This is a genomic window from Azospirillum sp. TSO35-2, assembly GCF_003116095.1.
GTDB lineage: Bacteria > Pseudomonadota > Alphaproteobacteria > Azospirillales > Azospirillaceae > Azospirillum.
The window spans coordinates 796839-844572 of sequence record NZ_LGRA01000008.1; the positions used below are offsets into that span (position 1 = coordinate 796839).

A 47734-nucleotide genomic window follows, 5' to 3' on the forward strand; every position below is an offset into this window, starting at 1 on the left:
GCGGCAGCTTGGGGATGCGCAGGTCGATGGCGCCGGCGCGCGTTTCCCAGGTCCGCTCGCGGTAACCGTTGCGTTTGGTCAACCGCTCGTCACTGCGCTCGCCATAGCCGGCGCCGCACAGGCTCTCGACCTCCAACTCCATCAGGCGCTGGGCGGCGAAGCCGACCATCTCGCGCAAGAAGTCGGCGTCAGCACTCTTCCCAATCAGCTCCTGAAGAGCGATCCTATCCTCGGTCATCGTGGTCTCCGTTACAGTTGATGGTCGTCAAGCAACCTCAACTTAGCCGAAGAACACGGTGACCGCCTGCTCCCGAACGGCTGGCCCGCCTGCGCCAGCTATGGGGGAGCGCTCCGGCGGGCCAGCCTCACGTCTCAGACACCACCCGGCGGGACACGGCCCTCCCGTCGGTACTATCGCTTCCAACAGGGAGGACCCCTTCACATCATCGCTGACTCAGTATTAGAGGCGCACAGCATGTTTCCGCACTCTGAGCACAAGGCGTTGCTCATGAAATCCACGAAACTCAATCACATCCTCCGCTGATGCCAACAGAATTTCAAACCGTGCCGATCCGCTATTTACATCAACACTCGCATGAGGGCGGCCATCCAAATAAACGTCAATGCGATCTATTCCTTGTGTCGTACACAGCCCAACAAACCGCTTCTCTGCCCATTGTTCCTTTATTTTAATCGCATATCGAGGCAGTTTGGACAAAATTTGAACTGCGTGGCTTATCAAATCCTGATTGTGACTGATGACGTCACCCCGCGTCATTTGGTGGATCTCGTCAGGTACAACGCCGAAATTCTCCAGTAGCATTCCCGCATTGGTGCCGCCGCGGATTGCACGGCGGATCGCAACGCTGATATCAACACCATTCGCCAGCCTTGATGGACGATAGCTTCCTTCCGGCATAATGTGTGCCAGCATGCTGAGAGACCAGCCATTTGCACCGCCGGCTCCTGTCGCGTCGTCCGTCCCGAGAACCACTCCGACGCCGTGGTCCTGAAAGCTTGCCGCGAACACATCTGCCGCGCTGTAGCATAACCCATTCACAATAAGCACAATGGGACCAAAATACTTCTGCTCTACGTTGCTCAGCGTCTCCTGCGGTGTAATCGGGTGCCCGACGGAATGCGTAGCGCCAGTTTCGATCGCACGTAGGATGGACTCGCGCCAAGGCGTGAGGTCGCTAGCGATCGCTTGGCTTACGCTGGGATCGGAGCACAGAATCAACGTTGCAGGCGAATTCAGGAACTGAAATTGCATGGGCAAAATCGGCTTCGCCGTCAATGACTGAAGCGACATTTCGGCAGAGATAATGTTTCCGCCCGCGTTATCTCGCAAATCTATAATCAATCCATTCTGCGGAAGCCGCGTGAGCAAAGATGCGAACTCGCTGAAGAAGAGTTCCGGCGCAGCTGCGAATGATCGAACACGCAGATATCCGTAATAAACGTTATCACTATACACTCGCCGCGCGCTGAATATCTGCGGCAACGCGCACGGAAGGTCTTCTTTGTTTGCCGCCGCAGCATTGGCGGTATCTGCAACCAAACGCTCTGCCATGACGACGTTCGGAGCAAAAAGATTTTTTCTTACGCGGTGAACAGCCTGCAATTGCTCGTCAATGCCAAACGCAGCCTCAATTTTCTGCTTAGCGCTCAATCCGGCAGGTACCCCGCCGACACGCCAGTCAAATTGGCGCTCCTTTTCCTCACCGGCACTCGTTCTGAACCGGACCACTACCCAGTGTTCATCTGGCGGCGGTAAAGCCAATACAGGTCTGATTGTCAGATAAATTTCGCCGCGGGCCCGCCGAGCGGCATCGTTGCTGCCCCCTGTGCGTTCGGCAAGCGCTCCAATCACCGCCTTCACCGGGGCACCGTTGAGGTACAAGACCTCCACACCTGGCACAAATGCGTCGTCGCACGCCGTCTCCAACACATTCGACGCGACGTAATGTCGCACACCGTTCTCAAAGAAGGATTCAACCAGGAAGGGAAGGAATACAGCAATTCCTTGCTCGGCAAAAGACAGTTTATAGATGGTATGAAGATCTCGCAAACTACGGAATATACCCAATAGTTGCCGGTTAAACACATGCATCGGCTTGATCTGATGTTCCGTTGCAACGTATTGACGCAGGAGTCGCAGTTGCTGAAGTACATCTATACCGAATGCCGCCCTCTTCTGTGCCATATGGACATAGAAGTTCTCCAGAATGTCGATGGCTTGGTCAATAATATCCGTCCGCGCCGATACACTCAACTCATTGCACTCCCAGGAGTAACTCCTGAGAGGGACGGCGTCGGACAGCGTAAGGACGTCACTGCCTGTCGTGCTCATTGGTGTCACTCCGCGAAGAATCAGCGCCATCGCGGTCTTTGCCTATCGCCACAGCATAGATCGTCGAATGACCGATGCCGTCCAACCCCAAATAATTATCAATGTCGTGATCATAAAAGCCACCTATGTTCAAGCACCCCAACCCCATACTGACAGAACATAGGTTGATATTCTGAGCAACGTGGCCGGCCTCGATCATTGCGAACCGATAGCCACGTGCCCCATACTTGAATACGGTTCTTTCGAAGATTGCCGTTATAAACACCAGCACGGAAGCGCGATCCGGCAAGTCCGACTGCACAAAGCACTGCCGGAGGGCCGCCGTCTGATCGCCCGGGCGCAGCAGGCTCAGCGTATTGTTCTTTGCGTTGAAGTGGTAAAGCCCAGACAAGTCTTCTACATCCCCCGCATAAAGATAGAGTTCGAGCGGGTACAACGCGCCACCGGACGGAACGGTGCGGAACGATCGAGGATACGCGGAGCTGTCGTTTATCCTTGTTATTCCGTATCCCAGGCGAAGAATGGCGGCCACTTGATCCAACCGCATTAACGTACGCGCCAAGGAGCGCGCCGATTTCCGCATAGTCATCAGAGCGTCCACACCTTGATCAATAGCCCCGTGATGCTCGGGAAGCGGGAACGTCGCATACCCTTCGTACGGAAGGCTTTCATACATTGAAGCCATTTTGGATAGTATGACGGGCTCGGAAGGAAAATTGAGGTACCGTGTCACCTTTGAGTTCTCATGATAGAGTTCCCAAACGTCAGCCTCATCCGACAACTGCGTACCTTCCCATGTGGCGTCCATACGGGATTTCCTTTCAAGGGAACGGATGGGGAGACGGATTGTCTTTAGCAGCGGAAAACCGAGGGCGAAGCCCCATTGCGTCAGGTACTTCTGTCAGGCGACGCCCTCCACAGACGCGCCAGCGGTGCCCCATCGCAAGCGGGTGAAGCCCAGGGATCACTGCCCTCACGACGCGAAGCTCTAGCGGCCGAACATCGTCGCTGGTGACATCCACGAGGAACGTGCGGTATCCGCTCGCCGCGATCTTGCCTGCCAGCGCCACGAGATTTGCTTGAGGAGTTTCGGCAAGAAAACAAGGAAGTTCATCAAACTCCTTGCGCAGCCCTGACGAGAACACAAAATCGGCCTCATGGGCATGCTTGTGATCGCACCAGTAATTGAGGTGGCTCAGTTGATCCACCACGTTGACATGCCCTTCGATGGCGGGCAGGCGCGGATAGCGGGTGGCAATTTGCGACATATAGCGCCTAGTGTGCTCGAGCTCTTCAAGGCTCTTGCGGACGGCCACTTCAGGGTCAGGATGCGCCGCGGCGGAAAACGTCAATGGCGGTGCCCCCGATATTGGATTCCGCAGGACGGACAGAACGGCGGGGATGCCGATATCCGTGGTGATGTCGAATAAGTAGACCCGTTGGCCGCCGAAGCGTTCGAAGCGCAATACGATGTCGTAGTTGGTTTCGCTCAAGCTCTCTGGAATAATCTGCGGTGGGCTGATCCCAAGCTGCCAAAACAGGGTAAAAGCATCTCTTTCCACTACTTCGCAAATTGCCGAGACCGCTGCACGCTCGAATGAGGTATGGCAGGCCAATCCGGTGGAAATCGGCTGCAGGATGGGTGTATCGCCCGACCCGACATAGTAGGTATACGGAAGATAAACGGCGCATGCGGGAATGTAGGCCGTGCGGCCCGTTGCGACGTCGCACGAAGGTGTCCACCGAACCCGGCTGTGCGAGGTGAACGGCTTGTATTCGAAATTTGGGCTGTTGTATTGCCAGTCGGCATACAGCGCGAAAGTCCCCGGGGCGACAAACGGAAAGTCCGCATCGGCAGCCGCAATCAGCGGAAAATCCTCAAGATCATAGACGGCAGAGCAGTATCGTTCGATGGCTTCTCCCACCGCTTTGGCCAAGGCGGAGCCGCGCTCGGTCGCGACGCCACCACTGATCCGGAAATTCTTTTGCTGGGTAAAAGCTTGCACGCTGCAGGTCTGCGCCGCGAAGTGGAAAAAATCTGGCGAGCCGGGTTCGCGGGGGATTTCACGGACCATGCTGATGATGCCGTACCGGTTGTCCAACATCTGCGGCAAGACGTCAGATAGAATGCGGTATTCGACTTCACGCGTCATTAGGCATATGTCCCGGAATGAAGGCGTCGGACATAGTGTTGGGCAGGCTGTGGCGCATCAGTGGACTACAAACGCGGCACCGCGGCACCTTCAACACCGCTCTGCTCCTTACGCTGGCCGACAAGAGGTTAACTTCGAGCGCACGGCCAACCCTCGGGCGTAGGAAGCCGCCAAAGAACAGCGTCAATTCTATGGCCGCTACGTCGGCGACCACACCGGCCATGGCTGGATGATATCCGAACACCGGCTTGGTAGCATTGGAACCGTACTCCCAAGCGCGCGTGTCTTCAACATTGGGTAGATTGGAGTTCTCACGCCCTCGGGCACACTCGTAGCACGCAGTCCGATGCGGCACCACAAGGGGGCCCACTGTTCCGATGAGGTCGTGGAGGACCACAGGAAGGAACGGTATGCCGCGCACGACACACTCTTTGTTCCAGTCCCGGACTGCCATCATGGCTCCGTTATCGCTCGTGGCGACTACGCACGCCGGCGCCGACTCTTCTCCATTCAAGATGTCAGCTGCTCGTTGGCTACCGTGGAACTCCGGCCCGGTCGCAGGAGCCTCGTTCTGAAGACCGCCATGTTCGACGACGCAAATGTTGCCAAACCCTGCCTCCGTCAGCGTGTTGATAAGCCGGCGGCTGATCGGGTTTGCGCCGGCAACCATCAGCCGAACCTGACCGAGAATAGTTCGAGCTGCAATTCCAAGTGTTCCAAAATTCCACAAAAAAATACCATTTATATCGTCGGCCCCGAGCGCATTGATTTCGGCGGCTGGCATAAGTATGTTTCTCTTACATAGGTAAATGATCAGCTCCACGGCGCTTTCACGCTCTGAAGGCGGTGTGCTCTCGATGACGGAGCTCGGACTATGGGGCTCGGAGAACTTCTCAAGAAGAGTGGCGACCGTGCTCCGGATATTTGATCCGGCGATCTTTATCTCAGTGCACCCGCGCTTTAGCAAAACGCCATCAGAAACGTCCAGCAACTGCACAGTCAGAGCTTTGTAGGGAATCGTCGGAAGGCCATGCATTACCAGCCTCGCTGTGAATTTGGCGTGTGTTGTTGCTTTAGGGAGTGCGAGAACAGCTTTTGCAAGCCGCGATATTCCCGCATGAAGTCCTCCCTTGGTAGCGCCGTCGGAGTCACTGGGTTCTGCAGATCGAACAGGTCCCAGCGGGGGCGCCCTGCTTTCGTTCGCTCGGTTACATGATCAAACGACATGCCGCTGCCAGGGAGGGGCGTCAGTATGGTAAACGACGGATAGTCAATACGTCTTCTCTCTATAAATCTTTCCAAACGCTGGAAATCGGATCGGGTGAATTGCGGATCTACAATGAATTGAGAGAAAACCTTTATTCCGAGCGCGCCCGCCAAGCCCAATGCGTCATCTATCTGGGCAACGGAGAGGCTCTTGGAGAACCCCCCCAATCCTTCGTCCGTGACCGCTTCGAATCCTATGAACAGCCGCTCGAGCCCTATCCTTCGCCATGCTGCGATGGCGTCCTTGTTGCGCAAGAGCGTGTCGGCGCGACAGTAAGCGAAATAATTCTTTCTGATGCCAGCCGCCTCAATTATGCGCGCCAAGGCGAGCATCCTCCGCTCATTGATAAAGGCCTCATCATCAACGAGAAAAACAAAATCCTCATCGATCTCCTCCAACTCTTCAACTACGCGATCGATGGCTCTGCGATGATACCGGCCGTCCATCATGCGCCACAGAGAACAGAAGGAACACCGGTAGGGGCACCCCACAGATGTGCGCAGCAGCGCGATGGGCCTCATCCAATCGATAAAGTACTCCGATCGATCCTTTCTGCAGACCGACCGGTTAGGGCGTGGCAAGGACTCGACGTCAAAATACCCCGGTGCCCCACCGAAGACATGACCGGTGCTGGATCGCAGCCATGTGCCGGGGACCGGGGCGTTCGGTCGTCCATTCAGTATATTCTCGGTGATGGCGGTGAGCGGCTTTACACCTTCACCGCACACTACGTAATCGATGGCAGAATCGAAGAAGTCATCAGGTGATAACGTTGCGTGGTGGCCGCCGACCACCGTCGCGCATCCAGGAAGTTCTTCGCGAACTGTTCGGCATATTTCAAGCATTCGCGGCACGTGCATTGAATACCCAGTTACACCGACGATATGCGGCCTCCACTCAGAAACTGTGCTTGTCAGTTCAGAGCCATGCAAACGGAGATCAAGAAGCTTCACCTCATGTCCCGCCTCATCCATGGCGGCGGCAAGGTATTCGAGCGCAAGTGGCTCAGCAATTGCGCCCAGATCTCCCCATCCAATGATGTCACGGCCGTTGTCCGGCCATATCAGGAGTACGCGCACACCCTTTCCTCCGGCGTAGCGCAGGATCAACCCGCATTATCATAAGAATTACCGACAGCTAAACAATACGCACCGGCTCGGTATCTGCGGCAGCGCAACAGCTGCAACATGGCGTGCAGGTGCAACAGGAGACGTCGCCGGCCGCAGCCATTTGCTGTGCCTGAAACTCTGACATAACTGTTTCGATCGACTTTATGTCTTTGAGCGTCAGGTTGTGCAGAGCCGGCATATCCTTCTTGGCTGAGAGGGCAAGCAGATCGCCCTTTGTGAGTTGCTTGGCGGCGGGCGTAAGGCGGTTGATCTGGTCTTGCGACAAACCAAGCTGGTCGATGGGAGTACTGTTTGGCTTCGTCATGCGCTCCTCCACGATTCTGTAGCACTTATCTAGGAGAAAGTCGGTCGCACGTTGTTAGATGCCGAAGGCGCCGCAGCGCCTGGACAACAGCACAACAATAGGCTCAGCACCACCTGCGCGGTGCCAAATCACTCTTGCGAGACCGCAGCTTGATGCCGGAAGCCGCAAAAGCAGCACTTATAATCATCGCAAATTTTCAGCCGCTCGTCAAGTGGGATGGCTGATACATTAGCAATGGCCAACAAGTTGCCCATTGCATACTGTGGTATGCAACGTGGGTTTGGAGATATTACTGAGGTTTCGAGGGAATTTTTTAAGGTTTATCCAGCGAGCCATGGCGGTGAAGTTTATTGGAGTCGCGGGGCGGTCACGCGGCGATGTGTGGTCCTGACCCAGAAATCGGTTCTCCCGCACTTTGCGTGGATCAGGCAGCGAGGAGGACGCGACGGCGCAGCAGATCGAAGCTGTCGCGTCCGTACATCTGACGCTTGATCAGCTTCAGCTTTTTGACCTTGTATCTTGCCAAAGCGCCTGAATGTGCTGCGATCAGGCGCACCGGCTGCCTTCATGAGGGCAGCCGGTGCGGGCGGGATCCCGTTTGACCTTTGGTGCCGGAGGGTCACGTCCCTGAACGTGGTGTAGGAGCTGTGGGGAACCGGCCCGCCGAAGCGCCTCCAGAGCTGGCGTAGGCGGGCCGGTTCCCTACAGCGGGGCGGTCATCGTGGATCTTCGGTAGAGTCTGGTCACCACACCTCAACCCGACCAAAGAGTGACCACGATGACCGACGAGATGATGGCGCTTCGCGCGCTGCTGGAGAAGAGCCCTGATGCCGACGTGCTGCGCGAGATGATCGGCTTTGCGGCCGAGCGGCTGATGGAATTGGAGGTGCAGGGCCTGACCGGTGCCGCGCACGGCGAACGCTCCGCGGAGCGGCTGGTCCAGCGCAACGGCTACCGCGAGCGGGACTGGGAGACCCGTGCCGGCACGGTCGAGTTGCGCATCCCCAAGCTGCGAAAGGGCAGCTATTTCCCCGGCTTCCTGGAACCACGCCGGATGGCCGAGAAGGCGCTGACCGCCGTGATCCAGGAAGCCTACGTCCACGGGATCTCGACACGCTCGGTGGACGACCTGGTCAAGGCGCTCGGCATGAGCGGCATCTCGAAGAGCCAGGTCAGCCGGTTGTGCGAAGAGATCGACGAGCGGGTGAGCACTTTCCTGGGGCGCCCCATCGAAGGCGATTGGCCCTACCTGTGGATCGACGCCACCTACGTGAAGGTCCGCCAGAACGGGCGCATCGTCTCGGTCGCGATCACCATCGCCGTAGCGGTGAACACCGATGGCCGGCGCGAGGTGCTGGGCATGGACATCGGCGCCTCGGAAACCGAGACCTTCTGGATCGAGTTCCTGCGCAAGCTGAAGCGCCGTGGGCTGGCCGGGGTGAAGCTGGTGATCTCGGATGCCCACGAGGGCATCAAAGCCGCCGTGTCCAAGGTGTTCCGCGCCACATGGCAGCGCTGTCGGGTCCACTTCATGCGCAACGCGCTGGCGCATGCCGGCCGGAGCGGCCGGCGCGTGGTGTCGGCCATCATCGCCACCGCGTTTGCCCAGGATGACGCCGGCGCCGCCAAGGCGCAGTGGCGCCAAGTCGCTGATCAGGTCCGCCCCAAGTTGCCGAAGCTGGCCGCCCTGCTCGATGAAGCGGAAGAGGACGTGCTGGCCTTCATGACCTTTCCCAAAGAGCACCGGGCGAAGATCCACAGCACGAACCCACTGGAGCGGCTGAACGGCGAGATCAAGCGGCGCACCGAGGTGGTCGGCATCTTCCCAAACGAGGCGGCGATCACCCGGCTGATCGGCGCCATTCTGCTCGAGCAGAATGATGAATGGGCCGTGCAGCGGGCGCGCTACATGACCCTGGAAACCATCGCCCCGCTGCGCGATGATCTCGCCCTCACGTTGCCTGCTGCGGCCGCGTGAACGTCCCGGCCAGACGCGCCGGAGACCACGAGAGCACCCCAGCTCCTACACCACGTCTCGGGACACGACCGTCGCTGCTTGGGCCGAAATGAGCCCGCATCAGCAAGGACGGGGCCATGCACCATGCAAAGCGTAGCGCAGTTCGCCGCCTATGTCGGCATAGATGTCAGTGCCCACCAGCTGGACGTTCACGTCCTGCCGACGCGGACCTCCTTTCGCCTGCCCAACACCCGATCCGGGATCTGGGACCTGATCAGCCGCTTGGCCGAGATGGACGAGGTGCTGTTCGTCCTCGAGGTAGCCATACAGGGTGGAGACCGGCGGGTATTCGCGCGGCAGCATGCGCCATTGGCCTCCGGCGCGCAGTGTATAGAGGATGACGTTGAAGACGGCGCGCATGTCGGTGGAGCGCTGCCGCCCACCGGGCCCGGCCAGCGGGATCATCGGCTGGATCAGGGCCCATTGCTCATCCGGCAGATCGGTCGGGTACAGGCTGGGCATCGCACGCTCTTCTCGTTATGAGAGGCGCGTAGATACGCCCCACCCTCCGAGACTGTCCCGCCCTTGAATATTGGGATTTGCTGCGTAATAAACTTTCAAAGCGTGCTCTAAGGGGGGGGCGGAGTTCGCCCGCTACCGAAATTTGGATTCCTGAGGGCTCCCGTGGCCGCTCCACCATCCGGACCCCTCGGGGCCGGAAATCGCCCGGTCCCACGCAAGGAAACTCTTCGCGACCCGTTTCAGACGCTGGAATTCCGGTCGGCTGTCGTCGATGTCAGGCCCGAGGCACCGCACGCAGAGTTCCGGCAGCAGGCGCGCCCGGTCGGCGAAGGACACGAGGGCGCCGATCCAGTCCTCGGGGTTGCTTTCCACCATGCCCCACAGGTGCTGCGGCAGGAACTCACGTGGGACAATGGTCATGGAACTGCAAAGATCTTCCAGCAGGAAACGGATCTCATGCCGATACGGCAAATGAGCCTTTCGACGCACCGAATCTCTCACCGACGGGTGGCCGTACAATGCTTCGATGAGCGCGGCGCGCAGAGGACGGTGGAACTCGATAGTCGTTCCGCGCAACAGCAGCACCGCACCGGCTACAAAATTGGGGTGCTTTGGTCGGAGCGCGAGTGCCGGCCTTATGGTCCGCAGTTCTCGCAGGGCACGGCCGACCTCGGCATAGGGAGCTCCATTCAGCCGGCGGAGCATGTCCTCGGCATATGAGAACTTCGTATGATCGAGATCCGCCAAGCCTGCGGCGTCCTGCCGCAACCTGTTCCACCAATCGGCCTGTGCCACCGTCAAGGCTTCCAGGTTGGGCCGCCAGTAGATCGCATCACCGAACCGGAGCGCGCGCACCAGATAGAGCCGCGTGTGCGCTTCGACCGCACCCTTCCCCCTGATCCACGAATCAGGCGCGGTGTGGACTCCATGGAAGGCCTCCGCTACCGCGATAAGGCTGGGAAAAACGCCGGGGCTTATGCCTCGGCAAAGCCACCGCAGCACATCGATGTGGTATGGGGAAAGCCTCTCCTCCGACAAGAGCCGCAACCGCGTGATCCAGTAGAGCCGGGACAGAAGCCGGCCACTCAGCCGGCCTACCGGCGGGGAGACTTCCTGAAGCTGCTCCATGACCAAGTCCGCATGGGCTTCACCGGTCCACCACTCCGCGGTGTCGGCCAGCGCTTGCAGGACAAAGGTCGGCGGAACGCCGAAGGGCCGTGTCGGGCGGGAACGGTACAGTTCCAAGGCGGGCCAGGCGTCTCCGCGTTTGACGAGCTTTGCGCCCTGTCCGTCCTCCTCGTCCAGCCCCTCAAGGTAAATCCTCCACTCGTTGTCGGATAGAACGTCCTCTGGCGCTCCTATGGTCGCCGTAAGCGGCTCCGACTGGTCCCGAATCCGCTCGGGAAGATCCTCGATCCACCGGCCGAGCAGGGGGAGGAGGGCGCTCTGCTCCGCCGACAGGGTCTGCACGTCCCCGCGCAGGATCCGGTGGTACAGGGCGAGGGCGCGGTCCAGAGAGGTGCGCCGGCGCTGGTGCCAGGCGATGGCGCGGTCCCGCACCGCGGCGCGCAGGGCATCGTGTTCGGGCGCCGCCTCCAGCATGCGCAGGATCAGCGCGCGCAGCTCCGGGTGGAAGGTGAAGGAGGTCTTGGACGGCGCCGGCACCACCAGCCACGCCGTGCGCAGCAGCGCGTCGAACACCTTGCGCGGCAGGTCGGGGCGCGGGAGGTCGTGGGGCGGCGTCGCCTCGCGCTTGCCGGCGTGGTCCGCCGCCGGAACGACGACGTCGCGCACAAGGCGCAGGTTCACCTCGGGGAGCAGGATGGCGGCCAGGGCGTAGGGCCGGGCGACCGGATTCGGCAGATGCGCGATGACCCGTTGCGTCAGATAGCGCGCGGCGGTCGCGCGGTCGATGCGCCCCTGCGCGTGGGCCTTGCGGATCTCCTCCAGCTCGCCCGGCGCTTCGGTGAACAGCGTGGCGGCGATGCGTAGCACCAGCGGATTGCCGGGAAGGGCGCGCGCGGCCACCCGCGCCAGTTCCTTGTCCCGCACGCCCGCGTCCATCAGCAGCCGGAGCGCGTCGTCCTCCGGCAGGTCGCCCAGCGCGATCGGATCGCCGACGCGGTGCCCGTCGTTCCGCAGCATCTCGCCGACGTCCCGCACGCCCGCCATCCCCGGCGCGTCGCGGGAGGCGAGCACGACCCGAAGGTCCGGGACTCCCGCCGTTTCCACCAGGGACTCCAGCCAGCCGATCAGGTCTAGGATGACGGCGTGGCCGCGGACCGACACGACTTCCAGGGTGTCGAGGACGAGCGCCAGCGGGCGCCCGGCCGGGAGGATCGGGGCGCTCGCCGTCTCCGGGGCGAGGGCGTTGTAGACGAGCGAGTTCCGCGCGGGCGCGTCGCTGGAGACCACGGATTCCAGCGCCTCCGACCGGCCGCTCTCCCGCTGGGCCACGAAGGACCGCCGCACGTCGGGTCTGCGGGATGATCCCGGCCGCCCGGAGGCCGCCTTCAGGTCTTCGCGCAGGCCCTGGCGGGACGACACCAGCCGCTCGGCCAGGGCACGGCATGCTGGGGCCGCTTGGGGCGCGGCGATTGCAATCTGCTCCAGCAGCGCGAGGTCGAGCGACACATGGTCGGCCGGGTCCAGGTCCGGCCGGTCGAAGTCCAGATGCGCCAGCACCGGGGCGCCGGGCGTGTCGGACACCCGGCGCTCCGCCTCCGCCAGCACGGTCGACTTGCCCGAGCCTCCGACCCCGTGGATCTGGAGCGCGGCGATGGAGCGCGTCGGCCGGTACGGTTCCGTCAGGAAGGCGGTCAGGCGCGTCACCGCGTCCTCGCGGCCCACGAAGCCGGCGGACAGGAGGCGCTCGATCTCCGCCGCGCGGGCGGTGCCGGAAATCCGGGCGGCGACGCGGTCCCGGATCCCGTCCGCGCCGCCGATCCGGCTGCCGATCACGCCGGCGACCGCGTGGAGGGCCTGCAATTCCTCCACGGAAAGCCGCCCCAGGTCCTGGCCGCCGGGGCCGAACAGCCCGCGCAGGGCGCCGCGGACGGGGTCGTGCGCGTCGCCCTCCCACCGCTGCGTCGCCAGCTCCTTCAGGATGTCCTCCTTCGAAGCCCCGGCGAGGACGCGGCGGCGGGCGCCCGGACCGAGAAACCACTGGCCGGGCCGCTGGGCGAAGGAGGTCTCGATCTCCGACGCCAGCGCGTTCAGCGCCAAGACCCGGAGCGGGTCCGGCGTGTCGTCGTCGATCAGGCGGCGGGGGTTGACCCACCCCCGCAAGGCCAACCGGAACCGCACGGTGTCGGCAAGGCGCGCCTCCGGCGAACGCTCGTCGGGAGGCGGGGACGCCTGCGGCAGGTCGGCCGCCGCCAGCGTCCCCATGGCCGCCGCGATCGCCGCGCCGATCTGCCGTCCGGATCGGTTGGACATCATCGCCTCATCCCCCGTTCTGGCCGCCGGCGGACCCGGAATCCACGTCCGTCAGCACCTGATGGTAGATCGTCAACGCCGCCAGCACCGCTTCGGCCGTCTGAAGCGCGGGCACCGCGTTGCGCAGGCCCGGCCCGGCCTTCCAGTCCTTCAGCCATCGCTCGCGCAGCACGCCCGGCCGGGGAGCGGTCAGCCCACGCTCCTTGTAGATCCCCTGTATGAAACGGATCAGTTCCTCCTCACCGGCGGCCGGCATGTCGAACTCTTCCGTCGCGGGCAGCGGGTCGGGAGCGGCCTGGAGGCGGGCGTCGAGCTGCGTGAGCCCCTGTTCGCCGAGCGCGATGACCAGGATGCGGACCCACGGTTCCGCGGCGAGCTGGCCGATCAGCTCCAGCCAGGGCTTGACGTCCGCCGCCTCCGCTCCGTCCGGGCCGAAGTCGAAGGCGACGAAGAGCGGCGGTCCCTCGGCGGTCCGCTCCAGTCCGCCATGGCGCCGCAGCGTGGCGATGATCGTGCCCGCGTCGGCGTAGCGCACCGCCGCCGGATCGGTGCGCAGCAGCGTGTCGCCGTCCCGCGCCTGTCCCAGCTTGGCCAGCGCCTCCGACCAGGACAGCATGGTGGTAAGCGTCGAGGTGACGCGGACCAGATCGCGCTCCGGCTGGTCGAGCTTGGCCCCGACGATGCGCGCCGCGAAGGACTTGCCGGTGCCGGGCTCGCCGGTCACGTAGGCGATGCGGTGGTTCGGCCCCGCCTTCGCGCGGTCGATCCAGGCTTCCAGCTCCTTGCGCTCGAACCAGGGATGCTCGGTCCCGAGGTCGGCCCCGGCGCCCGGAACCGCACCGAGCGCGGCGCCGACCCGCGCCTCCCAATCCTTCTGATGGTCCGGCCCGGCGAGGCGCAGCCCGACCTTGTACCAGTCGTCGATCAGGCCGGGCTCGTTCATCACCAGCCCCGGCGACCGGGGTTTCGAGAGCAGGGGGTCGGCTTGCGACTTGCGCTGAAGGTCGCGGATGGCGGCGAGGCTCACCGCGCGGTTGACGGCCGCCAGCGGCTGGCCGTTCCCGTCGCGCAGGGAGGCGCCGGAGCCATTGATGGTGGGGAAGCCCCCTTCGTGCAGGGCCACCGGTTTGCCGCGCGCGCCGATGCAGCAGCCCCCCGACATGCCCGCGACGGTGTTCGTCCGGTAGAAGATGCGGCCGGCGGGGGTGTCGATGTCATGCACGGTGTCGCCGTCGAACTTCGGCGCGTTGCTGCCGAGAGGATAGCCGATCACGAAGCACTTGCGGTCCCTTTCGGCCCATTCGGCGTTAGTGATGTCCAGCGGCGGGATGTCGCTGACCTGGCGGGCAAGCCGGACGAGCGCGTAGTCGAGCTTTCCGGCGGCCGCCGCGCCGAGGGTCCGCAGCAGCGTGTTCGGCGGGTCTCCATGGGGCAGCGAACAGTCGATCAGCCCATTGGGGTGGGGTGCGATCTGGATTTCCCTCGGCACGCGCTTGGACTTGGGGAACAGGAAGACGAGGTCCTCCTTCAGCTTCCGGGCGAAGCACGATTTTGCCGCGCCCGGCGGCGTTTCCTCGCCGCACACGACGTGCGCGCTGGTCAGCACGAGGTCGGCGCCGACGAGGAACGCCGTGCCGATCACGGCGCCGTCGAGCATCACACAGGCGCTGGCCTCGCATGCGGCCTCCAGCCCGTAGATTACGGAGGCGTCGAGAAGGCCCGCGTCCCGGTTGATCATGAGCTGCATGACGCCCGCCGCCTGCCAGAGCTTGGCGATCTCCTCGACCTCGGCCTCGGGCCGCTTGTTCAGGCGCTCCATCTCAACGATGGCGATGGACAGCTCGTGCAGGAAGCCGAACCGCTCCGCCTCGCGGCAGGCTTCCAGAATCAGCTGCCGTTCGAGCGGAATTTCGGACGGCTGGGTTTCCGCCTTGAGAGCCACATCGGCTTCGAGCTGCGGGCAGCTGCGGGCGGCGGTGCCCCGCCGCTCACGGTTGTAGGAATAGCGCAGCCCCTCCCACGGCAGCCGGGTCCAGGCGGCAAGCCGCTCGGCATTGCCGGCAACGCCATCGACATGCTTGGTGCCATCCATGTGCCGCCCGGACTCCCTGATTTCCGGCTCTAGGGGATGGGAACGCCGATCGCCCGCAGCGCCTCGGCCGCCGCGGCGAGCGATATGGCGTTGTTCTTCTTTTCGGTCTCCCCGGAGAAGTGCAGGGCGAATGCGGGCGACGCGCCGTCCTTCCAGGCGATCACGAAGGACCCGGACGCCCCGCCGAAGGTGGTCGCGTCGTGGCTGATGGCGATGCCCAGGGTGTCGCGCGGGTCGTCGCCGAGCTGCTGCGTGAAGCGGCCCGGCGCCAACCGCTTGTACCCGAACAGGTTGCCGAACAGGGTCGCGGTGACGAAGGACCAGTCGACCGTACCGGACGTTCCCGTGCTCTTGGGCGGCGGCCCAGGGTAGCCGATGGTGCACAGGGTCGGCGAACCGCCGGTGATGAAGTTGGGGTTGGCGCTGAGCGGAATGGCCATCGTCGGCATGGCGCTGGTGGCGTTCACCGGCTCGATCCTCAGGACGGCCGCGTCGAGGCTGCCGAAGCCCCGGCCGTAGCCTTCGGGCAGGATCACCTCGACCACGTTGAAGCGGTTGCGGTTGAGTTTGCCCGACTCGCCCTCGAAATCGATCTCGAGGCCGCCGTGCACGGTGAGCCTGTTGCCCTGCACCGTCATGGGCACGCCGAACTTGCGCCGGGCGTCGTCCACCACATGGTAGTTGGTGAGCATCAGCCCCTTCCCGGCGTCGACGAGGCACGCCGTGCCGATGAAGCGCGACGCGTGCCCGCCCTCCGGCTGCACGCGGCCGATGGCCTTTGCGATGGGCTGGAGCCCGTAGCGGAAGGTGGCGATGTCGTCCGCCCAGATGCCGAGGAAGGGATGAGACGCCGGCGCCAGCCCGTCGCGCAGAAGGAAGCTGGGGCGGGAGCCGTCGGCGATGATCACCGCCTCCAGGGCTCCGATGTCCTCGCGGGACATCGCGTGGTCCGGCACGCCGGGGTCGGCGAGCTTCGCCAGCGCGCTTTCGCCGTGCCGCATCAGCGTCCCCAGCGCCGCGCGGAAGGCGTCGGGATCGCCCATTTCGTCTGGGGGCATCGCCTTGACCACCTGGTCGATCCGGTGGAGGACGTCCTGCGGGTCGGGCAGCGGCGCGTCCGGGCCGACCGACTCCTCCATGGCCTGGGCGCTTTCGGAGATCCCGTCCTGCAACGCCGCGTGGCGCGCCGCGAGGATGCGGCGCTGGCGGTCGAGCTGCTGGAGCCGGCCCGACGGCTGGGACCCCGCGCTTTCGGGCGGGCTGTGGACGGCGGGCGGTTCCCTGTCCAGCGTGGACAGCAGGCCGGACGGCAGCTCCCGCCGCGCGGCGGCCGACAGCAGCGGAACCGCCGTGCCGCCGGTGCTCTCCAGGCCGGACTCCAGGGGCGCCGCCGGGGCGCCCTTGCGGCGCGTCTTGAGGATGGCGAGGCTCAGCTCCGCCCCGAAGCGGTTCCAGTCCACCGGCGCCCGCAGCGCCGGCGTTCCGACGGACTCCAGCACGAGGTCGCGCACGGAACGGCCGGGGGGCGGCGCCACGCCGGTGGCGAGCGGCCCCTCCGTGTCCCGCCCGGTGTCCAGGTCTGCCTTCAGCAGGGCGAGGGCGTCCACCACGCCGGCCCCCATCTCAAGCGGCTCCCACTCCTTCGGCCGGCGCGCTGTGGCCTTCAGGAGGCGGCGGAACAGGGACTGCACGGTCTCCCCGCGCGCGCGCGCCGCCGCGATCACGTTGGCGCGCCCGTGATAGGCCAGCCAGCACGCCGCGGCGCCGGCGACCAGCGCGACGGCGAAGCTGGTGCCCTGCCCCTGGCCGGAATCGCCGGTCCTGGCCGAGGCGCGGTAGACGTTCTGCGCCGGGGCCGAGACGTCCACGTCGGGGCCTCGGCAGCTGCCGGGCCAGGGCTTGTCGTCGGCGTTCGTGCCGCCGATCGCGATGCAGTCGTCGAAGCGAGCGGGCCACACGACGAAGCCGACGCAGTTCCCGGCCGCCGCCAGGACGATGACGTCCGCCGCCACGGCGCGCTCCAGCGCACGGCGCAAGGCCGGGGAATAGATGCCCCCCAGCGACATGGTGATGACGTGCGCCCCCTGGTCCACCGCGCGGTCGATCGCCTGGGCCACCTTGGCTTGCGACAGGCGCACGACGCTCTCAATCGCGCGGATCGGCATGTGGAGCGCCGCCGGGGCGGAGCCGACGACGACCCCGGTTTCCGGGCTGACGAGCACGCTGGCCGTGCCGGTGCCGTGGCCGGGGTTGCCGCCCCCGGACATGGGGTCGGTGGGGTCGCGCGGCTCCTCGCCGTCCATGACGTTGAAGCCCCGCGCCGTGTGCGCCGGGTCCAGTTCGGGATGGGCGACGATCCCGGTGTCCGGCTGGGCGACGATGATCCCGGCGCCCTTCGAGGGACGGCCGGCCTTCTCGGCGAAGGCCCAGGCCTCGCGCACGTTGAGGATACCCAGGGCCCAGTCGCCCTTGTCCTTCAGCCGGTCCTCGGGTTCGACCCAGCAGCCGGGCAGCAGGGTCTCCACCGACTCTTCGATGGTCTCGTCAGGGGCCGGATCGGTGCCGTGCACCGGCATCACCGCATGGGGAAGATCCGCCTCGACCACGGGGAGCCGGAGGGCGGCCTCCAAGGCATGGGCCGCCTCGAAGGCTTGCGCCGGCCCGATGAAGCGCCGCCCGGGGAAGACGAGCGCCAGTTCGCGCGGGGACAGGACGGAGACCGGCTCGACCGTGCCGCCCAGGGACGCGAACGCCGTGGAGAGCGCGGACCTCATCGCCGCAAGATCCTGGTTGGCCGGGACCACGAAGACGAAGCGCGCCGGAATGTCGACGGCCGCGTCCGCAACGATCGCGATCCTGACGGCGGCCACGCTGTCCATGAGCGAAATGGGTTGGGCGGCTGGCATTCGACGAACTCCTAGCGTGATGGAATTGCGGCGGGCGAGTGTCAGAGATCGGGAAGCGTCTCGATGTACGACGAGGTGAAGGCGCTCACCTTGGCGGCGATGGCATCCCGCGTGGCGCGGAGCCTTCCCAACTCCACCGAGACGGTGCCGGACTTGTGCCTGAAGTGGACACTGTTGGTCGCGAATTTGAAGAACAGCACCTGCGTGAGGTCCGATTGGGCCTCCAACACGAAGGCGAGGAGCGCGATGGTCACCGTGCTGCCGTCCGACTCGGCCCAAGCGACTTGGAAGCGCGCCGCCCGCGTGAACATCGACTCTCTGTTGAAGAGCGTCATCCAGGGCTGGTTCGCTGAGGCGTTGCGCAACGCTTGCAGCGTCGTCATTACGACGGCGAGCGCCGCGGCACCGGGGCCGAGAACCGTAGTCGCAATCTCGATAATGGCTTGATGCGCCTCGAAGCTGGTGCTGCTCGTCCGGTACTCCCCGAACCCCTGGTTCTGCGTGACCTAGCCGAGGCCGCCGAGCACCTCGAAGTAATGCTGGTACCACTGGTGGATGTCGTCCGCAGCCTGGCTGCGCTTCTTGGCGACGAGCTGGGCGATCAGCAGCGCGTTCGCGATGGCCTCGCGGTCTTCCGCCGCAACGCCCCGCGCGAAGGAGACGATGTTGCTGCCCACCACCGCCGCCTCATCCTTTCCCGCGTCGAATGCAGGAGCCTGGGGCTCGAGCGCCGATTCCAGGGCAAGGTCAAATTCGGTGTCCGGCGGTTCCGGTAGCGAGAGCGACTCGACGAACGCGATGCTCCGGCGGCGGTCGGCTTCACCGTTGGCATCGAACGCTCCGGTAGACGCTGAAGTCATAGATTTTCCCATGGACTTTACCCGCATGCTGGAAGTTGGGATCGCAGCGCCAGCATATTTTGTGCGGTTCTATAATTTTCGCAACGGTTTTGATTGGCTTGGCACCACACGGCAATTAGAAGAAGTGTGGTTGACGATGCATACGGAAGTATGTGAGAGCAATTTGGCCCACACTCCCGCCCCCTGGGCTCGGCAGGATTGGCGTTTAGTGGCACCCTCAAACACTACTTTGGCAGTTTTGACCTGAGACCGGAAAATTCCTCCGGGGAAAGGTAGAGTCCGTCATCGAGAGGAGACGGACGGATGAGACGCAGCCGATTCAGCGAGGAGCAGATCATTGGCATCCTGAAGGAGCAGGAGGCTGGTCAGAAGACGGCGGACGTGTGCCGCCGGCATGGGATCAGCGAGGCGACCTTCTACACCTGGAAGGCCAAGTACGGCGGGCTGGAGGTTTCCGAGGCGCGGCGGCTTAAGGCGCTCGAGGACGAGAACACGCGGCTGAAGAAGCTGCTGGCCGAGGCCATGCTGGACAACGCCATCCTGAAGGACGTCGCCGCAAAAAAATGGTGACGCCCGCGGCTATGCGGAATGCTGTTGCCCATGCCCGTGCCAGCCACGGCGTGAGCGAGCGGCGGGCGTGCCTTGTACTGGGAGCGGATCGCTCGACCGTGCGCTACCGCTCCCGGCGCCCGAACGATGCTGCTGTCCGTGAGCGGCTACGCGAGTTGTCGCGCCAACGGCGGCGCTTCGGTTATCGGCGGCTGCATCTGCTGCTGGCCCGCGAAGGCCATGCCATGAACCAGAAGAAGCTGCGCCGGCTCTACAGAGAGGAGAAACTCCAGGTGCGTCGGCGCGGTGGACGCAAGCGCGCCCTGGGCACGCGGGCGCCGCTGGTGCTGCCGCAAGGGCCGAACCAACGCTGGTCGCTGGACTTCGTCGCTGACGGCTTCAGCGACGGGCGGCGCTTCCGGATCCTGGCGGTGGTGGATGACTTCACGCGCGAGTGCCTGGCGCTGGTGGCCGACACCTCGCTGTCTGGCGCCCGCGTCGCCCGTGAACTCGACACCCTGATCGCCCGACGCGGCAAGCCGCGGCTGGTGGTCAGCGACAACGGGACCGAGTTGACCAGCATGGCCATCCTGCGTTGGAGCCAGGAGCACCGGGTGGAGTGGCACTACATCGCCCCCGGCAAGCCGATGCAGAACGGCTTCGTGGAGAGCTTCAACGGGCGACTGCGGGATGAATGCCTGAACGAGACGCTGTTTGCGTCGCTGTCTCACGCCCGGGCCGTCCTGGCCATCTGGAGGGAAGACTACAACCACATCCGGCCGCACTCCGGTCTCGGCGGCGCCACGCCCGCCGAGGTCGCCGCGGCCGCAACGCAAGCTGGGTTGGGGCATGCCCCAGCCCAGCTTGCCATCACTGCCCACTTCGGGCATCACAACTCACAGAGACTCTGCCAATGACCGGAGGAAACTTCGGTCTCAGGTCAGCAGTCACCATTTCAATTCCTGGAGCCCGACTTTGTCGGTGTCTGGCACCGCCGAGAAGATCGCCAGGGAACTGCCGGCGGAGAGCTGGATGCGCTTGTCGGCGGGCAACGGCACCAAGGGGCCACGGCTTTACGACTGGGCCTACCTGGAACTGGCCGATCTCGATCCTGAGATGGTTGGAGCACCGCCCGGTCTGGGCCTCTGGACGCGCGGGCTGCTGGTGCGGTGACGCCCCATTGATTGGGAACTGGCCTTCTTCACAACCTGGTGCCGGCACGGGACCCCAGTGGGCACACTGGTCCGCGTCGAGGGGCAACGCTGGTCCATTGAAGATGCTTTCGAAACGGCGAAGACCGAGCTGGGGCTGGATCACAACGAGACCCGAAGTTGGCACGGCTGGCACCGGCACGTTTCGCTGGTCATGCTCGCCTTCGCCCTGCTGGCCGTGGTCCGGCACAAGGCCGATACCCTTGCAAAGCCCCCAAAAACGATGAGGAAAGTTCCTCGCCTATGGTCCGTTGGTCGATGCAGGAGATCCGTCGTGTTGCCGACCGCCTGACCCAACGGCGGATCGAGCCCGCCGACGTCATCGCATGGTCAACTTGGAGGCGATGCCATCAAGCGCTCGCCTGCCAAGCCCACCGTAAAAAAGCGCAACTGTAATGCTAGGTCCTGTTCTCAAAGCTTGTGACGGTTTGTCCCTGCGCTGTTGAAGAGGGATGGCGCGATCAGAATTGAGCGATGAGCAGCTTCAGCATCTGCTGGCGCTGTTGCCGCCGGAATGCCCGAAGACGGGCCGACCGGCGCGGGACCTGGAGCGCACGGTGCGGGCAATCTTATGGGTGAACCGCACCGGTTCTCCCTGGCGCGACCTTCCGGCCGAGTTTGGCCCCTGGCAGACGGCGGCGAACCGCTTCTACCGCTGGCGGAAGGCCGGAGTATGGGAACGCGTGCTGGAACTGGTCCAGGCCGAGGCGGATGAGGCCGGCAAGCTGGACTGGAGCCTGCGTCAGGTCGACAGCACGGTCGTGCGTGCCTACCAGCACGCCGCCGGCGCAAAAGGGGGCAACTGACCCAGGCGCTCGGCCGCTCGAGCGGCGGCTTCTCGACCAAGTTCCACCTGCACGCTGACCGCCACGGCCAGCGGCACCGCCAACTTGTTGGTAGCCGGGCGGAGCGATTGCGCGAAGGGCGAACCGCCCCTGGGCGGCGGGCTGGCGTAAACTCGGCTCGGGCGAAGGCGCCCAGATCGTCTATCCCGACGAGCGCGGCAACCCCGTGGACACCGGCTCCGGCGTGATCGTGCATCTCTCGGACGACGCGATAGAGCAGGGCGGCCACGCCGAGGGCGATGTGCTGACCGGCATCGAGAATGTCGCCGGCTCGGCCCACGGCGACCGGCTGACCGACGGCGACGGCGCCAACGCGCTGCGGGGTGGGGCGGACGCCGACACGATCCCGGGCGGCGCCGGCCTCGACACCGCCAGCTAGGAGGGCTCCGGCACCGGCGTGCGGGTGAACCTCTCAGACGACGCGGCGGAGCAGGGCAGCGACGCCGAAGGCGACATCATCGAGAGCGTGGAGATCCTCGTCGGCTCAGCCCACGGCGACGAGTTGCGGGGCGGGTCCGCCGCGGAAACGCTAGCCGGCGGGGCCGGCGGCGACCTCGTGGACGGCGGGGCCGGCGACGACGCGCTGAAGGGCGGCGCGGGGGCCGACACGCTCGTCGGCAGTTCGGGCGAGGACGCGGCCGTGTACAAGGGATCGGCGGCGGGCGTGTCGGTCGATCTCGCCACAGGGGGGCGGGCGGTGCCGCCGAGGGCGTCCGGCTGTCCGGAATCGAGAACCTCGCCGGTTCGCGCTTCGACGACACACTGACCGGCGACGCGGAGGGCAACCGGATCGCGGGTGGGGCCGCCGAAGACACGCTCGCCGGCGGTGACGGCATCGACACGGCGTCCTACGGCGCCTCCATGGACAGGGGGACGGTCGATCTCGACGCCGGCCGGGGGACGGGCGGCGACACCGAAGGCGACCGCCTCGCCAACATCGAGAACGTCGAGGGCTCGGGCCACGCCGACACGCTCACCGGCGCTGATGCGGCCAACCGCCTGGGCGGCGGGGCGGGCAACGACACGCTGACGGGCGGCGAGGGCGACGATCTGCTAGCCGGCGACGAAGGCGGTGACCGCATCTCCGGCGGGGCGGGCGTGGACACCCTCACCTATGAGACCTCGTGCGAGGGCGGGCGCGTCGTACTGTCCAACGGCGAGGCGGAGCGCGGCTGCGACGCCCAGGGCGACGTGATCGAAGACGTGGAGATCTTCGTCGGTTCCACCCAGAGCGACGAGATCCGCGGCGATCCGGGCGCCGACACACTCACCGGTGGGGCCGGCAACGACATTCTGGATGGCAGCGCGGGCGACGATCTTCTGGCCGGGGGTGCCGGCGGCGACACCATCGTCGGTGGTCTGGGCACCGCCCCCGTCAGTTATGCCGGTTCCGGGGAGCGCGTGCGCGTCGTTCTCGACGACGGTCGGGCCGAGGCGGGCGGCGATGCCGACGGCGACTGGCTGGAAGGCGTTGAGGTTGTCATCGGCTCGGCCCAGGGCAACGAGATCTGCGGCAGCATGGGGGCAAAAACCATCGACGGCGGAGCACCGTCAAGTTGGTGTTGAACGGATTGCGGGAGCGGGCGAAGGCGCGATATGGAGCGGCATGACGACACCCGTTGACCGCCGCTATACTGGTTACGGCTCTGTTACAAAGTTGGCCGGCACGCGTCGGAATGGCTGGAGGTTGGATGGAGCCAAGCCGTGTCGGACTTCAAGGGACGCCACTTTGAGGGTGAGATCGTGCTGTGGGCGGTGCGCTGGTATTGCCGGTACGGCATCAGCTATCGCGACCTTGAGCAGATGATGGCCGAGCGCGGCGTATCGGTCGATCACTCGACCATTTACCGCTGGGGGCAGAAGTACGCGCCGGAGATCGAGAAGCGGCTACGCTGGCAGTGGCGCTGCCCACGGTCAACCAGTTGGCGGGTCGACGAGACCTATGTGAAGGTCGGTGGCAAGTGGGCCTACCTGTACCGAGCCGTCGACAAGCATGGCAACACCATCGACTTCTACCTCTCTCCCACGCGCAACACCGCCGCCGCCAAGCGCTTCCTGTCCAAGGCGCTGAACGGCTTGAAGGAGTGGGAGACACCGACGGTCATCAACACCGACAAGGCGCCAACTTATGGGCCGGCCTTGGCGGAACTGAAGACCGAGGGCAAGTGTCCCGAGGAGACCGAGCACCGGCAGGTCAAATATCTGAACAACGTGGTGGAGGCCGACCATGGCAAGCTGAAGCAGTTGATCAGTCCGGTGCGAGGCTTCAAGACCCTGAAGACGGCCTACGCGACGATCAAGGGATTTGAGGTGATACGGGCGCTCCGCAAAGGCCAAGCGTCCAGCTTCAATATCACCCGCGACATGCGGGGCGAGGCGCGCCTCGTCGAACGCGCCTTCAACGTTGGATCCGGCGCGCTCGCCGAGGCCGTGCAGTTCATCACCCAGCAGTTCCGAGCGCCAGGACGCATAGCGTCGGCGGTGATGCCCGTGACCATCATCTCGCGATCGCCGGCAAAATTTGCAACAGAGCCGTGGTGAGAGTTATGACGCAACCTGCCGGGTAGCCCAGTCCGGCCCACGCTTCTCGAAGAAGGCGGAGACCCCTTCTCTCGCCTCGGCCGAGCTCCTGACGTCGGCAATTGTCTTTGCCGTCAGGCCGACCAGCCTGTCGTCTAAGGGTTTCCCGTCGACCTCAGCGATGAGGTGCTTGGTCCGCGCCAGGGCCTGGGGTCCGCCCGCGCGCAGGTGCGCCAGCAGGTTCGCTATCGAGCTGTCGAGATTTTCGGGTGGGCAGAGGACGTGCACCAAGCCCTGACGGAAGGCCTCGCTCGCGCCGAAGCGTTCGGACGTCAGCATGTATCGCTGGGCGGCCCGGACCCCGAACGCGCGCAGGACATAGGGGGAGATGGTTGCCGGAACCAGCCCGAGCCGGACTTCTGACAGGCAGAACTCCGCGGTCTCGGCCGCAACGACCAGATCGCAGGCGGCGACGAGGCCAAGACCGCCAGCATAGGCGTGTCCATGGACCCGCGCCACGACCGGTTTGGGCAATTCGGCCAATGTGCGCAACATGGTCGCCAAGCGCAGTGCGTCGGCTTCATTCTCAGTATCGCTGAACTGCGCCATGCGGCGCATCCAGTTGAGATCGGCTCCGGCGCAGAAGGCTGGTCCACGCCCACCCAATATGACGGTGCGGACCTCGTCGCCCTCGCTCAACCTCAACAGCGCGGCGGTCAGCTCCTCGATCATCACCTCGTCCAGGGCGTTGCGGGTTTCCGGGCGGTTCAGCCAGACCCAGGCGTCGCCGCCCTGAATTTTGACTTCAATGGTTCGCGGTTTCATGGGGGCCTTACCTGATTGGGGCTGAGATCATCCGGCCGCGCAAGTGCCGACCGAGCCGCCGAGGATTTCCTCGTTGTGCTCCCCCAGACCGGGAGCGGGTCTGCCGATGCGTCCCGGCGTGCGGGAGAAGCGCACGGGGATGCCGATGTTGCGGATTTTCCCTTCGGTCGGGTGCGAGACTTCTTCGAAAAAGCCGATTGCCTTGAGATGCGGATCGTGCAGCAGGTCGTCGGGCGACAGCACGCGCGCGACCGGGATATCGGCGTCAGCCAGCAGGTCCAGCCAAGCGTCGGTGGTCTTCTGCGCGACTAGATCGGCCATGATCTTGTACAACTCACCGATCCGGGTACTGCGCAGGGCGGGATCGAGGACGCGGGGATCCTCCGCCACTTCGGCCTGCCCGGCCACCGTGAAGAAGCGCTGCCACTGCGCGGTGGTATAAGGCATCAAGGCGATGTAGCCGTCCTGCGTCCGGTACGGCTTACGGTACGGCGAAAGCAGCCGTTCGTAGCCCATGCTGCTTTGAGTCGGATGGAAGGTCGCTCCTGCGAAGTGCTCGATCAGGTTAAAGGACACCATGGTCTCGAACATGGGGACCTCAATGGCCTGCCCCAGTCCGGATTTTTCCCGTTCATAAAGTGCCATCGCGATGGCATAGACGACCGCCAGCGCCGTCGTCTTGTCGGCCATGATGGTGTTGACGTAGGAGGGGCCGTCGTCGCCGTTGCGTCCCTGAAGATCGGCCATGCCGCTCATGGCTTGGATGATGTCGTCGAAGGCGGGGCGTCCGGCATAGGGGCCGCTTTCTGAGAAGCCGTAGGCGCCGCAATGGATGAGGCGGGGATTGACGGCGCTCAGCGTCTGGTAATCTAGGCCAGCCCGGCGGATGGATTGCGGGCGGACATTGTAGATGAAGACGTCGGACGTCAGGATGAGCTCGCGGACAGCCCTCAAGTCGGCCGGATCCTTCAGGTCGACAGCAATGCTGCGCTTGTTGCGGTTGAGGTTCAGGAAGGCCGCCCCCATCCTGGGATGGCGAGACGGAGCGGCATGTCTGAAGATATCGCCCTCGTGCGATTCGACCTTGATGACGTCTGCCCCCATGTCACCGAGCAGCTGCGTCGCGTAGGGGCCCATGGCTACGGTCGTCAGGTCGATGACTCGGACACCGGAAAGCGGACCGGACATGGTTGTGCATCCTTTTGATTGAATCATCTTGCGAATACGTGCCGCATTGCGGACCGGCGGACCGGCGACCGGTCAGCTTGCGATCAACGCTCCGCTCTCCGCCGGTGGTGCGTCACCGGCTACCCGCCACCGCCTGTTTGACGGCGGCCAGGGCGGCGCTCCCGGCTTTGCCGCGCTGGTCGAGCGAGGCGGCCCAATCGCTGCCGGCGCGGTCGAATATCGCTGCGATCTCCTTCTGATCGGCGGGCCCGAAGCCGATGGCCCGGCTCCCTTCATTGTCGAGCTTCGCGTAGAGCTTCCCTTCCACCGCTTCGAAGCTCTTGCAGGCTGATTTGGAAATGTCGGCGGAGACCTTGGTCAGCGCGGTCCTGACAGGTTCCGGCAGCTTCTTCCACTTCTCGGCACCGATCGAATAAGTCAGCGCCACCGTGCCGAAGTTGATCTGGCTGGTGCCGCTTTTGAGAAGCCCGGTGATGCCGTAGGATTCGACGCTCATATACGGAAGCAAAGCCCCGTCGATGGTGCCGCGCGACAGGCTCTCATAAATCTCCGGCGGCGCCATGCGAACCGGGATCATTCCCAGCCCCTTGATCATGAAATCCATCGGTCCTCCAGCCGAACGGATCTTGAGGCCCGACAGATCCTTCAGCGACGCGATCTTCCGGTCGGTGCCCAGGACGATTTGGTAGGGCGGTAGAAGGAAGGTGACGAGCGGGATCACTTTGTTGGCGGCGAATTCGCTGGTTTCCAGGTAACCGCCGTCATGGGTCAGGGTGTAGAGGGCGGCCATGCCCTGGCAGTAGTCGGTGAAGATTCCCGGCAGCTCGATCCCGGCCGACAGCGGCATCTTGTCGGAAGCATACGCCGGCACGACGTAGCCGATATCGATCACGCCCGCCTGGGTCAGGGAGAGCATGTCGCGCGCCTTGCCAACCTGTTCGCCAGGGAAATGCTCGATCCTGACCTGACCGCCCGTTTCCTTCTTCACCGCTTCGATGAACGGGGCGGTTATGACCTGATGGATGATATGCCCGCTGGGCAGACTGTCCGCCAGCCGCAACGTAATGTCAGCCTGTGCGGTCAGCGACATCATACCGGCAGCGAGTCCCGCGGCCAACCCTATCGAAAACCTGTATGAACGCATGGGTGCCTCCCTGATTTCTTGAATGATCGTTTAACGGACAACTTTGGAAGGATCCTCGCCGTATGGCGGTGAGTAGATCACCAGCAGTTTCACCGGCTTGTCGCCGATCGCAGTGAAGCTGTGTGGAATATCGGGCGGGAAATAGCAGCAATCCCCGGGGCCGAGCTCCCGCGACTGGCCGCCCACCTCGGCGACGGCGCGGCCCTCCAGCAGGTAACAGACCTGCTCAATGCCAGGATGGGCATGGGGAGACGCCCCCTGCTGCGGATTGATGACGCCAAGCAGCACCTCGACATTGTGGGCGCCGACGGTTTCCGACGAGATCAGGCAGCGGTTGACGGTACCCGAATGATTCGCCGGATGATAGGCCGTCACGTCTTCGGGACGAATGAAGTAGGACCTGACCACGGTGTACCTCCTCGATCAGCGCATCAGCGACGGCAGCCAGAGAATGGTCTGGGGGAACAGCAGGAAGACGGCGATGGCCAGGAAGTGCGCCACGATGTGAGGTATCGTACCCCGGAACACCTCCCCCACCGGGCGGTTGGCGTAGCGCGACACCACGTAGCAGTTCAGTCCGATCGGTGGGGTAATCATGCCGACTTCGGCGATCACGATCTTGATCACGCCGAACCAGATCGGGTCGAAGCCCAGCTTCACGATCATCGGGACCACGACGGGAACGGTCAGAACCAGAATGGCGATCTGGTCCATGAACGCGCCCAGGACGATGTACATGGAAAGCAAGACGACCATAATCACCCAGCGCGAGGTCGGCAGCTCGGCCACCCAAGTCACCAAGTCCTGCGTCACGTGGGTCAGGGTGAAGAAATAGCCGAACAACTGGGCGCCCAGCAGGATCATCGCGATCATGCAAGTCCCCTGGGCGGCACGCCGGGCGGCCTGCCGGACATTGGTCCAGCTGCAGCGCCGACGCCAGATCACGATGCCAAGCGCACCGGTCGCCCCCAGCGCCGACGCTTCAGTCGGCGTGGCGATGCCACTGTAGATCACTCCGGTCACCATGATCATCAGCAGCAGCATTGGTCCCACGCCCCGCAGCAGGCGCAGCCGATCCAGCAATGAGACGCGTGGGCTGCAGGGCGCCTCCTTTGGATAAAGGACGGCAAGGACCCAGACCGTGGCCATGATGGTGAAGGTGACGATGATTCCCGGAATAATTCCGCCGACCAGGAGCTTCCCAACGGATACGTCGGCGAGGAGACCGTAGACCACGAGCGCGACAGATGGCGGGATCAGCATCGCCAGAGTTCCGGACACCGCCACCACGCCGGCCGCCATCCTGGGATCGTACCCCTGCTTGACCATGGCCGGCAGGCTGGTTGCCGACAGGGTCGCCGCCGACGCAGTGCTGGTACCGCAGATGGCGCCGAAGCCGGCACCCGACAGCGCGGTCGCCATGCCCAGACCGCCCCGTACATGGCCGATCCAGGCAGCGGTCACCGTGAACAGGTCGTCGGCGATGCCGCTCAACAGCACCAGCTCGGCCATCAGCAAGAACATCGGAATGGTGATTAGTTCATAGCTGCTGACGGTGCTGAGCGGCGAGGTTTGCAGCACGCTTAGCATCACGTCAAGGTTGCCAACCGCCACTAGGCCGACGGCGCCAGCAACGCCCATGGAGAACCCGACAGGGACGCCAATGGCCAGAAGCAGGAACAGAAGGATGATGATCGAAACGGCAATCATGGCTGCTCACTCCGTACCGGCATGGCCGCCGAGCGGGATAACCGCAGCGTAGTCGCGACCGGTGGCCAAGCTGGCGATCTGGCTGACTAGGCGCAGGACCAGACGCAGGGCCAGAAGCCCGGCGCCCACTGGCACCAGGGCCGAGGCGATCCAGGTCGGCCAAGCGATCAGTCCGGAGAGCGCATCGTGGTTGAGGAAGCTGTCAATGGCACGATCGGCACCGACTTTCGCCATCGCCGCGAAGAACGGGATGCTGACAAGGCAGGTCAGGGTCTCTGCAAGTCGTCGTCCCGTCGGCGCCAGCCTCTGCAGCAGCAGATCGACACCGACATGCCCGTGATCGGCGTGGGTTCCCGAAAGTGAGAGGAAGAAGACGCCAGCCATGAGATAGAGGCTGATGACGTCAAAGGCCCATTCGATTGGACTGTGGAATAAATAGCGCAGGACGACGTCAGCCGTTACAATTACCATGATTGACAGAATCAGGAGAGTGGCGATCGTACCAAGCAGGTTTTCAGCGCGGACCAGGGTCCGCTCCATTAGAGTCATGGACGTTTACCTCCGGAAAATTTCTGGCGGGCAAATTCTGATTGTCGACAGCTCTGTGTTACCCGTTACGAAAGCCGCGCGCAGGTTTTCGCTTTCGACCCGGCCGGCGGGGGCGCCGGCATTTCCGGATCGTGGCTGCTCGTTGGTCTGATTCTGATGGACTGGAAATTGTGGGTCCAATATATAATCATTAGATCTTAATATGATTCGTGTATCACAATGTTGTCTGGACGTGTGCTCCGCCAGTTCGTTGCCGTCGCCGAGGAATTGCATTTCGGTCGGGCCGCTGCACGCCTCAACATGGCACAGCCTCCACTCAGCCAAGCCATCAAGCAGTTGGAAATTCTGGTGGGGGTTCAACTGCTGCAACGGACGAAGCGCTTCGTCCGCCTGACCCCGGCCGGCAGCGTGCTTCTCGAGCACGCGCGGGACATGCTGGCGCAGGAAGCGCGCGCGATTGAATCAGCAAGACTGGCCGCGCAGGGACTGATCGGTCGCATCTCCATAGGGTTCGTCGGCTCAGTCGCCTATGCCCTCCTGCCGCGCCTGCTGCAGGATTTCCGCTCGCGGTTCCCGAACATCCAAGTCGACCTGCGGGAGGCCACCTCGAAGGAACAGGTGGAAAGTCTGCTATCGCGGAAGATCGATGTTGGCATCGTGCGGCTCCCGCTGCCCAATGTGGCCAATCTGCAGGTCAGGGTGATCGAACGGGAGCGGTTCATTGCAGTATTGCCCGCTTTTCACCACCTTGCGGCCGCAGACTCCGTCATTCTGGCGGATCTTGCAGAGGAATCGTTCATGATCTTCCCGGCCGACCGCATCGCCAGCCTGCACAGCAAGTTCCTGTTCGCATGTCATGAGGCGGGCTTCACCCCACGCATCACCCTGGAAGCATGGCAGATGCCCAGCATGGTCAGTCTGGTAGCGGCCGGCTTCGGCACCGTGCTGCTTCCGTCCCAGGTCCGCAGTCTAGGTCATCCCGGCGTGGTCTATAAGGACATCAACGACGCCTCAACCAACCTGGATCTTGAGATCGCAGTGGTATGGCGGGACGACAACATGTCGGCCGGCGTCCATTCATTCCTGTCCGTCGCTGATCCCGCCGCCCGCTGAAAGACGCTAATCGTCTCAGAAGCGACATAGGTCATATTGGAAAGCGCCGCTTTACCCGAGCTAGTGTGTCCGCCTGCCCCAAGGGTGTCGGATTCGAGTTCGTACACCGGCGTTCCAACAAAAATTCGCCAGACCGGAGACAGTGAATTGGCCGAAAGAGTAAGGCTTGTGGAAGTCGGTCCGCGCGACGGCTTGCAGAACGAAGCGCGGGTGCTTCCCTCCAGCTTGAAACTAGAGCTCATACGTCGCCTGGGCGAGGCTGGATTGACGACGATTGAGGCAACGGCGTTCGTATCCCCCGCATGGGTGCCGCAGATGGCCGACCACGCTGAGGTGATACGGGGGCTCCGGCGCATCCCCGGAGTCGCCTATCCGGTCCTTGTCCCGAACATGCAGGGCTTCGAACGCGCCATGGCGGCCGGGGTCCGTGAAATCGCCGTGTTCGCCGCAGCGTCCGAGAGCTTTTCCCAACGCAACATCAATTGCTCGATTGATGACTCATTCGGCCGGTTCCGGCCCATTTTCCAGGCGGCCCGGGAACGTGGGATTCCGGTCCGCGGATATGTATCCTGTGCCATCCATTGTCCTTATGAAGGAGTTATCGCGCCCGATGCGGTGGCCGCCGTGGCCGGCCGCCTGTTCGAAGCCGGCTGCGCGGAGATTTCACTGGGCGACACCATTGGTACTGGGACTCCCGCCCAGGTTCAGGCCATGCTTTCGGCAGTTTCGCGCACCGTGCCGCTCGAATCACTGGCCGGGCATTTCCATGATACGTATGGCATGGCGGTTGCGAACGTCCATACAGCTTATCAGTTCGGCGTGAGAACGTTCGACGCGTCCGTCGCTGGGCTCGGAGGATGTCCCTATGCCAGTGGGGCATCAGGGAACGTGGCGACCGAGGATTTGGTCTACTTGTTTAACGGGATGGAGATCGAAACGGGTGTCGACTTGGAGAGGCTTGTCGCCGTGTCGGTCTGGATATCGCGTGAATTCGGCCGGTCTCCCGCGTCGCGAGTCACCCAAGCGGTCGGGGTCGTGCCCCCTGATGTGGCATAGGTACGGCTGTGGGGAACTGGCCCGCCGTAGCGCCCCCGCTTGGCTGGCGGAGGCGGGCCGGTTATCCACAGCGGGCGCTCATCATGGCTCTTCGGTAAAGTCTGTTCACCACAACACAAACCTCCACCGAGGGTGACCACGATGACCGACGAGATGATGGCGCTTCGCGCGACGCTTAAGAAAGGGCGCGGATGCCGATGTTCTGCGTGAGATGATCGGCTTGCCGTCGAGCGTTTGATGGAATTGGAGGTCCAAGGGCTGACCGGCGCCGGCCATGGCGAACGGTCGTCCGAGCGACTGGTCCAGCGCAACGGCTACCGTGACCGCGACTGGGGAGCCCCCCGCCGGCACTGTCGAGTTGCGCATTCCCAAGCTGTTAATTGTTTCAGAAGCGGGGCCCCTATCAGAAACAATGTCACCCTTTGTAAATGAATGAATTTTAGTCACCAAGGTGGGGTCCCGGTTGGCGCAGATCGGGACCCCACCTCAGTAGAGTTTTTCTCAACCACTTCAGGTGATTGTGGTGCGTTGGTTTGGGGTCTCGGTTGGGGTTCTTCCGTGCTTTCGGTGCTGAGACGGACGGCTCGTAGCTGTTGGTGCACATGTGAAGCGGGGAGATTCACATGATGCAGATCTCGGATTGCGCCCTGCCGCTGGTGCCGGCCGGCCTTCATCACCCCGGAGATCATGATCAGCCAACGCCCGGCGGAGGTGGCGGACCGGGCGGTGCCGGGGCACTGGGTGGGGGATCTCATCATCGGTTTGGGCGGATCGGCGATCGGTGCATTGGTGGAGCGGACGACGCGCTTCACGATGCTGCTCCATCTTCCTCCAATGCCGGGGCATGCGAGCGGCCCGCGGGTCAAGAATGGACCGGCGCCTGCCGGCCATGGTGCCGAAACCGTCCGCGACGTCATTGCACGCACCATCGCAACCTTGCCCGCACAGCTCCGCCGGTCGCTGACCTGGGATCAGGGGGCGGAGATGGCCCAACACGCTCATATCCGGATTGACACTAGGCTTTGCGTCTACTTCTGCGATCCGCCCAGTCCGTGGCAGCGCGGCACGAACGAGAATACCAACGGCCGGCTACGCCGTACTTCCCTAAGGGAACCGACCTCACCGTGCATAACGCCGATACCCTGGCGGCCGTTGGCCTCGCCCTGAACACAAGGCCCCGCAAAACCCTCGACTGGAAAACCCCGGCCGAGGCGCTGGACGAACTGCTCCAATCCATTGATAAGGGAGGGCACGAAGAGGCTGTTGCGACGACCGCTTGAATCCGCCCAATACGCCACTGGGGATTACCGCAAAGCTCTGATGAACAACAGTATCGTGCAATCGATGAGCCGCAAAGGCAACTGCTGGGATAACGCCCCGTTGGAGAGCTTCTTCGGAAATTTGAAAGCGGAACTCGTCCATGGCGCCCGATATGCAACGCGCGACGCCACTCGCAGGGACCTGTTCGCCTACATCGCAGGGTATTACAATCGCCAGAGACTGCACTCGGCTCTCGGCTACATCACCCCGGACCAGACCGAGATTCGAGCCGCTTAACCCGGTGTCCCTTCTGCCGGGCGAAGGTCACCGCCAACCTCACCGTTTCGCTGGGCGGCAACCGGGGCAACGCCGTCGTCACCTTCCAGCAGGGGGTGACCATCACCCTGTCGCCGAAAGGCGGGGGCAAGGGCTTCGACCTGTTCCTGACCGGCACCATCATCGACGACAGCACCCTCTACGGCCTGACGGGCGCCTATCTCGGGGCCTTCCGCTGCTGATGCGGGACGACCGCCATCGGACCACGGGCCGGAAACGGCGCGTCAGCGGTCTTCGGCGTCCCGGACCCTCGCCGCCACGCGGCCCAGCGCTTCGGCCAGGGCTTCCAGCACCTCCGGCGTTACGCGTTCGTCCTGGCGCGCCAGTTCGACCAGCCGGTCTTCCGCCTGATCGATCGCGCCGAGCGGGTCATCGGTCGACAGGCAGCGTTCGACGATGAGCTGTTCGAGCAGAAGTTCCAGGGCGGCGACACGGGCGGTGATGCTCTCGGTCATTCGAAACGGTCCTCGTGCGACGCGGGCCTTGTCCGGCGCCTGGGTTTGTGGTGGCTTGGGTTCGTGGTGGTCGATGCCTGTCCGGCCGTCATCAAAGCGCAGGGCCGGCGCGAACGCCACGCAAATCGCCAACCGGAGGAGTCCGCATGACCGTCCGTTCCGTCGCCGCGTGTCTCCTGCTGGCGCTGCTGCCGGTGGCGGACGCCGCCGGGGCGGAGGAGATTCTGCGCACCGAGCGCACCGATCCCGGCCATCGCCGCCCGCCCTTCCACGCCTACGAGCCGCCGCCGGCCCCGCACGAGCCGCGCCTGCGCCGCACCGAAAGCCGGGCGGTCTACAGCCTGCCGAAGGGGCTGGACGGGCTGGCGATCCTCGACCGCACGCTGTCGCACCTGTGCCAGCGCGGCGCCTTCCTCCAGAAGATCGACGGCCTCTATTGGGCGGCGACGCCGGACCGCCACTACGGCGTCGCCTTTTCCGGCGGCGCCAACCTGATCGACCCGCAGAACCGGCGCCAGTCGGGCAAGGTCTATTTTTTCCGCGACCAGGACAGCCGGTGCCAGGTCTGGATCGGCGACCAGGCGAGGCTGACGCCGCACTACATCGGCGGGTAGGCATCGGCATCTGTTGGCGCCAAGGCTGGGCTGGACTATCGTGGCGCCACCGTCGAAGCCCGAACCGGATGCGCATGGCCACGATCACCGAAGCGCTCACCATCGCCCTCGATCTGCACGGGGCGGGCCGGCTCGACGAGGCGGCCGTGCTGTATGGCCGTATCCTGGATGCCGATCCCGACAACGCCCAGGCGCTCTATCTCGCCGGGACGCTGCTGTGCCAGCAGGGCCGCTTCGGCGAGGCGCTCGGCCGGCTTGGTCGTTCGCTGGAGTTGGCGCCCGGGCTGGGCGGTGCCCACCTGAACGTCGCGAAGATCCATGCCCAGCGGGGCGATTGGGCCGCCGCCGCCGCGCCGGCCCGCCGGGCGGCGGTGCTGGCGCCGGACGATGCGGCGGCCTGGGACCTGCTCGGCACGGCGGAGCGGCAGGTGGGTCGATCGGACGCCGCCATCGCCGCCTTGACCCGCGCCCACCGGCTGGCACCCGGCCAGCCCGCTGTCGCCGGAAAGCTGGGCCTGCTGCTGGAGGAGCGTGGCCGCCGGCATCTGGCCGGGCAACGGAACGCCGACGCGCTGGCCGACCTGTTGGGCGCCGCGGCCTTGCGGCCGTTCGAGATCGACCTTGGCTTCGCGCTGGCCGGGGCGCTTGCCGGCCTGGGCCGTGGCGACGAGGCCGCGGCGCTGTATGAGCGCCTGCTCGCCCTCGGTCCGTCCGAGTCCAAGGTCCTGCACATGCTCGGCGTCGTCCGTCTGGTGGCCGGCCGGCGGGACGAGGGGCTGCGCGGCCTGACCCGCGCCGCCGTCCTCGCTCCGCAGGATCCGGAGCCGTGCGAGGCGTTGACCTCCGCGTTGCAGGACCAGGACCGGGCGGCGGCGCTCCACTGGTCGACCCGCGCGCTGGCCGCCAAGCTGGCGCAAGCCCCGGCGGTCCCGACGGAATCCGTCCCGGCGCTCCCGGCGGCCGGCCGCAGTCTCGACGTCGTCAGCTTCAGCCTGTGGGGCCGGCTTGAGGCCTATTGCGCCGGTGCGCTGGAGAACGCCCGTCAGGTTCCGGCCCGGCTGCCGGGCTGGCGCTGCCGCTTCTACCACGACGACACGGTGCCGCCGCACATCCTGGCCGAACTGGCGGCGCTGGGGGCGGAGCTGGTGGCGATGCCGGCCGAGACGACGGCGCGGCAGGGCATGTTCTGGCGGTTCCTGCCGTCCGACGATCCGGCGGTCCGCCGTTTCCTGGTCCGTGACTGCGATTCCCGCCTGACGGCGCGGGAGGTGGCGGCGATCGGCGACTGGGTGGCCTCCGGGCTGCCGTTCAGCGTCATGCGCGACCATCTCATGCATCTGGAGCCGATGATGGGCGGCATGTGGGGCGGCACGGCCGGCGTCCTGCCGCCGATCGGGCCGGCGATGGACCGCTTCACCGCCGAGCGCTCCAGCCGCTGGAACGACCAGCATTTCCTCGCCGAATGGGTGTGGCCGCGCATCGCCGCGCGGGTGCTGGTGCATGACGGGCTGCATGACGGGCTGGGCGTGCCGTTCCCCGACGCGGGTCCCGGCGGAGACGTGCTGCCGGACGAAGGCCATGTCGGCGCCAAGCTGTTCCATCTGGTGCGCCTGCCCCCGCTGCCGGAACCGGCCGGCCCCGACGACCGGGCGGCGGGGCCGGGACGGCACGGCCGTCTGGTCCATCCCGCGTCGGCAATGCAGGTCGGGCGGTCGCTGGACCGGCTGGGCGAGTGGCTGGAGCTTGAGGCCGCCCTGGGCGCCGGGCATCTCGCGCCGGGTGACGTCGCGATCGACCTTGCGGCCGGCATCGGCGCCCACGCCCTGGCTTTTGCCCATGCCGTCGGGCCGCAGGGGCAGGTGCTGGCGGTCGAGCCGTCGCCGGGGCTGTCCGTCTGCCTCGCCGCCACGCTCGCCTGCAACGCGGATGCCCCGGTCCGGTTCTGCGCCACGCCGGCCGAGGCGTTCGCCGCGGTGCCCGACGGCCGGCGGCAGCGCCTGATCCGGGCCAGCCTGGACCAGGACGGCGCGGCCTTCGCCCCGCCGGTGGCCGAGGCCGTCGCGCGCCATCGCCCGGTCCTCTATCTGCGGATCGAGCGGGACGGGGCGGAAACCCTCGCGTTCGATGCCCTGCGCGGGCTGGGCTACCGGCTGTGGTGGCACATCGCGCCGGTGTTCAACCCTGGCAACCGGCTGGGCTGCACCGCCAGCCCGTTTCCCGGGCTGGTGACCGTCAACGCGCTGGCGCTGCCGCCGGGCCCGGACCAGCCGCCGCCGGCCCTGGTCGCGGTGGACGCGGCATCGTGGCGTGAGGCGTCCTGGCGTCTCACCTGCGACGGCCGCTGAGCCATGGCGAGCGTGGGCGAGGCGCTGCTGGCGGCGCTGGATCATCTGGAGGCCGGGCGCTGGCACGAGGCGGAGACCCTGTGCGGCCGCATCCTGGCGGTGGCGCCGGAGCAGGCCGACGCCTGGCGCATCGCCGGGCTGGCCGCGGCGCAGGACGGGCGCATGGCCGAGGCGCGCGACCGGCTGGCCGCCGCCGTCCGCCATGCGCCGGAGCGCGTCGACCTGCGGCTGAACCACCTCGCCGCCCTGGCCGCGCTGGGGGTCCCGCAGGCCGCGGCGCTGCGGCATGTGCTGGCGTTGGACCCGGCGTTCGAGGCCGGCTGGCAGGCCCTGACCGAGGCGCTGGCGCGCGAGCAGGGCATCGCCGCCGCGGTGGGCGCCTGGAGGGCGCGGGCCGGTTTGCGGCCGGAGCGGTCGGCGCTGCGCTGCAACCTGGGCGCCGCCCTGCAGGAGGCCGGGCGGCTGGCCGAGGCGGTGGCGGCCTATGACGCCGCCCTGCGGCTCGATCCGGGGTTGAGCGAGGCGCATGTCAACCGGGGCAACGCGCTGCGCGACCAGGGCGACCGGCCGGCGGCCGAGCGCGCCTACCGCGCGGCGCTTGCCGCCAATCCGGCGGCGACGGCGGCGGCGCGTGGCCTCGGCCGTTTGCGGCTGGCGTCCGACCCGCTGGCGGCGGCGCGCGCCCTTCGCATCGCCGCGCGGCTGGCCGACGGCCGGACCGCCGCCGACTGGAGCGACGTCGCCGCCGCCCTGACGTTGGCCGGTCGGCCGGCCGAGGCGCTGGCGGTGCTGGACGCCGCCGCGCCGGACGAGGATCGAACGCCGCTGCCGGCCGGCGGGCACAATGTCCGGGCGCTGGCCCTGCGCGCCCTGGGGCGGGGCGGGGAGGGCGACGCCGCGCTGCGCCGGGCGCTTGCCACCGACCCGGCGTTGGCGGAGGGGTGGGTGAACCGGGCGCAGGGCCTGATCGACCAGGGCCGGCCGGGCTTGGCCGCCGTCGCCGCGCGCCGGGCGCTGCGGCTGCGGCCGGCCTATCCGGCGGCGCTGGGGGTGCTGGCGCAGTCCCGCCACGACTCCGGCCGGCCGGAGGAGGCGGTGGCGCTGATGCGCCGGGCGATGGCGGTGGAGCCGCAGCTCGACCGCACGCTGCACGGCAACGCCCTGCTGTACCGCCAGAGCGACCCGGACGCCGGCCCCGCCGCGCTGCTGGCCGAGCATCGCCGGTGGGAGCGGCTGCACGCGCCGCGCTCCGCCGTCCGGCTGCCGCCCGGACCGGAGCGTGGCGAGGTCCTGCGCATCGGCTATCTGTCGGCCGATGTCTGCGCCCATTCGGTGGCGAGCTTCTTTGAGCCGTTGCTGGCCGCGCATGACCGCCGGGCGGTGCGCGTCACCGTCTATGCGGCGGTGCGCCGGCCCGACGCCGTCACCGAGCGGCTGCGCGGACTGGCCGACGACTGGCGCGACGTGGCGGCGCTGGACGACGCCGCGCTGGCCGCGCTGGTCCGCGCCGACCGCATCGACGCGCTGATCGAGCTGGGCGGCCACACCGGCAACAGCCGTCTGGCGGCGCTGGCCGACGCGCCGGCCCCGGTGCGGCTGACCGCGCTGGGCTATCCCGGCACCAGCGGGCTGGCGCTGGAAGGCCGGCTGACCGACCCGATCATCGAGCCGCCGGCGGCGCAGGCCTGGAGTTCCGAACCGCTGGTCCCGCTGCCGGACGGCTTCCTGTGCTACCGCCCGCCGGACGCCGCCCCGGAACCGCGCCGGGTCCGCGACGACGGCCCGATCCTCTTCGGCTCCTTCAACGTGCTGGGCAAGCTGACGCCGGCGGTGCTGGCGCTGTGGGCGGAGATCCTGGCCGCGCTGCCCGACTCGCGGCTGATGCTGAAGAGCCGCGGGCTGGGCGACCCGGCGGTGGTGGACGAGCTGCGGGCCCGCTTCGCCGGCCACGGCATCGCCGCCGACCGGCTGGATCTCGTCGGCTGGAGCGCCAGCCGGGCGGCGCATCTGGCGCTGTACGACCGCATCGACATCGCGCTCGACCCCTTTCCCTACAACGGCACCACCACGACCTGCGAGGCGCTGTGGATGGGCGTCCCGGTGGTGACCCTGGCCGGCGAGCGCCACGCCGGCCGGGTCGGCATGGCGCTGCTGACCCGCGCCGGCCTGCCCGACCTGATCGCCCCCGACCCCGCCGCCTACCGCCGCATCGCCCTGACCCTGGCCGCCGACCCCGGGCGCCGTGCCGCCCTGCGCACGGAGCTGCGCCCGCGTCTGCGCACCGGCCCGCTGGGCAACGCCGCCGCCCTGGCCACGGCGGTCGAGGACGCCTGCCGCCGGCTGCTCCGCGAACGGGCCGCGGCGGAGGCGCCGCCGACCGCGGGATAGCACCCGGGGAGCGGTGGCCCCTGTTCCACACGCGCCCCGATCCGCCCGCTGAACCGCCGGCTGTGGAACGTTTGAAACACGGTGAAACAGTTTTCCGGGATCTGTTCACCTGTTCCATCCGGCGTCCATCCCGTCAGCCGGTCCTGGCGATCGGAGCGGATGGGGTGAGCGGGCGGAACGGATGGGCGCGGACGGGAGAGCATGACCGGTCTTCGGACGTTGATGGGCCTATAGTCCTATCACTCGCCGGCCGGGTGGGGCAAACGCGACGGGCAAACTCCCAATGTGTGCGAAGCGCTTTGCGGGTTATGGTCCGCATGGCGTCCGTCCGCTTCGTCCCAAAATGGGAGCAAGGACAAACCTCCCGGAGAGGAAGAACGCTGACTGCCGGTCTGCCGAGTGGTGCTGGCTGTGCAGCGGATCGTCACTGGCATTGAGAGCACACTTGCGTTGCTTTCCTCTGCTTTGCGACACTTTCAAGCGTCCGCTTCTGACCCAAAGCGGACCTTTGCTCGCGACCGCAAAGCGCCAGAAGCAGACCATGGCCTATGAGTACTTTGTGCCAGGAAGTAGTGCAATGTTCCAGTATGCCTAAATTCTTCCTATTTCAGTGCTTGTCAAGAATAGCGTACGCCCGGTCCCTGATTTCCTGCTCGTTATCACGCGTCAGCGCGCTGGCATGGATTCGGATGCGATCGCAATCTAGATACTGATCAGTTAGCAGTGTCATTGCACTATAGCGCACACTCCCACGTTCGCTCAATAGTAGCTTCTCAGCAGAAGAAAGCTCTATGGGATTGAGGGGAATCCCTTCTCTTAGAACCTTACTGAGAACATAACTGGACAATTCACCCTTCCCAATTTCGCTGAGGAATTGCAAACGCTCACCAGCAGGTTGCTGCAGTCGCTTAGCGAGTGTCACTGCGCCAAAATCGCGTATCTCAGAGCGCGGGTCGGCCAAGTAGCCTTTGATCTCTTGATATAGCGCTGGACGAATTTTATGCAGCGCTTCAATGATCTTGGCGCGCGGACTGGTGGGTATAACTCCACCCTTGGTCGGATAAGGTTCTTCGTGAACCACCCAATGCGCATGTGCTTGTTCGAGCAAGGGCACGAGTTGCGGTAGTGCCGACCCGGCCATGTCAGCTAGCAGGGTTGCCGTGGCGGTGGCGGTGTTAACGTCTGTTGCGAATAACCCAGCATAGACCGCCGTTTCAAGCTCTGGGGACCAAGCTGGATTTAAAGTCCTCAGCAGATCGAACAAATGCCTGCACCCTGGCACCAGCGGCTTGGCCAGGCGATCAAGCACCAGCGCCAGAGCGCAATTGCGATCAAGCTCAGCGGCCAGCCCGCAGGCTGCCCATAATGTCAGCGCTTTGCCCGTGTCGAGCAGACGGCGGGCGGTGTCTTCCAGCGCCTTTGGATCAAGCATAGCCAGCAACAGATTTGTGGCTGCCCATTTGATCCATTCTGATGGGTGCGCGACCGCAGCCTCAATCAGCCCGGCGTCAAGCCCGAGCGCTTTCGCACGCTTCCAGTCAACCGGTGGCGGATCAACTTGAGTGGTGATCTTGAAGAGAAAGCTGTCCTCATTAGCTGCTGCTTCGGTGTCCAGATAGCGCTTGGCATATACGGCCTCCTCACGCAGCTTGTCTCGATCAAGTCCGCTGACGGCGATCAAGCCGCGCAGCACCGCCCGTGTTGCGTCGCGATCATACGGCCGGGTCCAAACCCAAACATCGCTCACGGGAATATTATTTAATTGGCTGGCCTCAATGAAAGCACTCATGTGTAAAAGAACGCGCGGTCTCTGATCATCGCAGGGGGCTGGTGCCGTGTCTAAATCGAGTGCATCGAAGATCGCGTTGTACTTGAATTTTCTAGCTTCGAAATATCTCCGATCGTCGAAAAGTGAGCGCCCGGACCATTCCGGACCGTGGACTGGATAGTGCCGCCCTTTGCGGCGTACCAACTCGGTCACTTTTGTGCGGAATTTCAGGCTGCCAAGATTGTCGTGGTTAAGGATCTCTGGGAGAAGTGAGTCTCCCACTTCCGCAGGGGCACGATCAATGATTTCGCCGCAGGCATCGAACACAAGGGATTCTGCAATGTGGCGACCAGCATCGCCCGCCAGCATCATGCCGCCGCTAAGCGATTGGCGAAAGCCCGGCTCCAAGGTTTCAACGCTCTCGCGTAGTGTCGCGATCAACTCGTCGAGGTCATAGTGTTCGGGGCCGGCGGCAACTGAGCAAGCCCAGGCGATGAGGCGGGTCCATGGATTTTCAGAGCCAAGGTGACGGGCAGCGGTCGGGCCTACTTCATCGGGAAAGCGCTTCGCGGCCGTGACGAGTGGCATGCCGATGTTGAACGCTTGCTGGCGCCGGTTGCCGGTGATGATCGCGAACGACTGATCAATGATCTTGCCACGCAACTCTGGATTCGGAGGCGGGGTTGCTTCAGCCATCAGCTCAGCCGCCAAAACCATTCGTTTAGCATCGGTCGCTTCGTCTGATCTTATAAGCAATTGGCTGACGATTACATCGGCCATGCCCATCAAGCCGGTTAAGCGTATGACCTCGTTCCAGGCCGGCGCGTCGAGCGTGCTTGTCACTGCTTGGGCTTGGTCTATGGGCGAAAGTGCCCGCTGGTAGCGCGCCGCTGCAAATTCTCCAAAACTCTTGTGGATAAATGCGAGTGTTTGTCGCTCCCCCAAGCCAACGCGTTCGATCATGCCCACATCCTGCCAGTAGCGCAGATAGCGCTCAGCGTCGGCCGCCGCGGCAAAGGGTCTGGCGCCGGTATCGTTGGCGAGGTCATCGGCGCACCGTTTAAGCGTGTTCCAGATGGAGTCGAGTGGTTGTCCAGTGATATGCCACCCAAGGATGTCGAGGAAGCGGCGCAACAGTGTGGCAGGGGCTGGCGGTTCTGGGATGCGCATGTTCGGGGCTTCATCAATTAATTCAAAGATTTGCTCAAACAGACGCTCACGCGTTGTACCGAGGTTCTTGCCGCGAACTATGATTGCCACACTCAAGCCAAGCAGCAGTGGCGTGCGGCCAACAATTGTCGCCGGGATCTTGTCATGGAATTCGCGTTGACAGATGTCCCAGGCGTTCACGTGAAGCTCAGAGTCAAGCGGAGCAATTGCCTCAATCAACCCAGCAGCATTCGCGCACACTGCCAACGTGTCGAGTGCGGGAAGGTCATAATGTCGCCATTCCCTGAAGTGTGCAGCACGGTAGCCAATCGGCCGAGTCGTGACCAGAATGCGACTGTCCGGGTGACCAGCAGCAAAGCAGGCAACCCCCTCTGCAACCTCCTCCTGAAGCCTGCCGCACTCGTCGAGGCCATCGCATAACAAGGTCCAATTTGGGAATCTGGCATTCTGTGCGTCGGCGACGGTGATGCCACTCCCGCCGAGGCCAAGGTGGAACACCGCCTCCTCGAAGGTGGCGCCATCCCGCATGCGAGCAGCTACTGCGGACAACCGGACGCGGAGCAGTGGGATGTTATCCTCGCTGTAACGCCGGGCGATGCGTTTGAGCAAAGTAGTCTTGCCCATACCGGGACCCGCGACCAGCACCGTCTTAGTGACGAACCGTCCGAGAGTCTCAGGGTCAACTGATCGCGCATCGCGTGGCGCTGAGCGCGTCTCCCAACTCTGATAACGATGCAGCGCATCTTCTAGGCTGGCGGCGTCGACTTCGGGCTCGTCGCGAACGGTGGCTGTTAGCGGAATCCAAGCGTCGTTAATGCTGAGCGGAGTGTTGATGCCGAAGATGGTGAAGGTTGCGTGCGTTGTCAGCGTCCAGTGCGAAAGCTTAGCCAGCAGAAGAGCCGGCGCAGAGCCGGTCGACGTGGAAAGCATGATCTGTTCTGCTACGAGAAGGCGTAACACTGCCGCAACGTCACGTCGCCCGCGGTGCTCGATCAGCTTTGCGGCATCCGTATAAAGCGCGTTCCAAGCGCCGCCGATCTGCGTTTCATCCGCACAGAGATGCGCGAGTTCAGCCCGCGCAGCGAGTACTGCTGCCTGATCCACTGCTAGTGCAGGCACCGTTTGGATGCGTAATCGTGCACAGGCATCTTGTGCATTGATACAGGCTGCAGCCAATTTATCTAGAAATTCGACGGCGATACTGGAGAGGTCATCGGTACGACCGTCACCGATCCTCACGATATCTACTGCCAAAGAATGAGTTATGGTCCTGCTGCTGGTCGGCGATACAAGCAAAACACCGAAATCTGCGGCTCCCCTTGACACCGCGGCGGAGATCTTAAGTAACGCCTCCCATAGTTCGAGACCCTTTTGCAATCCCTTTTTGGCTTGGACTTCAACGGTTCGCGTATCCTTGAGAAGCAGGCGGATATCGTCTCCCGCACCGCCGGTTTCGGCGTCGACGGCTATCGGCGTGTCGTCAACAAGACCGTTCAGCCACAGCAGTGGTCGGCCGCGCGCCATGTAAACGTTGGCGATGGCTGTCGTCGCTGCCTGAAAGTTCATGCCGCCGCCTGTTGCTGCGCCCCCCGCTTGGCGGCGCTTGCTACGCCCCCCTGCATCCCCCTGCATTTCTTTTATCCTTCTCCTACACTCGTACCGGGTGCAAACCGAAGGATAGAGTCGCATTTCAAGATCGTCGAGAGTCACTATGGCTGCCACCATGAGACGACCGCAATTGGCGCAAACCCGCCACCCCCACACACCGCAAAGCTGCCGCATTTGCCCCCGAATCTCAGCGAAAACAAGACCGGAGGGTACGAATGCGGGTGGTGGTTGCGGGGTGTGTCGTGTCGGTCGGGATCGCGCTGTCCGGGTGTTCGGCGACCGGTCCGGCGCCGCTGAACGTCGGCAGTCTGAACGGCAATTACGCCGCGGAGATGGAGGGCGAGATGCGCGGGCCGGCGGGGGAGCGGTGTTTCGTCTTCACCTGGGACCGGCCGCTGACGGCGGAGCTGGTCGTGCGGTTGCGGTCGGCGTCGTGCGAATCGCGGGAGCATCCCAACTGGATGACCTCCACCGAACTCTCCCGCACGGTGGTGCCGGTGGCCCAGAGCGCATTGAAGGAGAGCGGGTTGACGGCGGGGGTGCGCTGATCGGCCCCCTCGCATCGGGCGGCGGCGGTCCTATATAGGGGGCGGTTCTCGGCCAGGGGTAACGACCGTCCGTGCGCATTCCCACTCTCGACAGCCTGTATGACGCCGGAAGCCGGCTTCTGCTGGAAAGCAATGTCCGTCTGGGCGTCACCGGGCTGCGGCGGGCCGGCAAGACCGTCTTCGTCACGGCGCTGGTCGACAACCTGCTGAAGGCCGGGCGGCTGCCCTTCCTCGACGTCGTGTCCTCCGGCCGGTTCCAGGCGGCGCGGTTGCAACCGCAGCCCGACCCCGACGTGCCGCGCTTCGACCTGGAAGGCCACCTCGCCGCCCTGACCGGCCCGGCACCCCATTGGCCGGAGCCGACGCGCGGCATCGGCCAGTTGCGGGTGTCGCTGCGCTACCGGCCGGACTCGGCGCTGAAACGCGCAGTGCAGCCGGTGGCGACGCTGAACCTCGACATCGTCGATTACCCCGGCGAATGGCTGCTCGACCTGCCGCTGCTGCGCCAGAGCTTCGCGGAGTGGAGCGCGCTGACGCTCGACCTCGCCGGACGGCCGCCGCGCGACAAACTGTCGGCCTCCTGGCGCGGCTGGCTCGCCACCATCGATCCGAACGCGTCGGCGGAGGAGGAGACGGCGCGGCGCGGGGCGGCGCTCTACACCGACTATCTCCACGCCTGCCGCCGCGCCGACACGCTGCTCAGCCTGATCCAGCCCGGCCGTTTTGTCGAGCCGGGCGACATGAAGGACGCGCCGCTGCTGACCTTCTGCCCGCTGCACGGCGGCGGGGGCGCGGGGGGACGGGGGCGCGGCAGCCTGTGGGCGCTGATGGAGGAGCGGTACGAGGCGTACAAGACGAACGTCGTCCGCCGCTTCTTCGCCGAGCATTTCGCCCGGCTCGACCGCCAGATCGTGCTGATCGACGTGCTGGGCGCGCTGAACGCCGGGCCGGCCGGCATGGCCGACATGAAACGCGCCCTGGAGCTGAGCCTGGAGCCGTTCCGCCACGGCGCGTCGGGCTGGCTCGACTGGCTGTTCGGCAGCAAGATCGACCGCGTGCTGTTCGCCGCGACCAAGGCCGACCACATCGCCGCGCACCAGCACGCGCAGTTGCGCGGCCTGCTCGACCGGCTGGTCGCCGACGCGCGCAACGGCATCCGCTTCGAAGGGGCGGCGGTGGAGACCATGGCCATCGCCGCGCTGAAATGCACCGAGAGCGTGGTGACCGAGCATGAGGGCCGGCAACTGCGCTGCGTCCGCGGCGTGCCGGTCGGGCGCGACCGGCCGACCGTGCTGTTCCCCGGCGAGATCCCCGGCGACGCCGAGGCGTTCCCGCCCGGCCGCGACCGCCCCTACAACTTCCTGCCCTTCCGCCCGCCCGACGATCTGGGGCGCGACCCGCGCGGCCTGCCGCACATCCGCGTCGATCAGGCGCTGCAGTTCCTGCTGGGGGATCATCTGCAGTGAGCGGGCGCCACGATCAATCTTCCGCCGGCGGCTGGGTGCCGCCGATGGAACTCGACCCCGAGCGGGCGGCCCCGCTGCCGGCGGAGGAGGAGGCGGCGCTGCTGTCCGGGTCGGGCGACGCCGCCGACCTGCTGCCGGTGCCGGCGACGCCGGTGCGGCGGACGCGCCGGCTGGGGCGCTGGCTGGCCGGGGCGGTGGCGGCGCTGGTGCTGGTGGCGCTGGGCTTCGACACCGCCGATTTGCTGGCGCGCGCCTTTGCCACCAGTCTGGCGCTCGGGCTGCTGGTGGCGCTGCTGGCGGCGACCGCCGGGGTGGCGGCGCTGGCGATGCTGGTCAACGAGCTGCTGTCGCTGCGCCGCCTGCGCCGGATCGAGGAGCTGCGGGTGGAGGCCGGGCGGCTGGAGCTGGCACCGCCGGACGGCCGGGCCGACCGCTTCGCCGGGTCGCTGGTGGCGCTGTACGCCGACCGGCCGGAGCTGGCGCCGGCGCTCGCCAGCGTCCGCGACCATGTGACCGACGCCCATGACGAGCATGAGGTGGTGCGGCTGCTCGACCGCGAGGTGCTGGCGCCGCTCGACCGCGCCGCCTACCAGCGGGTGCTGCGCGCCGCGCGCGACACCGCGGTGGCGACGGCGCTGAGCCCGGCGGCGGTGCTGGACCTCGCGGTGGTGCTGTGGCGCAATTTGAAGCTGGTGCGGGAGATCGCGGCGCTGTACGGCGCCCGGCCGGGCTATGTCGGATCGCTGCGGCTGCTGCGCCGGATGCTCGCCAACATCGCGGTGGCCGGGGTGGCGGAGAGCGCCCACCATGTCGCGGTGGAGGCGCTGGGCGGCTCGCTCGCCGCGGCGATCTCGACCCGGATGGGGCAGGGGGTGATCAACGGCCTGCTGACCGCGCGGGTCGGGCTGACTGCCATGCACCTGTGCCGCCCCATCGCCTTCGGCCCCGACAACCGCCCCAGCCTGAACCGCATCCGCAAGGAGCTGCTGTCGCTGCCCAAGCAGGTGCTGTAGGGCCGGGGCGGCCGGTGTCGTCAGGCCCATTTCCTCAGGCGAGGTCGAAGACCAGCACCTCGGCCTCGTCGGCGCGGTCGAGCGTCACCGCCTCCTCGTCGCTCAGCGCGGCACCGTCGCCCTCCTTCAGCAGCTGGCCGTTGACGTGGACCTGACCGCGGGCGACCTGAACCCAGGCGTGGCGGCCGGGGCGCAGGGCCAGACGGGCGCTCTCGTCCCCCTCCAGCAGGGCGGCGTAGAGGTCGACGTCCTGGTGGATGGTGACACTGCCCTCCCGCCCGTCGCGCGACCCGACCAGCTTCAGCGTGCCCCGCTTCTCCGCGGCGGGGAAATCGGCCTGCTCGTAGCCGGGGGCGAGGCCGTGGGCTTCCGGCAGGATCCAGATCTGCAGGAAATGCACCGGGTCCTTGTCCGACGCGTTGTACTCGCTGTGGCGGATGCCGCGGCCGGCGCTCATGCGCTGCACCTCGCCGGGACGGATGATCGAACCGGTGCCGATGCTGTCCTTGTGCTCCAGCGCGCCCTTCAGCACGTAGGAGATGATCTCCATGTTGGCGTGGCCGTGGGTGGGGAAGCCGGCGCCGGGGATCACGCGGTCCTCGTTGATGACACGTAGCGCGCGGAAGCCCATGTGGTTCGGGTCCATGTAGTGGCCGAACGAGAAGCTGTGGTGGCTGTTCAGCCAGCCCATGTCGGCGACGCCGCGCTCGTCACGATGGCGAATGGTGATCATGGTGGAACCCTCCGGTGTCGTTGGGGTGTCGTGTCGTTGTCTGAGGGAGAATGTGGCACAGATTCGCTGGGGAACAATCAAAGGGCTTTGCACATGATTGTTCCCCACGATGCGACAATGTCGGGGATGGCCGGGGAGGGTGGCCGGCCGTCGCCGTCACGACAATCGGCCGCGCCGCTTCCGGTTGTCTCCGTCCCGCAGCGGTGTATAAGGGGGGCCGAGCGCGGCCTTGCGACCCTTCGCGCGCCCGGCCGGGCGTCGTCCAGCGAAGGCGAGCGGACGCCGTTGGATCGTCACGAAGGAACGCCCCGATGCCCGCCCCCACGCCCGCCCCCACC

37 protein-coding genes and 6 pseudogenes are annotated in these 47734 nt (G+C 65.3%); 20 read left to right on the forward strand and 23 right to left on the reverse strand.

Translation table 11 applies throughout. The features are described from left to right. From TSO352_RS05070 to TSO352_RS34215, 8 genes are all read right to left on the reverse strand, one after another. Positions 1 to 238 (reverse strand): transposase (locus tag TSO352_RS05070; protein ID WP_199231488.1); only part of this gene is annotated, 238 nt, incomplete at its 3' end. Between the two features lie 222 nt (positions 239 to 460). Beyond that, positions 461 to 2383: a S41 family peptidase gene (locus TSO352_RS05075; RefSeq protein ID WP_109106236.1), complete on the reverse strand. Its 1923-nt coding sequence runs from the start codon at positions 2381 to 2383 to the stop codon at positions 461 to 463. Then, on the reverse strand, positions 2334 to 3161 hold the full coding sequence (locus tag TSO352_RS05080) for a SagB/ThcOx family dehydrogenase (RefSeq protein ID WP_109106237.1): 828 nt from the start codon (positions 3159 to 3161) through the stop codon (positions 2334 to 2336). Before TSO352_RS05080 ends, TSO352_RS05075 begins: the two co-directional genes overlap by 50 nt. 13 nt (positions 3162 to 3174) lie before the next feature. After that, positions 3175 to 4506 (reverse strand): YcaO-like family protein, encoded by a 1332-nt coding sequence (locus tag TSO352_RS05085; protein ID WP_109106238.1) that lies wholly within the window; start codon positions 4504 to 4506, stop codon positions 3175 to 3177. Further along, a complete protein-coding gene (locus TSO352_RS05090) occupies positions 4496 to 5542 on the reverse strand; it encodes a TOMM precursor leader peptide-binding protein (protein ID WP_109106239.1) in 1047 nt (348 codons plus the stop codon). Before TSO352_RS05090 ends, TSO352_RS05085 begins: the two co-directional genes overlap by 11 nt. Then, positions 5542 to 6882 carry a radical SAM protein gene (locus TSO352_RS05095; protein WP_146210711.1) on the reverse strand — a complete coding sequence of 447 codons (1341 nt, stop codon included), beginning with the start codon at positions 6880 to 6882 and terminating at the stop codon, positions 5542 to 5544. The genes TSO352_RS05090 and TSO352_RS05095 overlap by 1 nt, the downstream gene beginning before the upstream one ends. A 28-nt stretch (positions 6883 to 6910) precedes the next feature. After that, positions 6911 to 7207, reverse strand: coding sequence for a hypothetical protein (locus TSO352_RS32890; protein ID WP_146210712.1), 297 nt, complete (start codon positions 7205 to 7207; stop codon positions 6911 to 6913). A gap of 424 nt (positions 7208 to 7631) precedes the next feature. Continuing rightward, positions 7632 to 7763 carry a hypothetical protein gene (locus TSO352_RS34215; protein WP_282183831.1) on the reverse strand — a complete coding sequence of 44 codons (132 nt, stop codon included), beginning with the start codon at positions 7761 to 7763 and terminating at the stop codon, positions 7632 to 7634. Between the two features lie 222 nt (positions 7764 to 7985). On the opposite strand from TSO352_RS34215, the gene TSO352_RS05100 reads away from it, so the two are divergent. Then, a complete protein-coding gene (locus TSO352_RS05100; protein ID WP_109106241.1) occupies positions 7986 to 9185 on the forward strand; it encodes an IS256 family transposase in 1200 nt (399 codons plus the stop codon). A 297-nt stretch (positions 9186 to 9482) separates the two neighbouring features. Here the strand turns inward: TSO352_RS05100 and TSO352_RS33810 are convergent. From TSO352_RS33810 to TSO352_RS05130, 6 genes and pseudogenes are all read right to left on the reverse strand, one after another. After that, positions 9483 to 9686, reverse strand: a pseudogene (locus TSO352_RS33810) (transposase); the annotation flags it as partial. A 132-nt stretch (positions 9687 to 9818) separates the two neighbouring features. Further along, on the reverse strand, positions 9819 to 13127 hold the full coding sequence (locus TSO352_RS05110; RefSeq protein ID WP_109106243.1) for a hypothetical protein: 3309 nt from the start codon (positions 13125 to 13127) through the stop codon (positions 9819 to 9821). Between the two features lie 4 nt (positions 13128 to 13131). After that, positions 13132 to 15216 carry a serine protease gene (locus TSO352_RS05115; protein ID WP_109106244.1) on the reverse strand — a complete coding sequence of 695 codons (2085 nt, stop codon included), beginning with the start codon at positions 15214 to 15216 and terminating at the stop codon, positions 13132 to 13134. A 29-nt stretch (positions 15217 to 15245) separates the two neighbouring features. Further along, the gene (locus TSO352_RS05120; RefSeq protein WP_109106245.1) at positions 15246 to 18122 is read right to left on the reverse strand and encodes a S8 family serine peptidase; all 2877 of its coding nucleotides are present in this window, start codon (positions 18120 to 18122) and stop codon (positions 15246 to 15248) included. 41 nt (positions 18123 to 18163) lie between these two features. Then, positions 18164 to 18505, reverse strand: coding sequence for a hypothetical protein (locus tag TSO352_RS05125; RefSeq protein ID WP_146210713.1), 342 nt, complete (start codon positions 18503 to 18505; stop codon positions 18164 to 18166). Between the two features lie 123 nt (positions 18506 to 18628). Then, positions 18629 to 18982, reverse strand: coding sequence for a hypothetical protein (locus TSO352_RS05130; RefSeq protein ID WP_109106247.1), 354 nt, complete (start codon positions 18980 to 18982; stop codon positions 18629 to 18631). A gap of 303 nt (positions 18983 to 19285) precedes the next feature. Here TSO352_RS05130 and TSO352_RS05135 point away from each other — a divergent pair. The 7 genes and pseudogenes from TSO352_RS05135 to TSO352_RS05170 all read left to right on the forward strand — a co-directional run. Beyond that, positions 19286 to 20448 (forward strand): IS3 family transposase gene (locus tag TSO352_RS05135; protein WP_109106248.1). Its coding sequence is split into 2 segments (ribosomal slippage): positions 19286 to 19535 and positions 19535 to 20448, totalling 1164 coding nucleotides; the frame shifts between segments, so codons are not numbered across the junction. 25 nt (positions 20449 to 20473) lie between these two features. Beyond that, a pseudogene (locus tag TSO352_RS33815) lies at positions 20474 to 21122 on the forward strand (IS701 family transposase); the annotation flags it as partial. An 87-nt stretch (positions 21123 to 21209) separates the two neighbouring features. Next, complete coding sequence (locus tag TSO352_RS05150) at positions 21210 to 21548, forward strand: IS5 family transposase (protein WP_158284530.1); 339 nt, start codon at positions 21210 to 21212, stop codon at positions 21546 to 21548. Positions 21549 to 21753: 205 nt separating this feature from the next. Next, entirely contained in the window at positions 21754 to 21966 is a 213-nt protein-coding gene (locus TSO352_RS05155) for a hypothetical protein (protein ID WP_109106252.1), read from the forward strand. 18 nt (positions 21967 to 21984) lie between these two features. Further along, positions 21985 to 22353 (forward strand): hypothetical protein, encoded by a 369-nt coding sequence (locus tag TSO352_RS33150; protein ID WP_158284531.1) that lies wholly within the window; start codon positions 21985 to 21987, stop codon positions 22351 to 22353. Between the two features lie 95 nt (positions 22354 to 22448). Next, positions 22449 to 23153: a calcium-binding protein gene (locus TSO352_RS05165; protein WP_109106253.1), complete on the forward strand. Its 705-nt coding sequence runs from the start codon at positions 22449 to 22451 to the stop codon at positions 23151 to 23153. Positions 23154 to 23291: 138 nt separating this feature from the next. Then, positions 23292 to 24020: pseudogene (locus tag TSO352_RS05170) on the forward strand (IS6 family transposase); the annotation flags it as partial. Between the two features lie 111 nt (positions 24021 to 24131). Here the strand turns inward: TSO352_RS05170 and TSO352_RS05175 are convergent. The 6 genes from TSO352_RS05175 to TSO352_RS05200 all read right to left on the reverse strand — a co-directional run bounded on the left by TSO352_RS05175 (position 24132) and on the right by TSO352_RS05200 (position 29523). Then, positions 24132 to 24932 carry an enoyl-CoA hydratase/isomerase family protein gene (locus tag TSO352_RS05175; RefSeq protein ID WP_109106254.1) on the reverse strand — a complete coding sequence of 267 codons (801 nt, stop codon included), beginning with the start codon at positions 24930 to 24932 and terminating at the stop codon, positions 24132 to 24134. 27 nt (positions 24933 to 24959) lie between these two features. Beyond that, positions 24960 to 26120, reverse strand: a complete 1161-nt coding sequence (locus TSO352_RS05180; RefSeq protein WP_109106255.1) for a CoA transferase — start codon at positions 26118 to 26120, stop codon at positions 24960 to 24962. Between the two features lie 112 nt (positions 26121 to 26232). Next, positions 26233 to 27213, reverse strand: coding sequence for a TRAP transporter substrate-binding protein DctP (gene dctP / locus TSO352_RS05185; protein WP_158284532.1), 981 nt, complete (start codon positions 27211 to 27213; stop codon positions 26233 to 26235). A gap of 81 nt (positions 27214 to 27294) precedes the next feature. Continuing rightward, complete coding sequence (locus TSO352_RS05190; RefSeq protein ID WP_109106257.1) at positions 27295 to 27672, reverse strand: cupin domain-containing protein; 378 nt, start codon at positions 27670 to 27672, stop codon at positions 27295 to 27297. A gap of 15 nt (positions 27673 to 27687) precedes the next feature. Continuing rightward, entirely contained in the window at positions 27688 to 28974 is a 1287-nt protein-coding gene (locus TSO352_RS05195) for a TRAP transporter large permease (protein ID WP_109106258.1), read from the reverse strand. A 6-nt stretch (positions 28975 to 28980) separates the two neighbouring features. Then, positions 28981 to 29523: a TRAP transporter small permease gene (locus tag TSO352_RS05200; protein WP_109106259.1), complete on the reverse strand. Its 543-nt coding sequence runs from the start codon at positions 29521 to 29523 to the stop codon at positions 28981 to 28983. A gap of 234 nt (positions 29524 to 29757) precedes the next feature. On the opposite strand from TSO352_RS05200, the gene TSO352_RS05205 reads away from it, so the two are divergent. The 6 genes and pseudogenes from TSO352_RS05205 (at position 29758) to TSO352_RS34220 (ending at position 33470) form a co-directional block, all read left to right on the forward strand. Further along, the gene (locus tag TSO352_RS05205; protein WP_158284533.1) at positions 29758 to 30636 is read left to right on the forward strand and encodes a LysR family transcriptional regulator; all 879 of its coding nucleotides are present in this window, start codon (positions 29758 to 29760) and stop codon (positions 30634 to 30636) included. Positions 30637 to 30783: 147 nt separating this feature from the next. Next, entirely contained in the window at positions 30784 to 31692 is a 909-nt protein-coding gene (locus TSO352_RS05210; protein WP_109106261.1) for a hydroxymethylglutaryl-CoA lyase, read from the forward strand. Between the two features lie 141 nt (positions 31693 to 31833). Then, a pseudogene (locus tag TSO352_RS05215) lies at positions 31834 to 32068 on the forward strand (transposase); the annotation flags it as partial. Between the two features lie 293 nt (positions 32069 to 32361). Then, positions 32362 to 32972, forward strand: a pseudogene (locus tag TSO352_RS05220) (IS30 family transposase); the annotation flags it as partial. Positions 32973 to 32979: 7 nt separating this feature from the next. Further along, a pseudogene (locus tag TSO352_RS05225) lies at positions 32980 to 33249 on the forward strand (integrase core domain-containing protein); the annotation flags it as partial. Between the two features lie 95 nt (positions 33250 to 33344). Further along, positions 33345 to 33470, forward strand: coding sequence for a hypothetical protein (locus TSO352_RS34220; RefSeq protein WP_282183826.1), 126 nt, complete (start codon positions 33345 to 33347; stop codon positions 33468 to 33470). A 42-nt stretch (positions 33471 to 33512) separates the two neighbouring features. Here the strand turns inward: TSO352_RS34220 and TSO352_RS05230 are convergent, their stop codons facing one another. Next, the gene (locus tag TSO352_RS05230; RefSeq protein ID WP_109106263.1) at positions 33513 to 33743 is read right to left on the reverse strand and encodes a hypothetical protein; all 231 of its coding nucleotides are present in this window, start codon (positions 33741 to 33743) and stop codon (positions 33513 to 33515) included. A gap of 146 nt (positions 33744 to 33889) precedes the next feature. Here TSO352_RS05230 and TSO352_RS05235 point away from each other — a divergent pair, with 146 nt between their 5' ends. The 3 genes from TSO352_RS05235 (at position 33890) to TSO352_RS05245 (ending at position 39090) form a co-directional block, all read left to right on the forward strand. After that, positions 33890 to 34357: a hypothetical protein gene (locus TSO352_RS05235; RefSeq protein ID WP_109106264.1), complete on the forward strand. Its 468-nt coding sequence runs from the start codon at positions 33890 to 33892 to the stop codon at positions 34355 to 34357. Positions 34358 to 34431: 74 nt separating this feature from the next. Continuing rightward, positions 34432 to 36702 carry a tetratricopeptide repeat protein gene (locus tag TSO352_RS05240; RefSeq protein ID WP_158284534.1) on the forward strand — a complete coding sequence of 757 codons (2271 nt, stop codon included), beginning with the start codon at positions 34432 to 34434 and terminating at the stop codon, positions 36700 to 36702. A 3-nt stretch (positions 36703 to 36705) separates the two neighbouring features. Next, on the forward strand, positions 36706 to 39090 hold the full coding sequence (locus tag TSO352_RS05245; protein ID WP_109106266.1) for a tetratricopeptide repeat protein: 2385 nt from the start codon (positions 36706 to 36708) through the stop codon (positions 39088 to 39090). Positions 39091 to 39697: 607 nt separating this feature from the next. Here TSO352_RS05245 and TSO352_RS32895 read toward each other — a convergent pair. Next, positions 39698 to 43660: an ATP-binding protein gene (locus tag TSO352_RS32895; protein ID WP_146210714.1), complete on the reverse strand. Its 3963-nt coding sequence runs from the start codon at positions 43658 to 43660 to the stop codon at positions 39698 to 39700. 191 nt (positions 43661 to 43851) lie between these two features. On the opposite strand from TSO352_RS32895, the gene TSO352_RS05250 reads away from it, so the two are divergent. The 3 genes from TSO352_RS05250 to TSO352_RS05260 all read left to right on the forward strand — a co-directional run bounded on the left by TSO352_RS05250 (position 43852) and on the right by TSO352_RS05260 (position 46663). Beyond that, on the forward strand, positions 43852 to 44184 hold the full coding sequence (locus TSO352_RS05250; RefSeq protein WP_109106267.1) for a hypothetical protein: 333 nt from the start codon (positions 43852 to 43854) through the stop codon (positions 44182 to 44184). Positions 44185 to 44255: 71 nt separating this feature from the next. After that, a complete protein-coding gene (locus tag TSO352_RS05255) occupies positions 44256 to 45650 on the forward strand; it encodes a YcjX family protein (protein ID WP_109106268.1) in 1395 nt (464 codons plus the stop codon). A gap of 44 nt (positions 45651 to 45694) precedes the next feature. After that, on the forward strand, positions 45695 to 46663 hold the full coding sequence (locus tag TSO352_RS05260) for a TIGR01620 family protein (protein WP_247871906.1): 969 nt from the start codon (positions 45695 to 45697) through the stop codon (positions 46661 to 46663). A 34-nt stretch (positions 46664 to 46697) separates the two neighbouring features. Here TSO352_RS05260 and TSO352_RS05265 read toward each other — a convergent pair whose 3' ends face one another. Beyond that, positions 46698 to 47396, reverse strand: coding sequence for a pirin family protein (locus TSO352_RS05265; RefSeq protein ID WP_109106270.1), 699 nt, complete (start codon positions 47394 to 47396; stop codon positions 46698 to 46700). Between the last annotated feature and the right edge of the window lie 338 nt (positions 47397 to 47734).

Bases quoted from the DNA above. Each gene is read 5' to 3' on its own strand.
- TSO352_RS05075 (WP_109106236.1), bottom strand. From the start codon at position 2,383: ATGGCGCTGATTCTTCGCGGAGTGACACCAATGAGCACGACAGGCAGT.
- TSO352_RS05080 (WP_109106237.1), bottom strand. From the start codon at position 3,161: ATGGACGCCACATGGGAAGGTACGCAGTTGTCGGATGAGGCTGACGTT.
- TSO352_RS05085 (WP_109106238.1), bottom strand. From the start codon at position 4,506: ATGACGCGTGAAGTCGAATACCGCATTCTATCTGACGTCTTGCCGCAG.
- TSO352_RS05090 (WP_109106239.1), bottom strand. From the start codon at position 5,542: ATGCATGGCCTTCCGACGATTCCCTACAAAGCTCTGACTGTGCAGTTG.
- TSO352_RS32890 (WP_146210712.1), bottom strand. From the start codon at position 7,207: ATGACGAAGCCAAACAGTACTCCCATCGACCAGCTTGGTTTGTCGCAA.
- TSO352_RS05100 (WP_109106241.1), top strand. From the start codon at position 7,986: ATGACCGACGAGATGATGGCGCTTCGCGCGCTGCTGGAGAAGAGCCCT.
- TSO352_RS05110 (WP_109106243.1), bottom strand. From the start codon at position 13,127: ATGATGTCCAACCGATCCGGACGGCAGATCGGCGCGGCGATCGCGGCG.
- TSO352_RS05115 (WP_109106244.1), bottom strand. From the start codon at position 15,216: ATGGATGGCACCAAGCATGTCGATGGCGTTGCCGGCAATGCCGAGCGG.
- TSO352_RS05120 (WP_109106245.1), bottom strand. From the start codon at position 18,122: ATGCCAGCCGCCCAACCCATTTCGCTCATGGACAGCGTGGCCGCCGTC.
- TSO352_RS05125 (WP_146210713.1), bottom strand. From the start codon at position 18,505: ATGACGACGCTGCAAGCGTTGCGCAACGCCTCAGCGAACCAGCCCTGG.
- TSO352_RS05130 (WP_109106247.1), bottom strand. From the start codon at position 18,982: ATGACTTCAGCGTCTACCGGAGCGTTCGATGCCAACGGTGAAGCCGAC.
- TSO352_RS05165 (WP_109106253.1), top strand. From the start codon at position 22,449: ATGGACAGGGGGACGGTCGATCTCGACGCCGGCCGGGGGACGGGCGGC.
- TSO352_RS05175 (WP_109106254.1), bottom strand. From the start codon at position 24,932: ATGAAACCGCGAACCATTGAAGTCAAAATTCAGGGCGGCGACGCCTGG.
- TSO352_RS05180 (WP_109106255.1), bottom strand. From the start codon at position 26,120: ATGTCCGGTCCGCTTTCCGGTGTCCGAGTCATCGACCTGACGACCGTA.
- dctP (WP_158284532.1), bottom strand. From the start codon at position 27,213: ATGATGTCGCTGACCGCACAGGCTGACATTACGTTGCGGCTGGCGGAC.
- TSO352_RS05195 (WP_109106258.1), bottom strand. From the start codon at position 28,974: ATGATTGCCGTTTCGATCATCATCCTTCTGTTCCTGCTTCTGGCCATT.
- TSO352_RS05200 (WP_109106259.1), bottom strand. From the start codon at position 29,523: ATGACTCTAATGGAGCGGACCCTGGTCCGCGCTGAAAACCTGCTTGGT.
- TSO352_RS05230 (WP_109106263.1), bottom strand. From the start codon at position 33,743: ATGACCGAGAGCATCACCGCCCGTGTCGCCGCCCTGGAACTTCTGCTC.
- TSO352_RS05235 (WP_109106264.1), top strand. From the start codon at position 33,890: ATGACCGTCCGTTCCGTCGCCGCGTGTCTCCTGCTGGCGCTGCTGCCG.
- TSO352_RS05240 (WP_158284534.1), top strand. From the start codon at position 34,432: ATGGCCACGATCACCGAAGCGCTCACCATCGCCCTCGATCTGCACGGG.
- TSO352_RS05245 (WP_109106266.1), top strand. From the start codon at position 36,706: ATGGCGAGCGTGGGCGAGGCGCTGCTGGCGGCGCTGGATCATCTGGAG.
- TSO352_RS32895 (WP_146210714.1), bottom strand. From the start codon at position 43,660: ATGCAGGGGGATGCAGGGGGGCGTAGCAAGCGCCGCCAAGCGGGGGGC.
- TSO352_RS05250 (WP_109106267.1), top strand. From the start codon at position 43,852: ATGCGGGTGGTGGTTGCGGGGTGTGTCGTGTCGGTCGGGATCGCGCTG.
- TSO352_RS05260 (WP_247871906.1), top strand. From the start codon at position 45,695: ATGGAACTCGACCCCGAGCGGGCGGCCCCGCTGCCGGCGGAGGAGGAG.
- TSO352_RS05265 (WP_109106270.1), bottom strand. From the start codon at position 47,396: ATGATCACCATTCGCCATCGTGACGAGCGCGGCGTCGCCGACATGGGC.